The sequence below is a fragment of the Lactovum miscens genome, from assembly GCF_014202895.1.
Classification (GTDB): Bacteria; Bacillota; Bacilli; order Lactobacillales; family Streptococcaceae; genus Lactovum; species Lactovum miscens.
Window position 1 is genome coordinate 1 of record NZ_JACHHV010000016.1, and the last position, 42,078, is coordinate 42,078.

Below are 42,078 nucleotides of genomic sequence, written 5' to 3' on the forward strand. Positions count from 1 at the left end.
GCAATGAGAATCATAACCGCATGATCAGACGTTTCTTACCCAAAGGAACAAAACAAACAACAGCTTCAGCAGTTGCTAAAATTGAGACTTGGATGGCTCAATATCCAAGAAAAATGTTCAAGTATCAGGCACCACTTCAGATGTATCGGGGTGGCTAAATTAAATTTGCAATTTGCCAAATTCAAAATATTAACAGATTCAACAAGTTTAATGCAAAAAGTTATATTTTATTTTCCTGAGTTTCTTACCTAAATGATAAAGGTATCATTTCAAATATATATCAAAATCAAGACTTGAAAGAACTATTTCCAATAAATATGTTCAAGTACCTGGGTGGCAGCACGTCAGATTTTATGGTACCTAGTTTACACATCAAATTTACGAAAATCAAAAAATAAACCAGAATTTAATCTGGTTTATATACTTACTCAAGGATAACTATAATTCGATTACCAACAGGGTCTAAAATGGTCAATTTATTCTCAGTTGAGTCAACAAGTGATTTATTAAATTCAGCACGTTCTTTTATCTCATTAAAATAAGTCGTTAGATTAACAAAAACGTCAAATTCAAGCAAACCTGGCCAAGCAGGATCATTTTTTTCTAGATAAGGGCCAGACCAATCATTGAAGGCGAAATGATGGTGGTAACGACCCGAAGATACCCAACTTGCTGATGGTACAGCAAATTTTTCAGTCATATCAAATAATTGTTGATAGAAGATAGAGTCTTTTCCAGCAGAACGCACTGTCAAATGGACATGGCCCATGCGAGTCACAATTGGCATTTCATATGGCTCTTTTATAGAATTTGATGCTCCCAAAACACCATCGACATCAATTTGTTCAGTCACTCCAATAATCTTTTCACCTTGAATGTCCCAGTCATCAACGGCTTTGTCACAATAAACTTCAATTCCATTGCCTTCCAAATCTTGCAAATAAATCGATTCGCTGTACCCATGGTCTGCAGCGCCAACGATTGGAAATTGATGCTTAATCAAATGATTTAAAAAATTACCCAATTCTGCCCGTGAAGGAAGCAATATGGCCAAATGATAAAGTCCATAGGCCTCATGTTTTTCAGATTCAACTTTATTTAAACGAACTAAAATTTCTTTAGTTTCTGCAATGCCCAGTTGAACTTCCACATTACTGTGATTAATAATCGACAAACCAAGTACTTCTTGGTAATATTGAGACTCAAGTTCTAAATTGAAAACATTAAGTGCTACTTGTCCTAATCTAACTTGTGATTGATACTGATACATATTATTTCCTTTTTATATAATTATTGTTTTTCATTTTTGATTTGTAATTTAACCGAATGAATTAAATCAGCCAAAGAAATTTTGGACATTTCATCATCTGCTGCACGTTGGACCTGATCATACCCATCACTGAGCACAGACTTAATGTTTCTTCCCAATTCACATTCTGGATTTGTTTTCTGGTCAACTTGTAAAAGATGACATTCTGTTTCAACCGCTTGATAAACCTCAAAAAGTGAAATCTCACTCGCTTTTCGAGTTAAGGCTGGGACAGCTTTCCCTGCTTGTGTTGAAATTAGTCCAGCCTGACTTAGTTGTGCCATCAAACGTCTAACTACACCAGGGTTAGAAGATACACTTTTAGCAATTGCAGTACTCGTCATTTCTCGAGCACCTTTATATATCTCAATGTAGATCAATATATGAATTGCATCACTTGTTTTATAAGAATTCTTCATTATTTTTCTCCCTATTTAGCATACTGTCACTTATAAAGTATCAGGTATGTTTTTAGTATAACCTGTCACTTTAAAAATATCAACTAATTAATTTCGAAAAATCATTACTTTTTCTATCTTGTTTTATGTATCTTTCTATCCTTGCATTATTTTTCATGATTAACTCTCCTGGCATATCCATTATGTCTTATATTGATAAAATTTAACACCACACAAAATGTAAAAAATTCTCACTTTATTCAAAATCAAAAAGACAAGAAATTTATCTTGTCTTAGAGTTCTTATTCATTTGGTTGATCAGCATAACCATATTTATAGGAAAATATTTAATTCAATTCATTATAGACTTTAATTATGTTTTTAGCAGTAAATCCATAAGCTGGTAGTATAGTGCTTGCCGGAGCTGAAGCGCCCCATTTATCAACTGTTACTGTACTACCATCTAAACCAATATATTTGCCCCAACCATAACTTGTTCCCGCTTCAATAGCAACACGCTTGCGAGTTTCTTTCGGTAAAACTTCTTCCTTATAAGATGCTGATTGTTCATCAAAGAGATTCATTGACGGCATTGAAACCACACGAATTCCTTTTCCCAAGGTCTTTTTAGCTTCAATAGCAAGAGTTACTTCAGAGCCTGTTGCAATTAAAATGCCTTCAAGCTCGCCTTCTTCTTTGGCAAGAATATAAGCTCCGTGGTTTAATCCCTCTTCTGCTAATTCATTTGTTCCTTCAAGAATTGGTAAGTTTTGACGCGTCAAGATTAAAGCAGTTGGACGAGTTTTACTTAACAGTGCATGTTTCCATGCAGCTGTTACTTCATTTCCATCGGCCGGTCGAATCACATCCAAATTTGGCATTGAACGGACACTCGCTAATTGCTCCACAGGCTCATGAGTTGGACCATCTTCACCAACTGCTATTGAGTCATGTGTCCAAATGTAAGTTACTGGTAAATTTTGTAATGCTGCCATACGGACTGCTGGGAGCATGTAGTTAGAGAAAACGAAAAAAGTTCCGCCATATACTCGAGTGCCTCCATGCAAGGCAATGCCGTTCATCGTTGCTCCCATTGCAAATTCACGGACACCAAACCAAATATTCCGACCTTCATAGTTATCAGGCATGAAATCATTTTCTGCTTTGGCCATGGTATTGTTTGAAGATGACAAATCAGCTGAGCCACCCCAGAAATTAGGCATTTGTGCAGATAATTCTTGAATGACCTCTTGAGAAGTCACACGAGAAGCTTTAGATTCTCCCATTTCGTATTTACTTAATTCAAGTTCAGGTGTTTCATTGTCAAAAGCTTTTTCGTATTGTTTAGCTAGTTGTGGATATTTTAAAGCATATGCTTTAAAATTAACAACCCACTCTTGTTCCAAAGCTTCACCGCGAGATACTATAGTATCAAGGAAGCGCTTTGAAACTTCAAAAGGTACTTCAAAAGGTTCATAGTTCCATCCATAAACTTTTTTTGCAGCTTCAACTCCTTCAGTACCAAGTGGAGCACCATGAACCGCTGAGGTTCCTTGCTTTGGTGAACCATAGCCGATGATTGTCTTCACTTCTATAATAGTTGGTCTACTTGTCTCTTTTTTCGCAGCTGCAATTGCGATGGCGATTTCATCCAAATCATTTCCATCTTTTACCAATAAATATTGCCAATTGTACGATTCAAAACGTTTTTGAATATCATCGGTGAACGATTTCTCTAATTTACCATCCAAGGAAATATTATTTGAATCATACAACAAAATGAGTTTGTCTAACTTCAGTTTTCCTGCTAGTGATGCAGCTTCCTGTGAGACGCCTTCCATTAAGTCACCGTCACCATTTAGTGCATATGTATAATGATCAACAATATTAAAACCTGGCTTGTTGTATTGGGCTGCCAAATGTGCTTCTGCCATGGCCATCCCAACAGCGTTGGCAATACCTTGCCCCAAAGGACCTGTAGTTGCCTCCACACCATCTGTATGGCCTACTTCTGGATGCCCTGGAGTTTTTGATTGCCACTGACGGAATTTCTTCAAATCATCAATATTTACTGCGTAATTTGCCAGATGTAAAAGACTGTAAAGCATGGCAGAACCATGACCGGCTGATAAAACAAAACGATCTCTATTTGTCCATTTACGTCCTGTTTTTGGATTTACATTGAGAAATTTACTCCACAACACATAAGCCATTGGTGCTGCCCCCATTGGAAGTCCTGGGTGTCCTGAATTTGCTTTTTGGACCGCATCTATTGATAACGCACGAATTGTATTAACCGCTAATTGATCTGTTGTATCAAACATCATATTCTCTATTCATTCATTTAAAATTAATTATGTCTTAAACTCTACTTTATGTTTTATAAAAGATTAAGATTTACTATTTGTTATTTATAAATTTTTTTATGATTATATTCACTAAACTATAAAAACCAGAGAATCTCTGGCTTTTTTAATTTTATTTCGCTTTAGATTTATCACGTGCATTCAAGATAACATTGAGGATCAAAACGACTACTAAGAATCCCAAAATGAGAGTAATTAAAGCTGCTGAACCAGCTTTACCTGTTAAACCAAGTAGACCACCTGAAACAATATAATCAGAGTCGGCAAATGTTGATGCCGCTCCTGCACCAAATGAACCTAATGCTGGCATGATAAGTAATGGTCCCCATGCAAGAATCAGACCATTGACGAATGAACCAATAACCGCACCGCGTACGCCACCAAAGGAATTTCCGTACACACCTGCAGCACCACCACAGAAGAAAATTCCAACGACACCTGGAATAATAACAGTTGTGTGCAAACCAAGCATTGCAAGCATTGAAATTACACCCACGATAAAGGAAACAAAGAATCCAATCAAAACTGCATTGGGAGCATATGGAAAGACAATTGGAACGTCAAGTGCAGGTTTTGAGTTAGGTACTAATTTGGCTGCAATTCCTTGGAATGCAGGAATAATTTCGGCCAAAATCATACGAACACCTTGGAGTACAACCACAAATCCGGCTGCAAAAGTACCCGCTTGTGTGATTGCGTAAACAATATAGTTAGTTCCATTTGATAAAGTTGATCCTTCAACAAAATGTGGACCAGCAATCAACGCTAAAAGAATATAAACAACCATCATCACAAGTGAGATTGAAACCGTTGAATCACGCAAGAATCCTAGGTTTTTAGGAATGTTTAATTTTTCAGTCGATTTTTCAGGATCTGGATTACCAAATTTTTCTCCTAAATATCCTGCTAAAGCATACCCCATATTTCCAGTATGTCCCATTGCTACACCATCACTCCCAGTCAGTTTTCGCATATATTTCTGTGTCAACGCAGGGGTGATTGTAAGTAATGTTCCTTCAAAGATACCACCTAGTAAGATAGCTAACCAAGAAGTTCCAAGTCCAGCTGATGCTAAAACGACCGCGGCCATTGTTGAAACATAAAGCATCGCTTGTCCTGTCAAAAAGATATATTTAAAGCGTGTAATTCTTGCTAAAATTATATTTACAACAAAACCTACCAACATGATAAGAGCTGCTGGTGTACCAAATTTTACAAGTGCCAATGCCACAACTGCTTCATTTGATGGAACAAGTCCTTTGGCATTGAAGACATGTTGAAACATTGCTGAAAAAGGGGTCAGTGAATTGACGAGAATTCCCGCACCACCCGTTAATACTAAAAACCCTGCAAATGTTTTAACACCACCTTGAATAACTGCTGACGTAGGTTTTTTTTGCAAGAGCAGCCCTATCATAGCGATAATTCCGACAAGTAAGGCTGGGGTTGTTGCAAAAGAAACAATAAAATTTAAAATTCCGTTCATTTTAATTTCTCTCCTATATGTTAGTGATATGACACTAACCTTGTTAACGATGACTAATGTTTTCGCGGTCTAAGACACTGTTGAGTGCTACTCTTGCGACTTCTCTATCAATAATCGTGTTCAATGGAACAATTTTTTCAGCAGGAATATTTGGCAATGCCGAAGTTAATGTCGCCTCTACAAAGAAATAATCCGCTGAATCAGCAGTTGCTGAGCCAACATCCATGTGATCTAATTCGAACTCATTAATATCTAGTCCTTCTTCTTGTAAAAGCGCTTGTAAATTTAGCTGAACCATAAAACTCGTTCCTAATCCTGATTGACATACACATGCAAATTTCATTCTACTCCTCCTTTTTCTGATAAAATATTTTCTACTTCTGCAACTGTCGTTGCATCTAATAAACGTTGTAATTCTTCTCTGTTTGACAAAATCTGCGTAAGTGATGACAAGGCTCTTAGATGTGCCTCGTTGTCAATAGCCGATAAAACTATAAAAATTTTAATTTCATGCTTGGGATCGTCTAATAAGTTTACCGGTTTTTCACATCTAAGAAATGACATTCCAACTTTGTTCACACCATCTTCTGGCCGAGCATGTGGTAAGGCGATTCCCATACCTAAATCAACAAAAGGTCCAAATTCCTTAATTCGATTTGTAATAGCTGTGATATAAGATGGTTCAATCGAATCTGAATCAAGTAAGGGCTGAGCCGCCAATGCGATTGCCTCCTCCCAGTTCAGATCTTGATTAGTAAATTGAATGTTTTTCCCTTTTATTAAATCTTGTAACATTAAACTCTCTTTCTCCTCTTCCCTTGTGTTAAGGCTATTTTTTTTGTGAAGGATTTTTTTTACATCATCTAGGATGACATTCTCTTTCAAATACGGTTTTAGTGAATTTAGCAACTGATCCTCAGATAACAACGGTAAACTTGGCAGTTCAAAATCATAAACAATCTGATTATAAAGTTTCCTAATTTCTTCATCTTTTGGAAAAGGTGAAAACAAGTAAACTTTCTTGCTGCTCTCAACTTTTAGAGTCGAAAAAATGATGTCATATGAATGAACAGGAATTTCATCAAGTTGAGCAATTGAGGTTGCAATGACGAATTCCATATTCGGAAACAAGTCAGACAACCGTTTTTTCATAATCAGACTAGAACTTATACCATTGGCACAAAGAACAATAGCTTGCATGGAACTATGATGCTTTTTCTTGTATATTTCCCCTCCAAAAAGTATTACAAAATAACCTAATTCTTCTTCTGTTATGCCATTTGTTAATTCCGTCAGTGGGGACAAAGCTCTCTCAATCAAATGAAACAAGTCCGAGTACTCTTGTTTTATTCGTGCCAACAAATGGTTGCTAATTTCCAAATGATAAATCAGTCTAAAATAAGCTGGGATCAAGTGTGCTAGCAAAGCATCAAATGTTTTAGAAAAATCATCAAATTCCATTGCTGTTAATTTCATGACATTTTCCATTACTTCAAAACATGTCCGATATAAGAAATCTAACTTTTTATCTTCAAACGCTCCATCACTTGCACCAATTAAAAGAGCAATCAAATCATTTTGTTCCTGCTCATTTTGAAGTTCGAATAGTCCAAATTTAAAATGATTCACAAGTGTTGGAAAAATTTTTTCAATTATATGATGTTTCTGACGTTCAAATATCATACTTGTGAAAAAAAGTAATGGACGATAGCGACTATAAACAATATTCAAGTGATTTAAATTGATTAAGGCTTTGAGTTCACGATTTGTTTGAGCTATAAACAATTGATTCTGGCTATTTAGTACTTGGGAAAGGCTATAAAAACTATATTCATCTTTTAAATTTTGAATTTCTTGATAAGCAAATCTTCTAATCTTCCATTCCTTGCCAACCAAATAAAATCCTTGTGATTGATTGTATTGAATCTCAATGTCTTCAACAATGATCTTTTTTCTGAGTTGTTTCAAATCAGATAAAATTGTGTTTTTACTTGTATTTAGGTGATCTTTAAATGTCGTGATTGAAAGATTGCCAATTTCCAAAAAAATAAATAGATAAAGAAGACTTTGCCTTTCATTTTTGTCTATTGAAACCTGATTGGGTTGAAGAATTCCAAATCTAGCTTCCTCCAATTTTGAGATATTTTCAGGAAATGCATACACACGTCCATTACTTTCAATTTGTGTAGAATTTTGTAGTAAGAATTGTTGATTAAACTGGTCCACTATTGTGTCTATCTCTTTTTTATTTAAACAAGTCCTTTCTTTTATTGTTTCTATTTTCCAAAACCGCTTCTTCGAATAGATAAGATCATCAAGATCATAACCAATCATTTGTTTCTCCTTACTTGTTTATTATATTTTATTTCTTTTGCTAGAAAACGCTTTATCGGTACAAATTTAATGTTTCATTTTTTTAATAACTAGACCGCTTTCATTTTGTTTTATACTTACTAGATGTTGTCAAGAATTATAGATCAAAAATCTATTACCACTTATCATTTTAAGTGGCAAAATTGTAATATTAAGTTAGCCACTTGAAAAAGAATACCTAAAACTTTTATACTTGAATTTGGAAAAAGTAAGTATATAAGAATTCAGATGCAAGATCACTCTGGCATAAAAGGCAATCAATTTACACTTATAGAACAACCTCAAATTGAATGTTGGTACAATAAGGCTAATAACCATTATATGTTTTATATCGTTCTACTAACAAGTATTTTATACAATAGTATAGTTTGTAGTAATAAAAAAACATGGAATTTAAGCCTTTACATTTACACAATAAAAAAGTCATCACATTTTTGATGACTTTATATTAACGCAAATTTAAGGAAAAATTATCATATTTTAATTGAAGTTAGAAGTTTGATTTTCCCACTCTTGTGACATAAACTTTTCACTATTTATTTTATAATCGAGCATTTTAGGCTTAGATTTCATAAATTTTTGAATTGAAAGACTCGCATCTAGCCAGCCCAATGATCCAAAATGATCTGTATCTCCAATAAAATAGGGTGTATTGTACTCATTTGTAAAATCTGAAATTGTCGTAAAACCTTGAGACTTTAATTGAGCTGTTATTTTGTCGCTAAACTCTTGTAACATTGAAAATGACAGGCCTGTGTACTGATACCACATTTGATTCACGGGCTGAATTATAAATTGAACGTCATCGTGATTTTTTGCAAAAAGTTCAAGCAAAGCTTGAAAATCAGTATATTCAGGGCTTTTTAAATAGCTTACAAATTTCTGGTATCCTCTCATGCTTTTCCAACGATGCCTCAAATTTTTTTGCCAAACACTGTTGTTAATCATAAATGGATTATTATTTTGAATCCTCATTGCATACCTTATAGCATTCCGACTAAGTAATATATCTTTTTGACGCACTGGCAAACTTTTGGCAAGTTGGATTGCTGACGCTAAATTATTTTTCCGCTTACTTCTTGCAATACTAACACCAGAAAATAGATTGTCTTCTTTTTTCCATGATTCCTCTGAGAGAACAACGAGAGCTTTCAAAGCTGGGTTGATACTCTTTCCTTTTTCTAAGGCCATTAAACTGTCAGAAATTAACAAATCATCTGAAGCACCCTTAAAATTAAGTAATCGTTTGGCTAATATTTGTGTGCTCAAATCATTTGCATTGGCTGAAGCCAGCCAAGAATATATTTCACCTTTTGAAATAAATTGATCAAATGCAGATTCATTTAAACCATTCTGCGTAAACCATTGTGGGCTTATAATAAAAACAATTTTTCTATTTTTAAGTTCATTAGCAACTGAATTTACGTAAAAAAAATGTGTCAATGGTGATGTTCCAGGCATTCCAACTAAATATGGTGTATATCCAGATGGATATTTTTTAAAAAAGCTCGTTGGATGATAAGGGTTTACATGCTCCAACTCAGATGATCCCAATATTGGCAAATAATTTGAATTGTTTAAAGCTTGAGCTTTTGCAGAATAACCAATAAAATTTAGACGATTTCCAGGATCAGCAGCAAATTCATTGAGCTGATGCTTTGAATAGTTGGGGGTCACATTAAACGGAAAAAAAATCAATAATAGAACTAAAAGAACAGCAGTTAGAAAAGGTGCTAATTCTTTCAGAAGATTATTATTTTTCATTTAATTTTTCCTTAACACGTAAAACAATTTTATTTGCTGTATTCCAATTTTCTCTATCCATTTCACTTGGTGGTAATGTAATGTCAAACGCTCCTTCCAATTCTACAATGAGCATGATCGCCTTCATAGAATCAAGAATGGCTTCCTCAAACAAATCCATATTTAAATTTTCACGGAATTCATCTGTCTCCGCAACTCGTTCAATAATATCAAACACTTCATTTTCCATATTTTATTCTCCTTATAAATTTTAGTTTTTAATTAGATAACTACATAAATTTTAAAATTATATCTAAAAATTTGGTAAAGCAACTTTTAGATGTAATTTATACATAATTGCAATATTTGGAATGCCTGAGAATATCAGGAAACCGGCAAATACAAGATTAATAGTGATAAAAATACTTACAGCTGAGGTCCAACGATTACTAGGAATTTTCCATTTTCGTTTTTTCTTCAATCTCAGCCAAGTATCATAACCCATTAAGAGAAAGGCATGATAAAACCCGTATACGATGTAAAACCAAGTAAAACCATGCCAGAATCCCATTAAACCCATTGATGCCATGTACCCAAGGTTTGCAATCAAAGCCATATTTTTTGTCCATCTTTTTTCCATAATAGTCTTCATAAGACGCATGGCTACAAAATCTCTAAACCAAAAACTTAGTGACATATGCCAACGGTTCCAAAAATCCTTAATGTTTTTTGATATAAATGGTTTATTAAAATTGTGTGGAATATCATAGCCCATAATTGAACTTATTCCAATAACAAAAAGTGAGTAACCAGCAAAATCAAAAAATAAATATAAACCATAACTGTACATACTTACTAGCATGCTACAAAAAGAAGGATGAAGTGCAGCTTGAATCGAAATATCATGCAAAATATAGGTATCAATTAGGTAACCAATAATATATTTGTACAAAAATCCTTGAAAAATATAAAAAATACCTTTTCCAACCATTTCTGAATAGTTTTCAGGAATGGGATTTTGCAACTCTTTACGAAAACGCCTGAAACGATCTATTGGACCTGACGAGATTGTTGGAAAAAAATAAAGGAAATAAAAATATTCTTTCAAAGGGACATCTTTAATCAAGCCATCTCGAATTTCTAAAATGATACTCACCGTTTTAAAAGTGACGTAAGAAATTCCTAAAAACCCAAAAATTGATTGAGGATGGACTGGATTAATAACAGGTGTCAATTTGACAATAAATAATGGAAGAATAGAAAGTAATAAAATAATTAAAAATATTAAAAAAGTATTTTTCTTTAATTTTATTCGATAGAATTCATATATCTTAATAAGAATAGTTTCATATATTCCAAATCCAATCAGCGCCCACAATGTCACTGTCCCAGCAAAAGTCAACCAGAGGAAAGCAATTGTAAATATAATTTGATACCACATTGCTTTTTTTCCGTAGGCGTGAGCAATGATAATTGGAATTAAAGCTATGCCCAAATACACAAAATAAAATGGTGATGAGTACGGTTGCATATTAATTTTCTAAAACCTGCTGGGCAAGTCTCTTTCTATCTACTTTACCATTATCATTAAGTGGAAATTCATTTAAGTATACAAACTTAGTTGGTATCATATAGTCCATAATAGTGTTGAGCAGTTTTCCTTTAAGAAACTTAGTATAAACTCTTTCATCTCCCTTAGTTAATAATTCTTTTTGTGTTTTAATTGCGGCAATAAGTGAAGTTACTTTATGATTTTCATCAATTTTTGGTATGATAATTGTTTTTTCAATTCCATCAATTCTCAAAAGATTAGCTTCGATATCTTGCAATTCAATTCTAAAGCCATTAAATTTGACTTGAAAATCAATTCTACCACTATAATGAAGTAACCCATCTTGGTCAAGTGTTCCAGCATCACCACTACGATAGGCATTTTCATGATCTATTTCAAAGAAGGATTGAGCTGTTTTTTCTTCATTTTCAAAGTACCCTTTTGCAACAGAGTCACCAATAATAATCAGCTCGTCATCAATAATTTTAACTTTGACTCCGGGTTTTGCATACCCTAATGGTACTCTATTGTATTGATTTAGCAAATCTTTAGTTATTTGAATTTTAGAAATTGCTCCAGTTGCTTCTGTAGGTCCATAAGTATTGTAAATGAATGCATCTGGAAAAGCATTTAAAAGTTTTTCAGAAGTTTTTAATGTGAGTTCTTCACCGCAAAAAATGAATTCTTTAAGCCCTGGATGATTTGATTGAACAAAGGAAGGGTCAAGCAAGCAAATATCAACAAATGAAGGGGTTGAAATCCAAATGTTTATTTCTGACCGATTGATTCGATCAAATAATAACTTAAAATTTGTGGTCTCCTCACGGGAAAGAGAAATCAAAGTTCCTGCAGTTGTCAGACTTGGGTAAATTGAAAAAATTGATAAATCAAAACTATAAAGTGCCTGCTCCAAAAAATTATTGTGTTCAAATTTTGGAAAATCTTCGTTCATCCATCGTGTGAAACTTTCAAGATTATCGTGTGATATATCAACGCCTTTAGGAGTTCCTGTTGTCCCTGAAGTATAAATGATATAATTGCTGTCATTTCCAGAAACAGCATGGCTCAGATCAACCTCTTCCCAATTAAATACTTTATTTTTTAAATATTTTATTCTTTTTGGGTGAGATAAACTTTCAAAAAATTCAGATGATAGTTCTATGGTTGTTAATACTAAGCTAGGATTTGCTGATTGAAATATCATTTCCGTTCGTTCAAGAGGTGTGTGTGCATCAACAGGAATATATGAATGCCCTGTTGACGAAACAGCGAGCATCGTGGCTAAAGTTAAAAAGTCATTTTTTCCAAAAACTAAAATTGGTCGATCAGAAGGTTGTGCGTCATTAATTTGTTCCATAACTTGACTAATTGCTTGAAATAAATCTGTATAACTATATTCATCTTTACCTTCTGAAACTGCAATGTTTGTTTTATTATTAAATCCGGCTTCATAAATTTGTTGTAATAAATTCAATTGATTTTCCTTTTAAAATTCGTTATAAATAAAATGCGCTCCCCCAGTATGACTGTAGGAATAAAGGTAAAGCAAAATAATAATGATGATAAAATAGAACAGTGTTTTCCCCAAAAACTTCCAAATCGTTGAATGATTCATTCTCTTCCTTTCAAAATTCTAATTGATAATTTCATACTTGTCCCTATCTCTTCAATCTTTTATTTTATCAAAAAAGTTTTGCATTTCAATTTTCTAGTTTAATATATTATTTTTTTGATGTAATTTTGAACAAGTGGTTCTTTTGGGATATTGCCATGGCTATATTTTGTCGGATAGAGATACATAGATACAACATTTTTATTTTCTACAAGTAAGTGATAAATTGAAAAAGTGTCCGCCCATGAAACTGCACCATCTGTTTGTTTAGAAAAATTCCAGTTTCCTTCCATAAAGTAGATTTCCGTACTTGAGTTTATCTTTCTGTAATTTTTTGCAATGTAACGGTACATTGGCGTTTTCAGAATTGGTCCATTTGCAATTACACTTTGTAAGCTTTCTCCAAACTGTAGTTGCCCCTCAGAATTATATTCACCATCAAGAGAAATAAATTTATCTACTTTCGGAAATGATTTATTATTTTCATTGTCAATCATATAGTAAACTGCACCTGTTCCTCCAGAAGAAAAACCTACAATGTTTATCTCAGTATAATTGTAGTGTGTGACTAAGTATCTCATTGCTACTTTAATAGCAGCCGAATAAAGTTCGCCATTTTCTGTTCCTTTTACGGTTGCGAATTCGATAATTGGAGATTTGTCATCTGGATTAATATTTCCTGAAACTGTGAGTTTATTGTGATCAGAAATATTGACTTGAATGGTTAGGCAATCATTTTTAGTATCTATATTTGGAAAAATTCCTCCAAGCAAACTATTCATTGGAGATACATTTCCTCCTGATCCACTAATGTAAATTGTCGGGACTGCACCTTCTTTCTTAGATCCAAAGCTCATAGTTTCAGATGCTGAGCTGGTTTTTGTGCTTTTTTTCAAATCATTAGCTCTCAGATGACTTGGGGAAAAAACAACTATAAAAAAAACAACCCCAAATAGAACTAGTATTATCCCAATATATATAATTTTGATTATTCTTTTTTCCATTTATTCATTTTTATTTATATCTCTTATATCAACTAAACGATTATATCACAATATAAAGTTGTGATCTTTACTGAAAATACATATCTAATAGTTCCTATTTTACAAAGCAAAAAAATTTTTCAAATCAACTTATTGTGAACCGACAAACTCAGTAATTCGTTCACTTAATTATATTATTATAAGAAATCCAAATTGACCACCTCATAGAATTTAACTTTCGTTTTCTCTGCCACTATTGTTATTTGATTAATCGAGGCCCAGAAGCCAAATACTAAAATAAACACATTTCATAAAATAAAAATATTAAAGACTTAGCATTCAATTGTGAATAAAATTATTTTTAATTACTTAATTATTTTTCAGTATTCTAAACATTTTTTTGAAAACAAACACTAACCTTACATCTGTTGAAATGGCATATTTATTTACCGACACTATTTCTTGTTTATTTCAGTATCTCTTCTATTTCATAGTCATCTAAGTCTGTTATTTTTAAAATATCTTTAACCTCATCAGATTCTTGTAATGCAAGATCCATCCATTCAACTCCCCACCATTGATTAAACTTATATCCTGATTTTTCCATGACACCAATCTCCCGAAAACCAAATTTCTCATGGAATGAATGACTCAATTTATTGGGGTATGTAATGCAAGCATAGGCCCTCTGATAATTTAAAAACGTTAGAGTATTCAATAATCTTTTATAAAGTTTATATCCCACATGGTTACCACATTCGTTTTCATCTATATAAATAGATAATTCAACCACCCAATCATAGGCTTTACGTTCCCGGTAACGATTGGCATAAGCATAGCCTATAATTTTATCATTATCGTCCATCACAATGATATATGGAAATATAGATGATATTTTGATAATTCTTTGCCTAAATTCCTCAATGCTTGGAACTTCGTATTCAAAAGTAATCGCAGTCTTTTCAACATACGGTTTGTAAATTTTTAACAAATTCGGAGCATCTTCTCCTCGTGCAAGTCTGTATTTCATTTAGATATTATAGCACTTTGAATACATAGTAGACTTCTTCAAAATCTGTATAAACCGTTTTTATTTAAAAATGGACCGAGGTCCATTTTTTCTTATTCAGAGATAAGATCACGGCGACGATAACCAACAAGCCCAATGACAGTAAATAGTAATGCAATCAGAAGAATATACATTACCACTGACCAATTTGGTGTATTTGGCATTACGGTTGACGAGGGCAACTTCATCAAATTATTGAAAATATTAATATTTAAGACCCAGTTAGGAAAATCAAGTAGTTTTCCTATGATTCCTATGAAGAAAGCAACTGCCATATACACCCATATCAGACTGGCAGAACGTGGAAGAAATGCTATTAATAGGCTCAACAAGCTAAGAATAAAGAAAATTCCAAAGACCCAGGCCAAACCCGATTCAAAAATTTTACTTGCTGAAATGACATTTGAACTATTTTGTTGGGACAAATAAAGTCCAAAGATACCTGAAAACTGAGCCAGAGCACCTAACCCCCATGCGATAGCTACATAATTTAAATATACTTTGAATCGAGAAATTGGCATTGAATAAATTTGTTCTTGACGGTTTTTCCTTTCTTCTGAAATCATCCTAAATAATGAAGCAATTGCAAAACAGCTTGAAATAAGAGCCAGCACAAGATAAACTGTCCCCAAAAACTCTTGTTCCATCAGGGCTGAATCAGTCGTTGAAGTAATTGACAAAATTTTTGTCACGTAGTTATTTTTTGAAGCACCTCCTACTAGACTACCAATTTTATCAGTCATTGAACCATATGTAATACCTAAAACAAAAAGGCCTAAAATCCAAACGAAAATAGATGTTCTTTGTTGATGAAATACCAATCCAGTAAAATTATGTAATAAGTGTCCTGCATGAGCCTTGCCACGAGTCTCTTGTATGTAGCCCGCCGCCAAATCTCGTTTAAGTTCAAGTATGTAGCTAATAATTAAAGCGAATAAAGAAAGAGCAAGTGTTAGTGCAATTGGAAGCCAATTGTCTTCAACATAAACTCCTGTTAGATAGCACCAAGATAATGGGTTAAGCCAGCTGAGGCTTTCGTTACTAATATCAGTTCCCATGCGAACAATATAAAGAACAAAGAAGAGGCCTATTGCATTTCCTTTTGCAGATCCCGATTCTGGAAAAATTTGAGCTAAGAGCAAGGCTAACATCCCCCACATGAAACTTTGTGATGTAATTGTTGATGAAAAAAGTAGATTATCTGTAAAAATACCCATTCCTGCTGCGCCTTGAACTTGAATTGATCCTGCAAGCAAAAAAGTCATAAACAATTGAAGAACAAAAAGTTCAATTACTAAGGCAGTTGTGTTAGCTAATTTACCAATCTGGAAGCTTCGAAGCAATTCAGCAATTCCCTCTTCCTCATCCTTACGTGTCCGATTGACCACATAAACAATCGTAATAATAGCAAATACCATAACTGTTATCAAAGGCATAAGACTGCCAAATGCAGCGGCACCAGTAAATTGTTTAGGTCCAGTCACAAGAGTTGGTCCAAAAAGGCTGACAAGAGCGGGTCCATTAAAAAGGCTATACATAGATGCTTGATTAACTGGAGTAATTGCCACTTCTAACTTACCAACGCCCGACGCAGCAAAAGCAATCAGCGCAATTACCCAAAGAATAAATTTGACCCAATCACGCTTGAACAGTGTACGCATCATCATGGTTGTATTATTGAATACTAACATTATTTTAACCTTTCTTATGCAATCCTATCTTGCTACTTGCGTGTAATGATGCATGAAAAGCTCTTCGAGAGTTTGGGGATTTGAGTCAATCTTTATAACTTGGTAAGGAAGTAGAGTGGCCAATACATCTTGTATCTTATCTGAATCAGCTTGAAATACAGCTTTATTTCCTTCTATCTTAAGATCATGAATCATTTCAAGATTGCTGAAGCCTGTTATTGGAATCTTAGTTTCAACCTTAAATTCATAACGGGTCAAATGACGCATTTCTTCTAAGCTACCATATTCGACAATTTTACCATCTGAAATAATGGCAATTTTATCACAAAGACGTTCAACTTCTGACAGAATATGGGAGCTTAAAAGAATTGACTTTCCTTCTGATTTGAGTCGAGAGACTTCTTCTTGAAAGACTACCTCCATCAGGGGATCAAGTCCTGAAGTGGGCTCATCAAAAATGTAAAGTTCAGCATTGCTAGCTAAGGCTGCAATTAAAGCGACTTTTTGGCGATTTCCTTTAGAGTATGAACGAGCCTTTTTTTTTGGATCAAATTCGAACTTTTTTATCAACACGTCACGACGGACATCATCAAAACTTCCATGCATATTCAAAAGCATGTCAATTATTTCACCACCTGTGAGATTTGGCCAAAGATAGACATCACCTGGCACATAAGCAATATCTTTGTGAATCTTAATTGAATCAGACCAGACATCTTTTCCAAAAATTTTTGCAGATCCCCCTGATGCTTTGATAATACCAAGTAAAACACGAATCGTTGTTGATTTTCCAGCTCCATTTGGACCAACATAGCCCAGTACTTCACCTTTTTCAATATCAAAAGTGATGCCTTTGAGAGCCTCAACTGAGCCAAAGCACTTCTTTAAACTCCTAATTTCAACAAGCTTAGTCATTTTAACTCCCCTTTCCAAACCTTGCATTAGAATTTTATAATTACAATAACGCTAAAAATGAACTATTTCATATCTATAGTTCATATTTTACTTTATTATATTTAAAAGTCAATAATTTATGAGCTATTTCTAAAGGTAAAGTTCATGATGAACCATTTGCATTGACATAGTTCATTAATTGTACTAGTATTTAATCATGAATCAAACCGAAAAGAAGAAAAATTCGATTCTTAAAACAACGTTTCAACTCCTAAATGAAAAAACGATCAGTGCCATTACTGTAGATGAGATAGCAGAAAAGGCTGAAGTTTCTAAAGTCACAATTTTTAAATATTATGAATCCAAAAACAAACTCATGAAGACTGTTATTATGAAAGCCTTCGAGCATATGGGGGAAGATGTAAAAAGGCTCATAGCTTCCGACTTAAACTTTGAGGAAACCTACAAAGGGATTACCAAAATGAAATTCAAACAGCTCGGACGTTATACACCTCAGTTTACTGAAAACTTGATGTCTGAGTATTCCAACGACCCCGATTTTTTTGACACTGATACCATGGCCTTGCAAATGCAGGTCTATAAAGAGCTATTTAGTAAAGGCCAACGTGAAGGCAAGATTTCTGTAAACTTGACTCAGGACGACTTCATGTTTATTTTAAATATCTTCGTTGAAGGAATGAAGGGTCTGAGTGCTGAGCGCTTATTTGACAAAACTGAATTAATTACAAATTTCTTTATTAATGGTCTATCTAAATAAAAAGAATTTTCAAATTGAAAATTCTTTTTATTAGTCTTATTCTTGTCACCTCTAAACTGATGAATAAACAATACAACCTAATTTTTATTCTGCATATCAGCCTAATGATCAACCACAGCCCTGACATCGAAATAGGTAATAACTTTCATCATGTTTTGTTTTAACAAAAAAGTTTCACTTTAAATGCATATCTGTATCAATTAAAATCGTCACAATATATTGTTATTTATTATTTTTTGATATGTTGAAACTAACATTACGGATTAAAATATTGATAAAAATTGATTGAATGCTGATTACTTAAGAATCAGAAGTCTATTTAGATTAATAAGTTTTATTAATTATATGTGTTCTTTTATTAAAAATTAATTTTTGGCTCAAACAATTCTAATAACTTTATATAAAATTGTTTCGAAAAAATCATTTTATACTAATGATTTTAAATTTACTGGCAATTTACCGATTAAAAAACTTTGAATATATAATAAGGTCCTTAAATTCATCATTATAAATTAAATGCTCTTTTAATGTGGCTTCATGCTCAAAGTTTAACCTTTCAGCTACTGCACGACTCTTATTGTTGTCACTCTCAGCTATAATCGTTAACTTATGAAGATTAAGCTCTTTAAAAACTACTTCTATAAATCTTTTTACACTTTCAGTCATAATTCCATGTCCTTGAACATCTTTTGAAATCCAATAACCTATTTCTGCACGCATATTTTTGCGACTAATATTATGTAGATCTATAATTCCTACTGCCTTGCCATTGATAAGGATTGTAGTGACAATTGTTTTATTAAGAGCTATATCTTTCCTTGCCATTTCAATAAATTTACTCTCATCTTCAATTGAATGAATTTCATCTACCCAGGGAAGCCACCTTCTAAGACTTAAGTAATCGGTGTTAATTGTTTCATAAAGAGATTTTACATGAGAAATTTCAGGAAAGTCTAGGGTTACAATATCGTTTCCTATTTTAAATTGTGTGAAAGTGGACATAGTTTCCTCTTTTCATGAACAAAGATGCTCATATTTTATATCAAAAAATAAAAATCTAAATAATATGATTTCACTATATTATCATAATTATGTAAAAAACCACAATGATTAGACTACTTATTCATATAATTAATTATATATTTTAAATTAACAAGGATAAAAATAAAAAGATTTATATAATATAATGTTACAACGTTTGCACATTATTTTTTTAATAATGCTTAAGGCGATAAAGTCCACTAACAAATTAATACTAAGACATTATTTATAAAGCAATGTTAATTATTGCACGAATAACGTATTACACAAAAGAAACCATCCTTTAAAAAGGGTAGTTTCTAGAATTTATTTTAATTTTCCCAACTCTTTTGTTACTATATCTTAAGATTAGGATTTGCAAGACGGGAGTCTACTTTGACTTGTGCCTTTCATCCTATAGAACCTTCCATTGAATAGGAAATAAGCCGATTTAATTCAACCGCATATTCCATAGGAAGTTCCTTAGTAAATGGCTCTATGAATCCCATAACGATCATATCTGTGGCTTCTTTTTCTGTTAAACCGCGACTCATAAGATAATAAAGCTGCTCCTCTGAAATCTTTGAAACCTTAGCTTCATGTTCAAGTGCAACATGTGAGTTATGAATTTCATTGAATGGTATTGTATCCGACTTCGAAATGTCATCCATGATAATGGTATCACACTCAATATGAGACTTTGACTTAGCTGAGTCTTTGTTAAATGTAACTTGACCACGGTAATTGACAATCCCTCCCCCTCGAGCGATTGACTTCGAAATAATACTTGAGCTTGTATTCGGTGCATTATGAATCATTTTCGCACCAGTATCTTGATTTTGTCCAGTATTTGCAAAAGCAACTGAAAGCATTGTTCCACGAGCACCAGGACCATTTAAATAAACGGACGGATACTTCATTGAAATCTTCGCACCGAGATTACCATCTACCCATTCAACAGTTGCATTTGCAGCTGCACTAGCGCGCTTAGTTACCAAATTCAAGACATTGTCAGACCAGTTTTGAATGGTTGAATAACGCATGTATCCACCTTCTTCTACGAAGATTTCAACTACAGCCGCATGAAGTGAAGTTGCTGAATAAGTTGGTGCTGTACAGCCCTCAATGTATTGAACGGAGCCACCTTCTTCTACAATAATCAAAGTTCGCTCAAACTGACCAGACTTCTCATTATTAATACGGAAATAGGCTTGAACTGGTATCTCACATTTCACACCTTTTGGCACATAGAGGAAGCTTCCACCCGACCAGACAGCTGAGTTCAGAGCAGCCAACTTGTTGTCTGTAGGTGGAACCAATTTGCTAAAATATTTTCTGAAAATCTCAGGATATTCTCGGAGTGCTGTATCTGTATCCGTAAAGATAATACCCAATTTTTCAAATTCGTCCTTCATGTTATGATAAACCACTTCTGACTCATATTGTGCACTAGCTCCCGCGAGATAAGAGCGTTCTGCTTCAGGAATTCCGATCTTTTCGAATGTTTCCTTTATTTCATTTGGTACATCGTCCCATGTTCGTGCTGACTTGTCAGAAGCCTTTTGATAGTAAACAATGTCATCATAATTAATAAAGCTCAAGTCGGGTCCCCATTTTGGTGCGTCAATTTTCTTAAAAGACTCGTAAGATTTTAGACGAAATTTAAGCATCCAGTCTGGTTCATTTTTAGCAGCTGAAATCTGACGAATAACTTCTTCATTTAAGCCAAGGCCAGTCGTATATTCCAACGTTGCGTTATCATGAAAGCCAAATTTATATTCTTCGAGTACAGGGACTTCATTTGCTTTATTTTTTTCAACTAAAGACGGTACTTTTCTTTTTATATTTGTATCTGCCATATTCTCTCCTTGTAAGAGTCAAGCTGTGCTTGACTTTCTAACATCTTACTCAGCTTTTATTCATGTGTTTCTGAAAGATTGGCAGAGCCAACTTCCAATGCCTTTTTTAAGGCATTCCAAGGTAAGGTTGAACACTTTACCCTCTGTGGAAACTTGGCAACCCCCTTTAAAAATAGGGCATCACCTAAGTTATCAAGATCCAATTCTTCCTGCCCAGTCACCATTTTGCTAAACAAGTCAGCCAATTCCAGAACTTCTTCTTTACTTTTTCCTAAGACTACTTCTGTCATCATTGAAGCTGAGGCCGTTGAAATGGTGCAACCATGTCCAGAGAAAGCAATATCTTTAACCTTGTTTTCTTCTAAATTCACTGTCAGACGGATCACATCACCACAAGTAGGATTATTTAGATCTACAACACAACCAACTTGTAGCTTTCCAGCATTTCTTGGATGATCTGCATGGTCACGAATAGCCATTTGTTCAAATTTTGAGCCATAGAGTTCATTTAATTTACTAAGTGCCATTATAATAATTGCTCCAATTCCATCGGCCTTAATTCTAATGCTTGCCTACACCAAGGATATTTGTCTTTGACAAGTTCATAATCCGAACCTTTAGACAATAACTTTGCCCTTGCCGTCAACCGGAAACCAATTCCAGGATAATCGTTAAACCCAGATACTTCACGAACCGCTAATAAAGCAAGTACGGTATCATTGATTGCGATATCTGCTTCAAAGTGTTTAAAGCCCGCAGCTGGTGCCAATAGATAACCATTTTTGGTCAAAGTTAAGTAAGAGATCCAAGTTCCAGTTGCATGTGGGGACGCTTCAGATCCCCAACTCGTCAAAGCCACTTCGCCTTCATATTTTAGTAATTCTAAAAATTTATCTGTCAAAATCTCAAACATTGAAAAACTCCTTCGCTTGTAAAATTCCCTCAACTAGCTTGTCGCAATCGTCCTTTGTTGTATACAAATAGAAGCTAGCTCGTGCAGTAGCCGATGTTCCCAGATAATTGAGTAAGGGTTGAGCACAATGGTGACCAGCCCTAACCGCAATACCTTGCATATCAAGTGCTGTTGCTAAATCATGTGGATGTAGATTGTCAATGTTAAAAGCAATCACACCCGTACGTAGTGAATTATCTTCAGGGCCATATATTGTCAAGCCTGAAATTGCTCTCATCTTTGGCATGATGTAGTCAACCAACTCTTGCTCATGTTGATGAATAGCATCTATTCCGATTGAGTTGAGATAGTCTACCGCTGCACCAAGCCCAATTGCACCAGAAATATTTGGGGTACCAGCTTCAAACTTCCAAGGTAGCTCTGTCCATGTTGAATGATCCTCATAAACAAAATCAATCATCTCACCACCAAATTCAATTGGTTCAAATTTTTCCAAAAGTTCTTGCTTACCATAGAGCACACCGATACCTGTTGGTGCCATCATCTTGTGACCAGAGAAGGCAAAGAAATCAACATCTAAATTTTGGACATCAATAGCCATATGTGGTGTAGACTGTGCACCATCCACAACAACCAATGTTCCATATTGATGAGCAAGCTTAGTAATCTCCTTAACCGGGTTAATTACACCAAGAACATTTGACACATGAGTAATAGATAGAAACTTAGTCTTGCTTGTGAGTTTGGCAGCCAAATCATTTAGATCAAGTTTCCCATCCTTTAAGTATACAAATTTCAGACTTGCTCCTGTCGCTTTGGCTGCTTGTTGCCAAGGAACAAGATTCGAATGATGTTCCATCACCGTAATCAAAATTTCATCATCGGGTTGTAAAACTTGACGAGCAAATTGGGCCACCCAATTTAAAGATTGAGTCGTCCCCTTCGTCCAAAGTATTTCTTTAGCTGACCTCGCATTAATAAAAGAACGAAGCTTTTCACGTGCCCCTTCAAATTTAGCCGTTGCACGTTCAGCCAATGTATGTACACCACGATGAACATTAGCATTATCATTTCCATAATAATGCTTCAAAGCGTCAAGTACCTGTTTTGGTTTCTGAGTCGTTGCTGCATTATCCAAATAGACCAAAGCTTCATCATTGACAACTTGATCTAAGATTGGAAAATCTTTGATAATTTTCTCAGAGTCTAACATTAAATTCCCAACTTTCGATCAATTGTAGCTATAAATTCTTCACGGACAGACTTGACAGGAATGTTTGTTATAACAGACCCAAGGAATCCACGAATTACTAATTTTTTAGCTGCTTGCTCATCAAGTCCACGACTCATAAGATAATACATATCATCTGGATCAATTTGGCCAATAGAGGCTGCATGGCCTGCAGTGACATCATTTTCATCAATTAAAAGAATGGGATTAGCATCAGCTTTGGCTTTATCAGACAGCATCAAAACACGTGATTCTTGTTGCGCATCCGCACCTTTTGCACCATTAATAATGTGACCAATGCCATTGAAAGTCAACGTTCCTCTTTCAAGGATAACCCCATGTTGGAGAATATGACCAACTGAATTTTTACCATAGTTAGTCACACGTGTGTCAATACCTTGGATCTGTTTGCCCATAGAAATACCAACAGCTTTTAATTCAGCATGAGATCCATTTCCTTTAAGGTCACTGTCAAAATCACATATTACATTACCATCATTCATGACACCTATTGACCAATCAATCGTTGCATCATTCCCAATTAGACCTCGACGGCTAACAAAAGCGGTGACATTAACACCAAGACGGTCAATTGCAGAAAATTTGACTTGAGCACCATCTAAAGCTATTACTTCAACTGCTACTGATGCAGTCACCTTAGCTATTGATTCACCTTTGGTTTCGAGACGTTCCAAATAGTTAATCTTTGAATTGCGTCCGGCGATGATTAGAATGTGCTTGTTAAAATTTATCGCCTCTGAACCATCCTGATAAAAAATAGCTTCAATTGGTGAATCAACTTCAACGTTATCAGGCACATAAAGCACCATACCAGAATTAAAAGCGGCATAATGGGCAGCCGTCAAACGATCTTCATTAGTTGCTATAGCTGATCCTAAGTATTTTTCAATAATTTCAGGAATTTCTTCTATGGCAGAATAAAAGTCAGTGAAAACGACACCTTTTTCGATTAATTCAGGTGATATTTGTTCTAAAACTGTATTTGTACCAGCTTGAACCAACAGAGGATAATCTGGAATCTCCGTGAAGCTAGCTACAGAATTGTTTTCATCAGACTCAGCAAGTGTGATGTTGTCAAGCTTCCAGCTATTAAAACGGACCCGTTCGATGCGTGGTAATTCAAGAACTTGAGCATCATTAAAAGACTTTTGACGCAGGTCTGACAACCATTCCGGCTCAGCATGACTTTCAGAAAAAGCTTTAATCTCTTTATTTACTTCCCCCATAAGTTTATACCTCTTCTTTATAATCAAGCCCAAGTTCTTCTGCGATCTTGGCATAACCTTCTTTTTCAAGTCGTTGAGCTAATTCTGCACCACCAGTCTTCACCACTTTACCATCCATTAAGATGTGAACATAATCTGGAGTGATATAGTCAAGCAATCGTTGGTAATGAGTAATTATCATCGCACCAAAGTTTTCACCACGCATAGCATTAACACCTTTTGAAACAACCTTCAAAGCATCAATGTCAAGACCTGAGTCAATTTCATCAAGAATAGCAAAAGTTGGTTCAAGCATCATTAATTGAAGAATTTCATTACGTTTTTTTTCTCCACCTGAGAAACCTTCATTCAAATAACGCTCGGCCATTTCTTCCTTCATATTAAGCAAGTTCATATTTCTATCAAGTTTTTTAATAAAATCCCTGACTGAAATCTTATTATCCTCAGCACGACGGGCGTTGATTGCCGCACGCATGAATTCAGCATTTGTCACTCCTTGAATCTCAGATGGATATTGCATTCCAAGGAAGAGGCCTAAACGTGCACGCTCATCTACCGGAAGATCAACGATATTATTGCCATCAAAGAGGATTGATCCACTTGTCACATGATAATGGGGATTACCCATAATTGCAGCTGACAATGTTGACTTACCGTTTCCGTTAGGTCCCATGATGGCATGAACTTCATTTGTTTTAAAAGTCAAATTGATTCCCTTCAGGATTTCCGTATGAACCCCATTTTCATCAACGCCGACGTGAAGATCTTTTATCTCTAAAGTTGTCATAAATAGCCTTTCTATCTATAAGCCATGTCGGGCAGACAAGGCTTTTTCTCAATCCGATACTAATTCCACTAGATTTAGTGTCAAAAATGTTTTACAAAACTAATTATAACAAAAAGCCTCACCTTTTGTATAACTTTTTCACAGTTCCAAAGGTTCCTAACTGCAATGAATTTAACAAATTCACAAGACTGATTGTCCATCTTTTCTTCAAATATCTTCATTTTTATTAATATTTTTTTATTCTAGCCTATAATTTTGATAAAGCTAACCAGCTAAACTTTCTAAAATAAGCTTGGGTGTGTTAACCTCAAACTGACTGAGCTTTAAGCCGCCACCTATCTCTTTTAGCAACTATTTCCTTTATTAAAGTTAACATCCTAATAAATTAGCTCTAATGATTCAGAAATTGGTTTCTTAATCAATTTAAATCTCATCAAAACTCTTTGTTCAATTATTACTACGTTCCTGTTTTTATCTGACTTGATAAATTCTCCATCTCCCAATCAACTTCTCTTCCTACTCACCGATAGATTTATCCGTTATTGAGAATATTAAAAAAAATTGCGAATTTGTAAACTCGTAATCTTTTAAATAATTAAACCGCGAACTACCGCACAATCATCACAGAAATTGGTGAATTTTTAGCAATATATTCCGCTTGTGAGCCTAGCAAACGTTTGAGACCTTTTTTCTTATTTGAATTTGACCCGATAACAAGAAGATCAGCTTTGGAAGCAGGGATAACCTTTTTGACTATCACTGCGCCCGCAATACCTTCTTCTACGATGACTTCCACTTTCTCAACTCCCGCTTCTTTTGCACGTTGTTGATAAGCCTTGATATTTTCCTCTAATTTTGTACGTTCGCTCCGCACATGATCCTTATCAAGTGCCTGATATACATTCATTTCATTTCCTTCAAGAATTGAAGTAATTATTAATGTTGCATCTATTTTTTTAGCTTCACGGATTGCATAACGAAAGCCCATTTGAGCATCTTCTGAATCATCTACCCCAACTAAAATCCGCTTAAATTCCTCAGTTTTATCCATTTTTTCTCCAAAATCTAAAGTAACTATAGTCGATGAAGTATCATACTACCGACAAACAGAACAAAGATTACAAGTATCACAAACAAAATTCAATTTAACAACTTATCTAACTTCTCGTTGAATTTGATATTTTTTCAGAAACTCATAAATCTCAAATCCAATTATAACACCAGCGCGTTCATTAGCATATCGTTCACATCGGTTACGCCAATTTCAAAATGAACTGCAAAAACTCAAAAATCACACCAGTCAATAGAATAATTCCAAACTTTTTACCAAAAGACTAGCGTTTTACATTGATGCTGAACAGTGTGCCATGCTATAAGGAATAAAGGCAAGAATATTTCAAATATCTGACTATTACCACCGTCGGTATAAAAAGAAATGAAATTCAAGGTATGCCCCATCAATAATTCTACATGTAGAATAAGAATACCGATTAACTTGAAAAAACAGTCAAACAAGAATAATAAAATAGAAAATAAACAAGAATTCAAAAATATTCACATATCTTTCTTTTCCTTCATCTCTCTTGATTTTTTAAAAGTTTCACTTTCAGCATAACGTTTATTTCCCTTATACAATTCAATTATCGTCCAAATAAGCAATGCCAATACCACAACAATTAATAAGTAAGCAATGCCATGTGCAATAGTAATTTGATTCACAGTAGGATTTTTTCCAAAAAAGCCTTCAATCGCTGCGGGTAAACCTTCTAAATTTAGAAAGGTCAAGGAAATGACAGAAATCCATCCCAAAGCTTTAATAAACAACCCATTTTTAAATCGTTCTCCCATTTCCACTTGCGAATCTGTCATCATAAGAAGCGGTAACATAGAAAATGGTAAAGCAAAAGCAAGAAAAACTTGTGAATTATTCATCAAATTATTCAATGCAATGTGCTCATTAATTGAAGATTGTCCGGCAGTCAAAAGAACAGCAATCAGTACTGGAATAACTGAAAGTAATCGTGTTATAAGACGCCTTAGCCAGAGTGGTATACGCATGTGGACAAACCCCTCCATTATTACCTGCCCAGATAATGTTCCAGTGATTGTTGAGTTTTGCCCCGAAGCAAGCAGTGCTACAGCAAAAAGTGCCGATAATGCTCCTGATTTAGCTACAGAAGCTAAAACACCGTTACTTAAAGAATTTGCATCAGAAAGTGCATGATAAAGTCCAAAGAAAGATGGGTCCTTAACACCTCCTGACTTAAAAACTGCAACTCCTGTAATAAGCAATAATGCATTCACCACAAATGCTAAAGTTAACTGAATATTAGAGTCCCAAGTCGTGAATCGAACTGTTCGAGCCACATCTTCTTCATCATTGTGATCAATTTTACGTGTCTGAGAAATAGCTGAATGTAGGTAAAGATTGTGTGGCATAACGGTTGCTCCAATAATTCCCAATGAACCTTGGAGGGCCGAAATTCCATTGACTTGTGGTTGATTAGCAAACGTTTGACTTGTTGGTATCAGTCCTTTAACAACCCCCAACCAATCTGGATTGGACAATGCGACTTGATAAACAAAAACAAGCAGAATAACAAGAATTAGGCAAACTACAATTGCCTCAATTTTTCGAAAACCTACTCGAGTTAGTAGTAAAAGTAAAAGAACATCAAGAACTGTGATGAAAACCGCAACAATGATCGGTATGCCAAAGAGGAGATAAAGGGCAATTGCAGCTCCAATAACCTCCGCAATATCCGTTGCCATAATCGCAAGCTCCGTTAAAATCCAAAGTACAATCCCCAAAGATTGACTAGTTCTCGCACGTATTGCTTGCGCTAGGTCCATTTGGGTCACAATGCCTAGCTTAGCTGCCATATACTGAAGCAACATAGCCACAAGGCTAGAAAGCAAAATAACCGACATGAGGAGATAACCGAAATTTTGTCCACCGGTGATAGATGTGGACCAGTTACCAGGATCCATGTATCCGACGGCAACCAATGCTCCCGGACCTGAATACATAAAAAGTGTCTTCAAGAAACCTTTATCTCTGGGAACCTCAACTGTTCCATTAATTTCACCTAAAGATCTGCCGTTGGCATAATGAAGTTGTACAATTCCTTTTTTCTTTTTTTTTGCCAAATTTTCCCTTCTTCAAAATATTCTAATAAAGTTTCTCAAATTAATTATAACAAAAAATAATTATGTTTTTTCTGATGGCAAATTGTAAAATCAAACGAATACTTACTCATAAGAAAAGAGCTCCAAAAGTTAGATTTATAAAGTCCAACTTTTGGATGTCATATCAAATTTATTTCAACCCTTTTTAGGTAGTTGTTACCCAATATCTAGCAATAATTTCCCCATCTTCTCTCTCGTAATAAGACTCCAATATCCCACCAACTTTTTCTATGGTAGCCCTACTAGCTTTATTATCTTTTAGCGCTGTAATAAAAACTTGCTTAATGTTCCGTTTATTATATTTAGTTAATGCAAAAGTCAAAAGTTTATACATTATACCCTTGCCTCTGAAATTTGGGGAGGTTATATAACCTATATGACCTCCTTCAGTTGAGAGATTTCCTTTATCAAGCTCCCATCTACAATCAATTTTTGCACAAATATCTTCACCATCCAAATAATAAAAAGTAGTCATTGTTGAATAATTAGGAATAATAGTATAATTCTCTAATTTATTTCTTTCTACTAAATATTCCTCATAGTTATTGATCTCCTTTATCGTTGATAAAGAATACCTAAAACCAGAATTTTTTTCCTTAAGTAAATCATTGTTAAACTTTTCAAAGCGATTCTTGTCTTCTATATTCAACGTTCTAATTTTATACTCCATAAACATCCTCCTAGGTCTAAAAACACTTCAATTACCAATTATGGTCAAGTTACTTTCCAACTCATTTTTTGCATCTTATTATAAACTTCGTATATTATTTTATTTTCTCTCAAGAAGGTAAAAATAATTTCGACTTATAATTATCATCTAATCTTGCACCAAATGCAATACACATTTCAGGAAACTTAGAATAGCATCACTTGAACTAGCATATGTTCAATTATTAGGTGTAAAAATATTTATATAAACACATCCTTAATTTTCCAATCATACTGAGGTCCATATTTTTAAGTTATGATTCTATGGAAAATTGTGAAATTATTTTAGCATCTGAATTACTTTTCTGCTTGTTTTCGTTCAAATTCAAGTCTAAGAAATTCAGTTGCTTTTTGCTTACTTCAGGTGGCTAAATTAAATTTTCAATTTGCCATTTTTTTGTAGCCAACTTATTTTTACAATTTTCCATCTAAAGTTTATATTAATATGAAATCTCGCTTAAAAACTTTTTCAGAACAGAACTGATAGAGTTCTCCCCTTTTGTAAAGATAATCTCCAATAGAAGCTCTTAAGTTTCCTCCCAAGAAAGCACCATTTGAATCTCTAGCATCAAGTAATAGAAATTGTCGTGGTCGCTTCCCAACAACTAATTTATTTATCTTTTTTACACTTTCTTCTTTCATAAAAAAGGTTGCCAGCATTGGAAGTCCTCCCATTTCATCATCCCAAAAAACTTTATGACTCTCAAATGCTTCTTTTACCCAAGCATCAGTGGGTGTTTTATCTGTAATCTTCCAAACATCAACCGTATCATTTCCTAATTTTGCCCTCATTTTTGTTCTCCATTTTTAATTTGTAAAAATTTTAAAATATAAGCTTCTTGTTTTAAAAGATCTTTAGAATCACTATCTTCTAACTCTATATAAATTTTATAAGCTCCCTGATAATCCTTCATATCATATAGATATTTGACACCTATTGCACTTAACAAGTCAATTCCTCTATGGGTAATCTCTTCAGATGTGGTAAGTGTCAAATAATTAGCAGTAAATCTTCAAAACTGAATTTTTGGTTAGATGTTAAAGCTATTTCTGAGCTCCTGAGGGCCAAATGCGCTTGGTAAAGTGAAGTGTAAATCCCACTTCATCATCTTCTTGAGCTCTGAAGTTGGTTTCTGATAAGATCTAAATAAATGACAAAGTCTCCATAGATTACATTTCTCAAAGGCTAGGACATAGTTCTATTCAAACAACACAAGGGTACTATCTACAATTACTCCAAGGAAAAAACATCTGCAAGATACACATGCCTTAAATTTGTTAAATTCTTTATCGGATAGTTAAATATTTTCGACAATTTTCGACAAATAAGTTCCAAGAACGTTGACACAGAGCCAATCTGTTTAACGTTTTGAAAACTACCTTAGTAATATTGTGTTACTATTCATCTTAGCAAATCCTTTTATATCCCTATTTTATAATTTTTCTATCAGTTATAAACTGACAAAAATGTATGCAATTTGACACTATTTCCCTCAATGACGGATGAATACCTTTTTATGTTAATTATGCATTAGAACTAAAATTTTAAACAGTAATAAACTCTTTCAATTTTAATTTCGATTCGGAAATTATTTTATTTGGGTAGTTTAAATTTTCAAGAGTAGCTATTGCATTTGTAGTTGTAGAAATACCTTCCCTAATTTTATAATCACTCTTATTTGTAGTTTGTGAACTAGTAAAATAATAATATTTATTAAAATCTATGCCTGATTTTATCAGTTCAATATCATGAGTCGTTATCATATACAAACAATTCTCATTTTTTAACCAATTCATAAGGCTAGTCCCAATAGATACTCTTTCAGCTGAATTTGTGCCACTAAAAATTTCATCTAAAAATAGATAATTAAATTTATCAGATGACAAATTATCAATCAAAATCTTTATTCGCTTGCCTTCTGCAACAAAATGACTTTCCCCATTCATAACGTTATCACCAATGTTTATTGAACTTGATACTCCTCCGTATGATAACGAAAAATATTTAGCAAGTGCGAAATTCAAGCTTTGAGCCAGAATACAATTTATAGCGGTCGTTCTCATAAAGGTTGATTTTCCTGATGCATTATCTCCACTAATAACGATATTATTATAAAATTTAATAGAATTACTAACTGGATTTTTTAAAAGAGGATGATATATTTCTTTTGCTTTTAAACCCTTTTCATTAGAAAATATTGGTTTACAGTGATAAATGCTGTATTCCAGGTAATTCAAATTTGATATAGCAGCATCCAAATTTGATATTATATCCAAAATCTCTTTTATAGAATCGTTGTACTTAAATAATTTACTATTTAATTGTGAATAAGCAATAAAAGGAATCATAAATATCGCATTAATATATTCAAATATTATTGATGTTTCAGAAACGTCTGTTTTATAATTAAAAGCATACCCTAAAAAATTCAAAATTTTAAATTTATTCAAATCTCGAGCAAGAACATTACTATCTGGAAAATCTAACTTTTTTAAAACATTTGACACATGAATAATTCGTACTAAATATGACATTCTTTCTAATTCAAGCTCTAATGAATATTTTCTAAATACATAGAATATAATATTAAAGGAAACACTAAAAATAAATATCAAAGAACCAAGTATGTTATTTATAAAAGCTGTAAGAAGAGATAGTGCTGGTAACAACCCCAATATTATGTACATTCTATCATATCTAACTTTTTGTAATCCTGAGCCATATACAATTTGAAATGTCAAATTGTTGTTTTTCTTTCCTAATTTTGCCAGTACATTCTGGATTCTCTCTCTTACACTCTCATTTTCCAAAAGATATGATTTTAAATTCTCAAAATCATCATCTATTGAAAACTTGAGTAATCTCATTTTTGAATATAATAATTCTCCACCTAAACTAGTTTGGGTACTATTTATTTGAGAGAAAATTTGTTGTAGATCTAAATTATCCCATGTATCGTCGTCTATATAGCAATCATAAAGAATATTTTTTTTCCGAACTAAAAAACTAGATGCGAGGCTATCAACTGTGTCTCCCCGTCTTTTCTGAGTATGAAGCAGAGTTCCCCACATCTTTTTCAAGGATTTTTTTGTCTTTTGCGCTTCAAAGTAATTCGTTATCAAATTAACTGACAACGACAAGAAAACAAACGCTATACCAATAAAAATCCCGAATACCATTACCTCTCCTTATCTGATTATAAAAAGTTGAATAAGAAAAAAACTAGTTCCTATCAATGCTACAACATTCAAAAAAATCAACAAATATTTTAATACAGGGTTAAAATATCTCAAAGAATATTTTAAAGCACCTGAAACGAATAACATAGAAACAGGTAACGCTAAAACATTGAATTTGCTTCCAGAAGTTGGTTGATTTGTCAGTATAAACCCAAAATTTATTTTTATTGTTTCTGGTAAAAACAGTAATAATAAAATGAGGGATAAGCCAAACTCTAAAATAGTCCACACGATGAAAAAATCAGCAATATCATGTCTCTTAACAATATCATATTTCTTAATCACGTATCTCCTTATACTTATTATATTAAATATTCGATAAACTTTCTTGTTTTAATTTCTTTTCAAAAATATCATTAAATAATAATTTTTGGCAAATTGTAAAATTAAGTTAGCCACCTGAAGCAAGAAAAAAACAACTGAATCTCTTAGACTTGAGTTTGAAAGAACAAAAAGTAGAAAAGGATTCAGATGCAAGATGATTCTATCACAAAAGGCAAAGAAATTACTTATGCAGAACGTCAGGTAAGTGTCAAATAATTAGCAGTAAATCTTCAAAACTGAATTTTGGGTTAAATGTTGAAGCTCCTTCTGAGCTTCTGAGGCCCAAAATGCGCTTGACAAGGGGAATGGTAATCCATTTCATCACCTTCTTGAGTTCTGAAGTTGGCTTCCGATAAGATTTAAAAAGGTGGTGCCAGTCGTAAGCTGGTACCTCAATTTCTGGAAGTGAGTCATAATCAGTGTAGGCGTTAAAGTTTTGATTTTGACCTGCGCTGAGTAATTTAACCATTGCGAGCCCTAGCTTCACTCCAACGTCGGCCTTGTTTCTTCATGCGATAAGTATACAAACGTTAGTGGCTCTCACACGTCAATGGCTGCCTCTGTCTCCTTGAGAAGGTTTCAGGTGTTTTTTTATTGCTTTAGGTGGCTAACTTAATTTTACAATTTGCCAATATATAAATTTAAATCAATGCTGTGATACTCAGTTTTGTTCAAAAACAAATCAAAATTCCCATGATATATAAATATTGTTGTCATCTTCATTTCCTTAATATAAGAGATGAAGTTAAAAACAACAGAATCTTCCAGATTAGATAATACTTCATCCAAAATCAAAATATTTGGTTTACTTAATAGCGCTCGAATGAGTTTGATTTTTTGCAACTGTCCACTACTCAACGCTATTGTGACTGATGACACCTCCTGTGATAATGGTAACTCAAAACTCAGGGTATTAATTAGCCTAAGTAATTGGTCTGTTTCGTAAGACTCAATTCCTTTAATCATATTGTCTTTAATAGTACCATCAAATAAAAAATTTTCCTGTGGAACATAAACAATCTGACTATCAGGTTTCTTTTTTATTTCTCCTTCAAAATTTTCATGGTAACCTACTAATGTTTTTAATAAAATAGACTTTCCCACTCCGTTTGACCCTGAAATTCTAAGAATATCCTCTTCCAAAAGCGAAAACGAGAGCCTTTTAGTAAATAGGGCTTTGTGCTCTACATATGGTATAAAATTTTTTACAAACAGTAACTCTTTATCTTTCAAAGTTGAAAATTTATACTCACCCAAAGAATAAGTTTCGCTTGAAAAATTTAACGATTCAATCCGAGCAATCGAAACTTTCATTTGAGAAAATAATGCGGGAATATCTAATAATTTTCCTACTGGTAAGAACAGCATTGCTGAATAACTATTAAAAGCAACTAATGAACCTAATGATAATTGATGATGAACTACCAAAAGACTCCCAAAAAACAAGGTAATCAGTGGGATAATCACTGTTAAAAGTCCTGAAATATTACCCAAAAATGATAATATGGTGTTTGTTTTAATGTTTACATCTTTGACTTGCTCTACTGAATTAGTGAATTCTTTTTGTTCTACATCTTTTAATTTGTACAGATCAATTAATAATTTATTACGCACATAAGCATTTAAGAAGCCAATCAGCCGATCTCGGTATTCTTGAAGCTTTTTTGATAAAGTAAAAACTTTTTTAGAAGTGATATAAGATACGAATACAAAAACAGGGATGGTCAATAAAATCAAAAGAGTCAATTTTAAATCTAAACTAAGCAGGACAACCATATAAAGAATGATAAGGAGAATATTTGGAATGCTATTCAATAATATTGAAAGAAGTTGGTTCCCAATAACTTCACAGTCATTGATAATAGTATTGATAAACAGCCCATTATTTTTAGAATTTTCTTTTGAATCCAGAAATCTTTCAGCAATCTTTTGCCGAAAATCAAAGATAATGAGCTGAAGCCATTTAGAAGAAAAGTAACTAATAGCTACGTTAATAGGAATCAAGGACACAACCAATACCATAGTTATTATTAAAATCGTCCTTAAGTTCTGTAGATGACCGCTTACCAACACATTATCAATAATGAATTTCGTGATATAGGGAAAAACTGTACTGACTACTACCTGTAAAAATATGAATATTCCTAAAATAAAAAGCAAAAATTTGTGTTTCACAAATATATTTTTATAATTTATTTTCATAAGGCATCTCCATATTATTAATATCTTTAGAAAAAGGCAAATTGCAACTTTAATTTAGCCACACCGATACATCTGAAGCGGTGTCTGATACTCGAAAACATTTTTCTTGGATAATGATTCATCTAAGTCTCAATTTTAGAAACAGCCTGAACTGTTGTTTGTTTTGTTCCTTTGGATAAGAAACGTCTTATCATGCGGTTATGATTCTCATTGCTTCCACGCTCAAAGCTGGCATAGGCATGACAATAGTAAACCGGACAAGTCACCGCCTCATGAAGGCGGGCAAATTCACGCCCATTATCTGAAGTAAGAGATTCGAACTGAGTTTCCTTTTGAAGTGCTAAGAGTGCCGTATTGACGGATTGGGCAGACTTATCTGGAATTAAACGAATGGTTTCATTGAGGGCCGAAGTGAGCTTAGAACGACGACCGCAGTGACTTTTATTGGCTCTGTGGCATTCATGTGCGTGAGTTGCAGAGTACCTTGTCTTGGTCTTTAGTTGAACCTGTCCCCCGCTTGAGTTCATGATGAATTGTCTGAGGGACTTTATTTAAGAGTTGAGCGATCTGACGATTACTTAGCTTCTCCTTGTTGTGCCAACGTTCAATCAACTGACGTTCTGCATAAGTAATTTCTTTGCCTTTTGTGATAGAATCATCTTGCATCTGAATCCTTTTCTACTTTTTGTTCTTACAAACTCAAGTCTAAGAGATTCAGGTATTTTTTTCTTAAGGTGGCTAAACTAATTTTACAATTGCCATCTTTAGAAAAAGTAAAGCTCACATCTTCTTATGTATGCCTTACTATCAAAATCACCTTTATTTTTGATTTCTATTTATTACTGAAATAATTAGGCTTGCAATAATAAGCACAACAATCACAGCTCCTAAAATGAGTACCAGAGGTATCGTGATGTTTGCAAGAGAAGGAGAAACACCACTAATTATCCCCAAAATTACCACAGGAATAGCCAAAGCAATTGCTGAATTTGACATATAGTAAACTGCTTTATATGCATTACTTACCTTTTTTGAGGGGACAACGTTCCCTTTTGAAGCATCTGATACAATTTGAGGTTGTTTCTCTTTCAATTCCTCAATAAATTTCTGAGGATTTTCAACTCCTAATACTAACTGATTTACTTCTTCATCAATTACTTCAATTAAAACAGGCTCCTCATGTCTTTTAATATTAACATAAGCTTTTACTCCATCTTTGTCATATAAACCACTATTATTACCAAAAAAGCTAGTTCCTGCAACCCGCCAACCTCCTCCATTGTTGAGGATGCCATAATCTCTTGTAATACTTTTTATATGCGTAAATGGAATACTAAAGTGACCTTTAAAGCCTAAAAGTCTAGAAATCCCTAAAGGATTTACATCCATAGTTGACTGATTGATATTAATTTCATTACTTGGCATACAGTTCTCCTTTCATTGATTATATTTTCCCTAATTTCTTAATGTCTGAGCATTTGCTATAGCAGTATGTTGAGGATAATTATCAATACCATAGGCTGGAAGAGAGATATAAAAGTCGTTCAGCAAAGATTGGTTTTCAGAAAAAACCTCCCAGTTAGAGTCATACCCCCCTTTTTGTCCAGTATCTGTCCAAGTACTATCTGCTCCATACCATGAACCACCAAGGTTTAATTCATTCCATGTATGCAAATAATTAGCTTCTCCAGCTGACGAAGCTGCATAAAGCTCAGGAGTGATGTTATCTACTACAACCGATTGAAGACCAGCATATAAAAATCCAAGTTGAGTCAATTCAGTATATTCTTGACATACACCACCTCCTATATTATAGGCTTCTAATCCTGCACCATAGTCGTCTTGAGGTACAGAAACATAAGATTGTAATACCCCTATAGCAAGTCCTCGTGAATATAAATCTCCACTTTTTTGTGCTTCGTTTGAATCATCAGTAGAATATTGTAATCTATCATCAATAAGCTGAACTATTGCATCAGCTTTTTGTGACTTACTGTTCTTACCTTTTAGTGCCACTGAAAAATCATACATTATATTATACACAGTTTGTATCTGACTTTTTGAATACTGAGCCTGAACGTATTCACCTTGATTATTTTCAAGCTTAATTGCAGAAAAACCTTTTTCTATTGGCAATACCGAATGTACTTGAAAAGCATGTAGTATATTATAATCATACCAATCATAATTAACAGCAAGCTCTTTATCAGTAAGATTAAATAGTTGAGTTTCAGAAATCGTGTTGGGACTTGACTTCATTATCAATTGTTCCTGATTAGCATCAAGCGATCTAGGTTGGTAATTTGAATTAATTTGAGAATTTATTAGCTTTAATTTAAATCTAGGTGCTTTTTTGAAAAAATGAGATCCATCCTTCACTACCTTATCAAAATCATGATTTCTTTGATTTATAGTTTGAGCTTTAGAAATCATTGGAAAACAAAGCAAACTTGTTAATAAAATTAGCGAAAAACCACCAATAGAATGTTTAATCATTTTAATTTCTCCTTGAATAAAACATAGATTTAGAATAATTAAGACATCGCTTTTTCAATAACCATTTTCTGAGTGTATCTTGAAAGTACATCATCTTTTAAAATGTAATAATTCTCTTTAATGGCACTAAGCAAGTCCTTATTATTGTACAGATACGCACAATATAGGCATTTATGTGCAAAGATAGGAGGTTGCTCCCCTAACCATTGAGAGGCAACTTCAACTATCTTCTTAGGACCATCTAGGAAAATCCAAATTTTTAAAAAATCATTATGATGTTTCTCGAATATTTCTTTTAATTTTGAATTTTCAAGCTTGCCCAAGTGAAATTCTTCAATGTCGTTGACAGTAAGTCCGCAACAAGCCATAATGTCGCCTCTTGGTTCTAAAGCAATTGTATCAAAAATCCCTTCACAGCCGCTCTCGATAGAATCATCCATTACAGATTCATCATATTGGTATATTGTATCTGTATGGAAAGAAACCCACGTGGCTGATAAAAGTTGCAAGTATTTTTCGTTTTCAGTATTTGCAATATATTGTTGATATAGTGGGTGATTTATAAAATCATTTGCTTTAAATTTTTTGCTTTTATTTGATTCAACAGAAATACAAGTTGTGATTTCATTTTCTGTAGCCGCAATAGTAGCATTTAATACACTTTCTACAGGGATATATTGTTGATGACTGTCTCCTGTAGAAAAGTTTATTTCTGTTAAGCCACTCTCGTGCAAAGCTGCTACTTTTTTTCTGGCTAAGCCTAAAGATTTACCCCAAAAGCCATTTGTTACACATCTTGTCATTAGTCCTAAGTCATTAGCATACTTGATGCTCTGTACTAATAAAGAAAATTCAATAAAACATTCTCCACCAGAAAAAACAACAATTTTTACTGATGGTATCTCTTTGATTTGATCCAGAAAATACTTCACTTTATCAAAATTCAAAGACGTCCCTTGTAAATGGGGCCCACAAGAAAAACAACATTCATCACACCGAGCCACACATTGATAGGTCATTAAAACTGCAGCCATTTCAGGATTAGGCTCAATTATATTATTCATAACTTTCCATACCATTATATTCTTTTACATACAAAATGAACTCGGTTACAACACTTGTTGCAAATTTTAAGCCTCCTCGTTCCATAGCAGCACTTACCAGACTACTAAAGTAATTTTGATTAACGGATTTGAGAATGGCGCTGTTTTGATTGGGCTTTTCTCCTCCAAGAACGAGAACTGCTCCAGCTACAATAACTGCTAATGCAAGCACTACAAAGGTCGCTCCCACAGCAACTGTTCCAACATTTAATCCAGCTGCAGCATTAACAAAAACACCGACGTTTACCGCAGCTTTGCTCTCCATTCTCACAGGAATTCCATAAGCATTATTTAATGTAACATTAGAGTCTAAACGAAATTTTTTCATAAATTCTACAGGACTGGGCAAATCAGTAATAATAGCACTGTTTTCATAATCGAAAGCTGCAGTCATAGCAGAGGATACATCCAGATTAAAATTGGATTCATTATTGAAGTTTTTGAGTGGTTCTCCAAAAAGTCGAGTATTGTTGGTCATAATAAGGCCTCCTTTTTAAATTAGCTTTTGATATTAAGAACAATTTCTAATATCTTTTACGTTAGTTTGACATAGAATTAAGTGGATAATGTAGCATAGAACTAAGTGGATAATGTAACTTATTAATACTCATCTGTTTCCAATAAATATATAGTTATTAAATAAAAAGCAGTAATACAGTAATATAAGATGGTTATGATTTTATTTATGAGATTTTAGGAAACACTTGTTTCCTATTTTTATATTTTTTCAATAACTTATTGAAATTAGAAGGCATTTTGTGATAACAATTAACGAAAACGAGATTTTTATTTATGATAATAACAACAGACAACCAACAGAAAGTTATCGATACCTTTTTCCTCATTGCAAAAGAAACTCCGAGTGTCAATAAAATCACTTTACAAATGATAGCTTCTCGTCTTGGTATACGTAGAGAGAGTATTTACAAATACTGTTTTAGAATACCTAATGAAATACTAGAAAGAGCTCACTATTTAGTTGATAAAAAAATTGAAGAGTCAGTTAATGAGTTTGTCAATGGGGAACGCCATGATTTTGCGGTCTTTCTTTCTCATGAAATACTTCCCCTTCTATATGAAAAAAGAGATTGGTTGCAAATTTTGTATAATACAATCCTTGATCCAAAATGGGGGAAAATTTTAGAAAAAAATATGTACCCCTTATTGAAAATACCTTGATAATATCGGAAAAGTATGGCAAATTGCAAATTTAATTAGCCACCCCGATACATCTGAAGTGGTGTCTGATACTTGAACATTTTTCTTGGCTTCTTCATAATACTTAACATCTATAACCGATTTAAACATGTAATTTAAACCTGCATAGTTATTACTATTTCCTTCAGTTACGAAATACTCTTTCATAACAGCCCCTGCCTTAATGCAAGTATAGAAGTTAAAATCAATTCCTATACCATTATGATATTAATATAATTAATTTCCTGTTGCAGTATTATAAGCATAACCAATGATGCTTATAATATTAAGCCAATCGTTCCATCCGCCACCATTGATTTCCATAAGTTCATCATCTGTTACCATCTGATATTATTAAATAATTGTTCAAAATTATTATTCATTGTGTACTTCTTTTTAAAATTTGCAATTTTCCTTTACTAAACGACTAAGTATACTCTATAGATAGAGATATGCTTTTAACATAATCAAAAATAGTACATTGGACTCACCTTCTCTCCAAAAAAATTCTGTCTAACCTTAGACATCAGAAAATTAACCGAGTAAATCATCATAAGATATGAATAATCTTTTGTTAACTTTTCCCTCTGTCCCTAAGGGCACAAAGGCATTAATCTTACTTCAGAAACTCCAAGCTCTCCTGCAAGTTTCAACATATTTTGAATGGTGTGTTTATTTTTCTTAGTCAAAACCATTGCTAAACACACTGGAATTTCTTTTTCATTAACACAGATATACTTTTAAGGGCCTTCTCTAGTGTTCCTCTCCCTCTTATTACTGCAACATTTATTCTCATAATTGGAGATTCAAGCGATACTCGCGCTTCTCGTAAATATTTAGAATTTTCTAAAAAATTTGACGTTTTCTCTCTCTCAAGAAATTCTGTCCATCTGTAGAGAAAGAATAATAAATTTTCGACTTTTCCAATTTATTAAGTATGCAATCAAAATATTTTGATTCCGCTGGTTCTCCACCCAACAAAGAAACTTGGACAATTTCTTTCTCCTTAATTATTTTCAAGATATTACTGACTTCATCAAAACTAAGATCATGACCAACGTAATCTTCTAAATAACAAAATTTACACCTTAAATTACAACGACTTGTTATAAACCATTTAACGTCTATTGGATTTTTTAAATACTCAACCTCAATATAAAAAGGATAACTTGGTATCCCAAATTAATCCTATATTACCCTATTTTAAATTTTTTAAATATTCAATTTGAATATATGAAACACGCTATAATTTTTCAATCTCCTTTTCTAGATTTCTTGCTTGATCAACTTCTCCATAATATTCTAAAGTGTCGGCACACTTTTGCATTTCTTTTTTTCCTTTTTCCCTAAATCCTTGAAGATACTCATAATGCCCTTCATGATACTTTAACATTATTTTTTCATAAAAAAAATCTGATGAGATTTCCATTGCTCTTAAATGATTAATATATTTAAAAGCTTGGACCAAATCACTTCGTAATAACCATACATTAATGATGTTTAAAAGTGTTCTGATAACAATTTGTTGATTTAAATGAATCGTATGATAAAAATTAGTTCTCCCTAATATATACGAGCCATAATAAGACAACATAGTATTATCAAAAAAGTTTAAGCAGTTACCAAATATCCATAGCTCATATCTACCCCATTCTTGTACATCATCTAGGTAATCAGTTATAAATAGAACATCTTCCTTCATGATTTTTGAGCCTGACGCAAGTGCTAAAATAGCTCTAACTACCTTTTCATCAATCTTATAATACTTTCGAGTTGGAAAATTAGCTGATTTACCTTCCCATTCTTTAACCATTGATTTTAACTTTACGAGATCTCTTTTAACATAAGCTTGAGATAACTCTCTTCTGAATGAATAATTTTCCGACGCAGTGTAATTGTCATAAATTGTTTGAAATTCATCCAAAGACACATTTGAATTTTTAAGTGAAACAAAGAATTTACTAACCGTAATATCCGACTCCCCTGACTCAAATTTTGACTGCTGAGCCTCTGAAAACTCACCAGTAGTCACATCCTTTAAGGTTAAACCTTTGGCCTTTCTTATCAAAGCAAAGGTTTCTCCAATTTTTAGATTTAATTTTTTATCCATTTGTATATTTTCTTTCATATATTCAATATCTTAAAATATTATTAAAATAATGTTATAACATTATACCATTGTTATTTATATCACTAAATTATAAAAGGAGCTGGTAAGTGTCAAATAATTGGCTGTAAATCTTCAAAACTGAATTTTTGTTTATATTTTAAAGCCCATCCTGAGCTTATGAGATCCAAGATGTACTTG

The 42,078-nt window shown here is 33.5% G+C and carries 40 protein-coding genes and 2 pseudogenes; 3 read left to right on the top strand and 39 right to left on the bottom strand.

Translation table 11 applies throughout. From position 1 onward, the window contains the following. Window positions 1–158, top strand: a pseudogene (locus HNQ37_RS08685) (IS30 family transposase); the annotation flags it as partial. Window positions 159–424: 266 nt separating this feature from the next. On the opposite strand, the gene HNQ37_RS05090 reads toward HNQ37_RS08685, so the two are convergent. The 15 genes from HNQ37_RS05090 to HNQ37_RS05160 all read right to left on the bottom strand — a co-directional run bounded on the left by HNQ37_RS05090 (window position 425) and on the right by HNQ37_RS05160 (window position 17,497). Next, a complete protein-coding gene (locus HNQ37_RS05090) occupies window positions 425–1,270 on the bottom strand; it encodes a VOC family protein (RefSeq protein WP_183539940.1) in 846 nt (281 codons plus the stop codon). 20 nt (window positions 1,271–1,290) lie between these two features. Beyond that, window positions 1,291–1,728 (bottom strand): Rrf2 family transcriptional regulator, encoded by a 438-nt coding sequence (locus tag HNQ37_RS05095; protein WP_183539942.1) that lies wholly within the window; start codon window positions 1,726–1,728, stop codon window positions 1,291–1,293. Between the two features lie 326 nt (window positions 1,729–2,054). Beyond that, the gene (gene tkt / locus HNQ37_RS05100; protein ID WP_183539944.1) at window positions 2,055–4,034 is read right to left on the bottom strand and encodes a transketolase; all 1,980 of its coding nucleotides are present in this window, start codon (window positions 4,032–4,034) and stop codon (window positions 2,055–2,057) included. 151 nt (window positions 4,035–4,185) lie between these two features. Beyond that, entirely contained in the window at window positions 4,186–5,559 is a 1,374-nt protein-coding gene (gene ulaA / locus HNQ37_RS05105; protein ID WP_183539946.1) for a PTS ascorbate transporter subunit IIC, read from the bottom strand. Between the two features lie 43 nt (window positions 5,560–5,602). Then, window positions 5,603–5,902, bottom strand: a complete 300-nt coding sequence (locus tag HNQ37_RS05110; RefSeq protein WP_183539948.1) for a PTS sugar transporter subunit IIB — start codon at window positions 5,900–5,902, stop codon at window positions 5,603–5,605. Next, window positions 5,899–7,893 carry a BglG family transcription antiterminator gene (locus tag HNQ37_RS05115; protein ID WP_183539949.1) on the bottom strand — a complete coding sequence of 665 codons (1,995 nt, stop codon included), beginning with the start codon at window positions 7,891–7,893 and terminating at the stop codon, window positions 5,899–5,901. The genes HNQ37_RS05110 and HNQ37_RS05115 overlap by 4 nt, the downstream gene beginning before the upstream one ends. 519 nt (window positions 7,894–8,412) lie before the next feature. Continuing rightward, complete coding sequence (gene dltD, locus HNQ37_RS05120; RefSeq protein WP_183539951.1) at window positions 8,413–9,696, bottom strand: D-alanyl-lipoteichoic acid biosynthesis protein DltD; 1,284 nt, start codon at window positions 9,694–9,696, stop codon at window positions 8,413–8,415. Beyond that, window positions 9,686–9,925, bottom strand: a complete 240-nt coding sequence (gene dltC / locus HNQ37_RS05125; RefSeq protein WP_183539953.1) for a D-alanine--poly(phosphoribitol) ligase subunit DltC — start codon at window positions 9,923–9,925, stop codon at window positions 9,686–9,688. The genes dltD and dltC overlap by 11 nt, the downstream gene beginning before the upstream one ends. 63 nt (window positions 9,926–9,988) lie before the next feature. Beyond that, window positions 9,989–11,206, bottom strand: a complete 1,218-nt coding sequence (gene dltB, locus HNQ37_RS05130) for a D-alanyl-lipoteichoic acid biosynthesis protein DltB (protein WP_183539954.1) — start codon at window positions 11,204–11,206, stop codon at window positions 9,989–9,991. Window position 11,207: 1 nt separating this feature from the next. Continuing rightward, complete coding sequence (gene dltA / locus HNQ37_RS05135) at window positions 11,208–12,701, bottom strand: D-alanine--poly(phosphoribitol) ligase subunit DltA (protein WP_183539956.1); 1,494 nt, start codon at window positions 12,699–12,701, stop codon at window positions 11,208–11,210. 12 nt (window positions 12,702–12,713) lie between these two features. Continuing rightward, window positions 12,714–12,842 (bottom strand): teichoic acid D-Ala incorporation-associated protein DltX, encoded by a 129-nt coding sequence (gene dltX, locus HNQ37_RS05140; RefSeq protein ID WP_183539958.1) that lies wholly within the window; start codon window positions 12,840–12,842, stop codon window positions 12,714–12,716. Between the two features lie 98 nt (window positions 12,843–12,940). Then, window positions 12,941–13,843 carry an alpha/beta hydrolase gene (locus HNQ37_RS05145; protein ID WP_183539960.1) on the bottom strand — a complete coding sequence of 301 codons (903 nt, stop codon included), beginning with the start codon at window positions 13,841–13,843 and terminating at the stop codon, window positions 12,941–12,943. 445 nt (window positions 13,844–14,288) lie between these two features. After that, window positions 14,289–14,852 (bottom strand): GNAT family N-acetyltransferase, encoded by a 564-nt coding sequence (locus HNQ37_RS05150; RefSeq protein WP_183539962.1) that lies wholly within the window; start codon window positions 14,850–14,852, stop codon window positions 14,289–14,291. A 92-nt stretch (window positions 14,853–14,944) separates the two neighbouring features. Then, window positions 14,945–16,582: an ABC transporter permease gene (locus HNQ37_RS05155; protein ID WP_183539964.1), complete on the bottom strand. Its 1,638-nt coding sequence runs from the start codon at window positions 16,580–16,582 to the stop codon at window positions 14,945–14,947. Between the two features lie 24 nt (window positions 16,583–16,606). After that, complete coding sequence (locus tag HNQ37_RS05160) at window positions 16,607–17,497, bottom strand: ABC transporter ATP-binding protein (protein WP_183539966.1); 891 nt, start codon at window positions 17,495–17,497, stop codon at window positions 16,607–16,609. 196 nt (window positions 17,498–17,693) lie between these two features. Here HNQ37_RS05160 and HNQ37_RS05165 point away from each other — a divergent pair, with 196 nt between their 5' ends. Next, on the top strand, window positions 17,694–18,254 hold the full coding sequence (locus HNQ37_RS05165) for a TetR/AcrR family transcriptional regulator (RefSeq protein WP_183539968.1): 561 nt from the start codon (window positions 17,694–17,696) through the stop codon (window positions 18,252–18,254). Window positions 18,255–18,710: 456 nt separating this feature from the next. Here the strand turns inward: HNQ37_RS05165 and HNQ37_RS05170 are convergent, their stop codons facing one another. The 21 genes and pseudogenes from HNQ37_RS05170 to HNQ37_RS05275 form a co-directional block, all read right to left on the bottom strand. After that, the gene (locus HNQ37_RS05170) at window positions 18,711–19,256 is read right to left on the bottom strand and encodes a GNAT family N-acetyltransferase (RefSeq protein ID WP_183539971.1); all 546 of its coding nucleotides are present in this window, start codon (window positions 19,254–19,256) and stop codon (window positions 18,711–18,713) included. A 428-nt stretch (window positions 19,257–19,684) separates the two neighbouring features. After that, on the bottom strand, window positions 19,685–21,133 hold the full coding sequence (gene sufB / locus HNQ37_RS05175) for a Fe-S cluster assembly protein SufB (RefSeq protein WP_183539972.1): 1,449 nt from the start codon (window positions 21,131–21,133) through the stop codon (window positions 19,685–19,687). Window positions 21,134–21,189: 56 nt separating this feature from the next. Continuing rightward, window positions 21,190–21,660 (bottom strand): Fe-S cluster assembly sulfur transfer protein SufU, encoded by a 471-nt coding sequence (gene sufU, locus HNQ37_RS05180; RefSeq protein ID WP_183539974.1) that lies wholly within the window; start codon window positions 21,658–21,660, stop codon window positions 21,190–21,192. Beyond that, window positions 21,660–22,037 (bottom strand): PNPOx family protein, encoded by a 378-nt coding sequence (locus HNQ37_RS05185; RefSeq protein WP_183540015.1) that lies wholly within the window; start codon window positions 22,035–22,037, stop codon window positions 21,660–21,662. The genes sufU and HNQ37_RS05185 overlap by 1 nt, the downstream gene beginning before the upstream one ends. 1 nt (window position 22,038) lies before the next feature. After that, window positions 22,039–23,259, bottom strand: coding sequence for a cysteine desulfurase (locus HNQ37_RS05190; protein ID WP_183539977.1), 1,221 nt, complete (start codon window positions 23,257–23,259; stop codon window positions 22,039–22,041). Then, window positions 23,259–24,524 (bottom strand): Fe-S cluster assembly protein SufD, encoded by a 1,266-nt coding sequence (gene sufD / locus HNQ37_RS05195; RefSeq protein WP_246415601.1) that lies wholly within the window; start codon window positions 24,522–24,524, stop codon window positions 23,259–23,261. Before sufD ends, HNQ37_RS05190 begins: the two co-directional genes overlap by 1 nt. Before the next feature lie 4 nt (window positions 24,525–24,528). Next, window positions 24,529–25,311 (bottom strand): Fe-S cluster assembly ATPase SufC, encoded by a 783-nt coding sequence (sufC, locus tag HNQ37_RS05200; RefSeq protein WP_183539979.1) that lies wholly within the window; start codon window positions 25,309–25,311, stop codon window positions 24,529–24,531. A gap of 607 nt (window positions 25,312–25,918) precedes the next feature. Beyond that, a complete protein-coding gene (locus HNQ37_RS05205; protein ID WP_183539981.1) occupies window positions 25,919–26,362 on the bottom strand; it encodes a universal stress protein in 444 nt (147 codons plus the stop codon). Window positions 26,363–26,865: 503 nt separating this feature from the next. Beyond that, a complete protein-coding gene (locus HNQ37_RS05210; RefSeq protein WP_183539983.1) occupies window positions 26,866–28,461 on the bottom strand; it encodes an Nramp family divalent metal transporter in 1,596 nt (531 codons plus the stop codon). A 184-nt stretch (window positions 28,462–28,645) separates the two neighbouring features. Further along, window positions 28,646–29,170 (bottom strand): GNAT family N-acetyltransferase, encoded by a 525-nt coding sequence (locus HNQ37_RS05215; protein ID WP_183539985.1) that lies wholly within the window; start codon window positions 29,168–29,170, stop codon window positions 28,646–28,648. A 473-nt stretch (window positions 29,171–29,643) separates the two neighbouring features. Continuing rightward, window positions 29,644–30,000 (bottom strand): hypothetical protein, encoded by a 357-nt coding sequence (locus tag HNQ37_RS05220; RefSeq protein WP_183539987.1) that lies wholly within the window; start codon window positions 29,998–30,000, stop codon window positions 29,644–29,646. Further along, entirely contained in the window at window positions 29,997–30,158 is a 162-nt protein-coding gene (locus tag HNQ37_RS05225) for a hypothetical protein (RefSeq protein ID WP_183539989.1), read from the bottom strand. Before HNQ37_RS05225 ends, HNQ37_RS05220 begins: the two co-directional genes overlap by 4 nt. A gap of 595 nt (window positions 30,159–30,753) precedes the next feature. After that, window positions 30,754–32,388: a MutS-related protein gene (locus HNQ37_RS05230; protein WP_183539991.1), complete on the bottom strand. Its 1,635-nt coding sequence runs from the start codon at window positions 32,386–32,388 to the stop codon at window positions 30,754–30,756. Window positions 32,389–32,397: 9 nt separating this feature from the next. Next, a complete protein-coding gene (locus HNQ37_RS05235; protein ID WP_183539993.1) occupies window positions 32,398–32,733 on the bottom strand; it encodes a hypothetical protein in 336 nt (111 codons plus the stop codon). A gap of 247 nt (window positions 32,734–32,980) precedes the next feature. Next, complete coding sequence (locus HNQ37_RS05240) at window positions 32,981–33,241, bottom strand: hypothetical protein (protein ID WP_183539995.1); 261 nt, start codon at window positions 33,239–33,241, stop codon at window positions 32,981–32,983. A 149-nt stretch (window positions 33,242–33,390) separates the two neighbouring features. After that, window positions 33,391–34,974: an ABC transporter ATP-binding protein gene (locus HNQ37_RS05245; RefSeq protein ID WP_183539997.1), complete on the bottom strand. Its 1,584-nt coding sequence runs from the start codon at window positions 34,972–34,974 to the stop codon at window positions 33,391–33,393. A gap of 26 nt (window positions 34,975–35,000) precedes the next feature. After that, window positions 35,001–35,640, bottom strand: a pseudogene (locus HNQ37_RS08690) (IS30 family transposase). Window positions 35,641–35,793: 153 nt separating this feature from the next. After that, a complete protein-coding gene (locus HNQ37_RS05260) occupies window positions 35,794–36,399 on the bottom strand; it encodes a PH domain-containing protein (protein WP_183540003.1) in 606 nt (201 codons plus the stop codon). 30 nt (window positions 36,400–36,429) lie between these two features. Beyond that, entirely contained in the window at window positions 36,430–37,470 is a 1,041-nt protein-coding gene (locus tag HNQ37_RS05265; protein WP_183540005.1) for a transglutaminase-like domain-containing protein, read from the bottom strand. Window positions 37,471–37,508: 38 nt separating this feature from the next. After that, on the bottom strand, window positions 37,509–38,534 hold the full coding sequence (locus HNQ37_RS05270; protein ID WP_183540007.1) for a radical SAM protein: 1,026 nt from the start codon (window positions 38,532–38,534) through the stop codon (window positions 37,509–37,511). Beyond that, window positions 38,527–39,051, bottom strand: a complete 525-nt coding sequence (locus tag HNQ37_RS05275; RefSeq protein ID WP_183540009.1) for a hypothetical protein — start codon at window positions 39,049–39,051, stop codon at window positions 38,527–38,529. Before HNQ37_RS05275 ends, HNQ37_RS05270 begins: the two co-directional genes overlap by 8 nt. A gap of 314 nt (window positions 39,052–39,365) precedes the next feature. On the opposite strand from HNQ37_RS05275, the gene HNQ37_RS05280 reads away from it, so the two are divergent. Next, window positions 39,366–39,752, top strand: a complete 387-nt coding sequence (locus HNQ37_RS05280) for a hypothetical protein (protein ID WP_183540011.1) — start codon at window positions 39,366–39,368, stop codon at window positions 39,750–39,752. Here HNQ37_RS05280 and HNQ37_RS05285 read toward each other — a convergent pair. The 3 genes from HNQ37_RS05285 to HNQ37_RS05295 form a co-directional block, all read right to left on the bottom strand. Further along, a complete protein-coding gene (locus HNQ37_RS05285) occupies window positions 39,735–39,938 on the bottom strand; it encodes a hypothetical protein (protein ID WP_183540013.1) in 204 nt (67 codons plus the stop codon). The two genes, HNQ37_RS05280 and HNQ37_RS05285, sit on opposite strands and share 18 nt — an antisense overlap. 678 nt (window positions 39,939–40,616) lie before the next feature. Continuing rightward, window positions 40,617–40,946: a radical SAM protein gene (locus tag HNQ37_RS08695; RefSeq protein WP_183540017.1), complete on the bottom strand. Its 330-nt coding sequence runs from the start codon at window positions 40,944–40,946 to the stop codon at window positions 40,617–40,619. 67 nt (window positions 40,947–41,013) lie between these two features. Then, on the bottom strand, window positions 41,014–41,898 hold the full coding sequence (locus tag HNQ37_RS05295) for an Rgg family transcriptional regulator (RefSeq protein ID WP_246415603.1): 885 nt from the start codon (window positions 41,896–41,898) through the stop codon (window positions 41,014–41,016). Window positions 41,899–42,078: the final 180 nt, after the last annotated feature.

Coding starts and splice junctions, on each gene's coding strand:
- HNQ37_RS05090 (WP_183539940.1), bottom strand. CDS start 1,270: ATGTATCAGTATCAATCACAAGTTAGATTAGGACAAGTAGCACTTAAT.
- HNQ37_RS05095 (WP_183539942.1), bottom strand. CDS start 1,728: ATGAAGAATTCTTATAAAACAAGTGATGCAATTCATATATTGATCTAC.
- tkt (WP_183539944.1), bottom strand. CDS start 4,034: ATGATGTTTGATACAACAGATCAATTAGCGGTTAATACAATTCGTGCG.
- ulaA (WP_183539946.1), bottom strand. CDS start 5,559: ATGAACGGAATTTTAAATTTTATTGTTTCTTTTGCAACAACCCCAGCC.
- HNQ37_RS05110 (WP_183539948.1), bottom strand. CDS start 5,902: ATGAAATTTGCATGTGTATGTCAATCAGGATTAGGAACGAGTTTTATG.
- HNQ37_RS05115 (WP_183539949.1), bottom strand. CDS start 7,893: ATGATTGGTTATGATCTTGATGATCTTATCTATTCGAAGAAGCGGTTT.
- dltD (WP_183539951.1), bottom strand. CDS start 9,696: ATGAAAAATAATAATCTTCTGAAAGAATTAGCACCTTTTCTAACTGCT.
- dltC (WP_183539953.1), bottom strand. CDS start 9,925: ATGGAAAATGAAGTGTTTGATATTATTGAACGAGTTGCGGAGACAGAT.
- dltB (WP_183539954.1), bottom strand. CDS start 11,206: ATGCAACCGTACTCATCACCATTTTATTTTGTGTATTTGGGCATAGCT.
- dltX (WP_183539958.1), bottom strand. CDS start 12,842: ATGAATCATTCAACGATTTGGAAGTTTTTGGGGAAAACACTGTTCTAT.
- HNQ37_RS05145 (WP_183539960.1), bottom strand. CDS start 13,843: ATGGAAAAAAGAATAATCAAAATTATATATATTGGGATAATACTAGTT.
- HNQ37_RS05150 (WP_183539962.1), bottom strand. CDS start 14,852: ATGAAATACAGACTTGCACGAGGAGAAGATGCTCCGAATTTGTTAAAA.
- HNQ37_RS05155 (WP_183539964.1), bottom strand. CDS start 16,582: ATGTTAGTATTCAATAATACAACCATGATGATGCGTACACTGTTCAAG.
- HNQ37_RS05160 (WP_183539966.1), bottom strand. CDS start 17,497: ATGACTAAGCTTGTTGAAATTAGGAGTTTAAAGAAGTGCTTTGGCTCA.
- HNQ37_RS05165 (WP_183539968.1), top strand. CDS start 17,694: ATGAATCAAACCGAAAAGAAGAAAAATTCGATTCTTAAAACAACGTTT.
- HNQ37_RS05170 (WP_183539971.1), bottom strand. CDS start 19,256: ATGTCCACTTTCACACAATTTAAAATAGGAAACGATATTGTAACCCTA.
- sufB (WP_183539972.1), bottom strand. CDS start 21,133: ATGGCAGATACAAATATAAAAAGAAAAGTACCGTCTTTAGTTGAAAAA.
- sufU (WP_183539974.1), bottom strand. CDS start 21,660: ATGGCACTTAGTAAATTAAATGAACTCTATGGCTCAAAATTTGAACAA.
- HNQ37_RS05190 (WP_183539977.1), bottom strand. CDS start 23,259: ATGTTAGACTCTGAGAAAATTATCAAAGATTTTCCAATCTTAGATCAA.
- sufD (WP_246415601.1), bottom strand. CDS start 24,524: ATGGGGGAAGTAAATAAAGAGATTAAAGCTTTTTCTGAAAGTCATGCT.
- sufC (WP_183539979.1), bottom strand. CDS start 25,311: ATGACAACTTTAGAGATAAAAGATCTTCACGTCGGCGTTGATGAAAAT.
- HNQ37_RS05205 (WP_183539981.1), bottom strand. CDS start 26,362: ATGGATAAAACTGAGGAATTTAAGCGGATTTTAGTTGGGGTAGATGAT.
- HNQ37_RS05215 (WP_183539985.1), bottom strand. CDS start 29,170: ATGGAGTATAAAATTAGAACGTTGAATATAGAAGACAAGAATCGCTTT.
- HNQ37_RS05220 (WP_183539987.1), bottom strand. CDS start 30,000: ATGAGGGCAAAATTAGGAAATGATACGGTTGATGTTTGGAAGATTACA.
- HNQ37_RS05230 (WP_183539991.1), bottom strand. CDS start 32,388: ATGGTATTCGGGATTTTTATTGGTATAGCGTTTGTTTTCTTGTCGTTG.
- HNQ37_RS05240 (WP_183539995.1), bottom strand. CDS start 33,241: ATGGTTAAATTACTCAGCGCAGGTCAAAATCAAAACTTTAACGCCTAC.
- HNQ37_RS05245 (WP_183539997.1), bottom strand. CDS start 34,974: ATGAAAATAAATTATAAAAATATATTTGTGAAACACAAATTTTTGCTT.
- HNQ37_RS05260 (WP_183540003.1), bottom strand. CDS start 36,399: ATGCCAAGTAATGAAATTAATATCAATCAGTCAACTATGGATGTAAAT.
- HNQ37_RS05265 (WP_183540005.1), bottom strand. CDS start 37,470: ATGATTAAACATTCTATTGGTGGTTTTTCGCTAATTTTATTAACAAGT.
- HNQ37_RS05270 (WP_183540007.1), bottom strand. CDS start 38,534: ATGAATAATATAATTGAGCCTAATCCTGAAATGGCTGCAGTTTTAATG.
- HNQ37_RS05275 (WP_183540009.1), bottom strand. CDS start 39,051: ATGACCAACAATACTCGACTTTTTGGAGAACCACTCAAAAACTTCAAT.
- HNQ37_RS05280 (WP_183540011.1), top strand. CDS start 39,366: ATGATAATAACAACAGACAACCAACAGAAAGTTATCGATACCTTTTTC.
- HNQ37_RS05285 (WP_183540013.1), bottom strand. CDS start 39,938: ATGAAAGAGTATTTCGTAACTGAAGGAAATAGTAATAACTATGCAGGT.
- HNQ37_RS05295 (WP_246415603.1), bottom strand. CDS start 41,898: ATGAAAGAAAATATACAAATGGATAAAAAATTAAATCTAAAAATTGGA.